55 protein-coding genes (2 of these 55 only partly in view) are annotated in these 56,588 nt (G+C 69.6%); 27 read left to right on the top strand and 28 right to left on the bottom strand.

Annotated elements, in window-relative coordinates:
* A protein-coding gene (locus ABZ382_RS08800; RefSeq protein WP_357085858.1) for a crotonase/enoyl-CoA hydratase family protein crosses the window boundary here: on the top strand, positions 1–981 show its end. Its footprint begins 2,076 nt before the window's first position; 981 of the gene's 3,057 nt are visible here — the last part of the coding sequence; its start codon lies beyond the left edge, outside the window; it ends in the stop codon at positions 979–981.
* 37 nt (positions 982–1,018) lie between these two features.
* Here the strand turns inward: ABZ382_RS08800 and ABZ382_RS08795 are convergent, their stop codons facing one another.
* Positions 1,019–2,530 (bottom strand): multicopper oxidase domain-containing protein, encoded by a 1,512-nt coding sequence (locus ABZ382_RS08795; RefSeq protein WP_357085856.1) that lies wholly within the window; start codon positions 2,528–2,530, stop codon positions 1,019–1,021.
* Between the two features lie 200 nt (positions 2,531–2,730).
* On the opposite strand from ABZ382_RS08795, the gene ABZ382_RS08790 reads away from it, so the two are divergent.
* On the top strand, positions 2,731–3,876 hold the full coding sequence (locus ABZ382_RS08790) for a histidine kinase (RefSeq protein ID WP_357085854.1): 1,146 nt from the start codon (positions 2,731–2,733) through the stop codon (positions 3,874–3,876).
* On the top strand, positions 3,873–4,505 hold the full coding sequence (locus ABZ382_RS08785; RefSeq protein ID WP_357085852.1) for a response regulator transcription factor: 633 nt from the start codon (positions 3,873–3,875) through the stop codon (positions 4,503–4,505). Before ABZ382_RS08790 ends, ABZ382_RS08785 begins: the two co-directional genes overlap by 4 nt.
* 7 nt (positions 4,506–4,512) lie before the next feature.
* Here the strand turns inward: ABZ382_RS08785 and ABZ382_RS08780 are convergent, their stop codons facing one another.
* From ABZ382_RS08780 to ABZ382_RS08760, 5 genes are all read right to left on the bottom strand, one after another.
* On the bottom strand, positions 4,513–5,166 hold the full coding sequence (locus tag ABZ382_RS08780; protein WP_357085850.1) for an enoyl-CoA hydratase-related protein: 654 nt from the start codon (positions 5,164–5,166) through the stop codon (positions 4,513–4,515).
* 22 nt (positions 5,167–5,188) lie between these two features.
* Positions 5,189–5,785, bottom strand: coding sequence for a helix-turn-helix domain-containing protein (locus ABZ382_RS08775; RefSeq protein ID WP_357085849.1), 597 nt, complete (start codon positions 5,783–5,785; stop codon positions 5,189–5,191).
* 91 nt (positions 5,786–5,876) lie between these two features.
* Positions 5,877–7,682: a fatty acid--CoA ligase FadD11 gene (fadD11, locus tag ABZ382_RS08770; RefSeq protein ID WP_357085847.1), complete on the bottom strand. Its 1,806-nt coding sequence runs from the start codon at positions 7,680–7,682 to the stop codon at positions 5,877–5,879.
* Between the two features lie 85 nt (positions 7,683–7,767).
* On the bottom strand, positions 7,768–9,144 hold the full coding sequence (locus tag ABZ382_RS08765) for an SPFH domain-containing protein (protein WP_357085845.1): 1,377 nt from the start codon (positions 9,142–9,144) through the stop codon (positions 7,768–7,770).
* A 66-nt stretch (positions 9,145–9,210) separates the two neighbouring features.
* Positions 9,211–9,789, bottom strand: a complete 579-nt coding sequence (locus ABZ382_RS08760; RefSeq protein WP_357085844.1) for a TetR/AcrR family transcriptional regulator — start codon at positions 9,787–9,789, stop codon at positions 9,211–9,213.
* A 94-nt stretch (positions 9,790–9,883) separates the two neighbouring features.
* Between ABZ382_RS08760 and ABZ382_RS08755 the strand changes: the two genes are divergently transcribed.
* Both ABZ382_RS08755 and ABZ382_RS08750 read left to right on the top strand, forming a co-directional pair.
* The gene (locus tag ABZ382_RS08755) at positions 9,884–10,702 is read left to right on the top strand and encodes an SDR family oxidoreductase (RefSeq protein ID WP_357085842.1); all 819 of its coding nucleotides are present in this window, start codon (positions 9,884–9,886) and stop codon (positions 10,700–10,702) included.
* A gap of 14 nt (positions 10,703–10,716) precedes the next feature.
* Positions 10,717–11,790: a dihydrodipicolinate reductase gene (locus ABZ382_RS08750; RefSeq protein ID WP_357085840.1), complete on the top strand. Its 1,074-nt coding sequence runs from the start codon at positions 10,717–10,719 to the stop codon at positions 11,788–11,790.
* 1,257 nt (positions 11,791–13,047) lie between these two features.
* Here the strand turns inward: ABZ382_RS08750 and ABZ382_RS08745 are convergent.
* The gene (locus ABZ382_RS08745; RefSeq protein ID WP_357085838.1) at positions 13,048–13,458 is read right to left on the bottom strand and encodes a hypothetical protein; all 411 of its coding nucleotides are present in this window, start codon (positions 13,456–13,458) and stop codon (positions 13,048–13,050) included.
* A gap of 863 nt (positions 13,459–14,321) precedes the next feature.
* Here ABZ382_RS08745 and ABZ382_RS08740 point away from each other — a divergent pair.
* Entirely contained in the window at positions 14,322–15,107 is a 786-nt protein-coding gene (locus tag ABZ382_RS08740; protein WP_357085836.1) for an FkbM family methyltransferase, read from the top strand.
* 304 nt (positions 15,108–15,411) lie between these two features.
* Entirely contained in the window at positions 15,412–17,511 is a 2,100-nt protein-coding gene (locus tag ABZ382_RS08735; RefSeq protein WP_357085834.1) for an acyltransferase family protein, read from the top strand.
* 416 nt (positions 17,512–17,927) lie between these two features.
* Here the strand turns inward: ABZ382_RS08735 and ABZ382_RS08730 are convergent, their stop codons facing one another.
* The gene (locus tag ABZ382_RS08730; protein ID WP_357085832.1) at positions 17,928–18,617 is read right to left on the bottom strand and encodes a DUF4232 domain-containing protein; all 690 of its coding nucleotides are present in this window, start codon (positions 18,615–18,617) and stop codon (positions 17,928–17,930) included.
* 457 nt (positions 18,618–19,074) lie between these two features.
* On the opposite strand from ABZ382_RS08730, the gene ABZ382_RS08725 reads away from it, so the two are divergent.
* Complete coding sequence (locus ABZ382_RS08725) at positions 19,075–19,515, top strand: Fur family transcriptional regulator (protein ID WP_357085830.1); 441 nt, start codon at positions 19,075–19,077, stop codon at positions 19,513–19,515.
* Positions 19,516–19,550: 35 nt separating this feature from the next.
* A complete protein-coding gene (gene katG, locus ABZ382_RS08720) occupies positions 19,551–21,776 on the top strand; it encodes a catalase/peroxidase HPI (RefSeq protein WP_357085828.1) in 2,226 nt (741 codons plus the stop codon).
* A gap of 81 nt (positions 21,777–21,857) precedes the next feature.
* Here the strand turns inward: katG and ABZ382_RS08715 are convergent, their stop codons facing one another.
* Positions 21,858–22,085, bottom strand: a complete 228-nt coding sequence (locus ABZ382_RS08715; RefSeq protein WP_357085826.1) for a hypothetical protein — start codon at positions 22,083–22,085, stop codon at positions 21,858–21,860.
* A gap of 145 nt (positions 22,086–22,230) precedes the next feature.
* Here ABZ382_RS08715 and ABZ382_RS08710 point away from each other — a divergent pair, with 145 nt between their 5' ends.
* On the top strand, positions 22,231–23,082 hold the full coding sequence (locus ABZ382_RS08710) for an alpha/beta hydrolase (protein ID WP_357085824.1): 852 nt from the start codon (positions 22,231–22,233) through the stop codon (positions 23,080–23,082).
* 44 nt (positions 23,083–23,126) lie between these two features.
* Here the strand turns inward: ABZ382_RS08710 and ABZ382_RS08705 are convergent, their stop codons facing one another.
* Positions 23,127–23,873 (bottom strand): hypothetical protein, encoded by a 747-nt coding sequence (locus ABZ382_RS08705; RefSeq protein ID WP_357085823.1) that lies wholly within the window; start codon positions 23,871–23,873, stop codon positions 23,127–23,129.
* 159 nt (positions 23,874–24,032) lie between these two features.
* Here ABZ382_RS08705 and ABZ382_RS08700 point away from each other — a divergent pair, with 159 nt between their 5' ends.
* Entirely contained in the window at positions 24,033–24,743 is a 711-nt protein-coding gene (locus ABZ382_RS08700; protein ID WP_357085821.1) for a metal-dependent hydrolase, read from the top strand.
* A 53-nt stretch (positions 24,744–24,796) separates the two neighbouring features.
* Positions 24,797–25,291, top strand: a complete 495-nt coding sequence (locus ABZ382_RS08695; protein WP_357085819.1) for a phosphoribosyltransferase — start codon at positions 24,797–24,799, stop codon at positions 25,289–25,291.
* A 78-nt stretch (positions 25,292–25,369) separates the two neighbouring features.
* Here ABZ382_RS08695 and ABZ382_RS08690 read toward each other — a convergent pair whose 3' ends face one another.
* The 3 genes from ABZ382_RS08690 to ABZ382_RS08680 form a co-directional block, all read right to left on the bottom strand.
* The gene (locus ABZ382_RS08690) at positions 25,370–25,861 is read right to left on the bottom strand and encodes a peptidylprolyl isomerase (protein ID WP_357085817.1); all 492 of its coding nucleotides are present in this window, start codon (positions 25,859–25,861) and stop codon (positions 25,370–25,372) included.
* Positions 25,862–26,075: 214 nt separating this feature from the next.
* Positions 26,076–26,462 carry a VOC family protein gene (locus tag ABZ382_RS08685; protein WP_357085815.1) on the bottom strand — a complete coding sequence of 129 codons (387 nt, stop codon included), beginning with the start codon at positions 26,460–26,462 and terminating at the stop codon, positions 26,076–26,078.
* A gap of 10 nt (positions 26,463–26,472) precedes the next feature.
* Positions 26,473–26,721 (bottom strand): hypothetical protein, encoded by a 249-nt coding sequence (locus ABZ382_RS08680; protein ID WP_357085813.1) that lies wholly within the window; start codon positions 26,719–26,721, stop codon positions 26,473–26,475.
* Between the two features lie 54 nt (positions 26,722–26,775).
* Here ABZ382_RS08680 and ABZ382_RS08675 point away from each other — a divergent pair, with 54 nt between their 5' ends.
* A complete protein-coding gene (locus tag ABZ382_RS08675) occupies positions 26,776–27,495 on the top strand; it encodes an NAD(P)H-binding protein (protein ID WP_357085811.1) in 720 nt (239 codons plus the stop codon).
* Positions 27,496–27,508: 13 nt separating this feature from the next.
* On the opposite strand, the gene ABZ382_RS08670 is transcribed toward ABZ382_RS08675, so the two are convergent.
* The 3 genes from ABZ382_RS08670 to ABZ382_RS08660 are packed head-to-tail and all read right to left on the bottom strand — an operon-like array spanning position 27,509 to position 29,808.
* Complete coding sequence (locus ABZ382_RS08670) at positions 27,509–28,366, bottom strand: fructosamine kinase family protein (protein ID WP_357085809.1); 858 nt, start codon at positions 28,364–28,366, stop codon at positions 27,509–27,511.
* A gap of 41 nt (positions 28,367–28,407) precedes the next feature.
* Positions 28,408–29,196, bottom strand: a complete 789-nt coding sequence (locus ABZ382_RS08665; RefSeq protein ID WP_357085807.1) for a helix-turn-helix transcriptional regulator — start codon at positions 29,194–29,196, stop codon at positions 28,408–28,410.
* Between the two features lie 54 nt (positions 29,197–29,250).
* Positions 29,251–29,808, bottom strand: a complete 558-nt coding sequence (locus tag ABZ382_RS08660; protein WP_357085806.1) for a sugar O-acetyltransferase — start codon at positions 29,806–29,808, stop codon at positions 29,251–29,253.
* Between the two features lie 30 nt (positions 29,809–29,838).
* Between ABZ382_RS08660 and ABZ382_RS08655 the strand changes: the two genes are divergently transcribed.
* The 3 genes from ABZ382_RS08655 (at position 29,839) to ABZ382_RS08645 (ending at position 32,509) form a co-directional block, all read left to right on the top strand.
* Positions 29,839–30,732 carry a TIGR03619 family F420-dependent LLM class oxidoreductase gene (locus ABZ382_RS08655; RefSeq protein WP_357085804.1) on the top strand — a complete coding sequence of 298 codons (894 nt, stop codon included), beginning with the start codon at positions 29,839–29,841 and terminating at the stop codon, positions 30,730–30,732.
* Positions 30,733–30,823: 91 nt separating this feature from the next.
* Positions 30,824–31,177: a DUF1801 domain-containing protein gene (locus ABZ382_RS08650; protein WP_357085802.1), complete on the top strand. Its 354-nt coding sequence runs from the start codon at positions 30,824–30,826 to the stop codon at positions 31,175–31,177.
* A gap of 117 nt (positions 31,178–31,294) precedes the next feature.
* On the top strand, positions 31,295–32,509 hold the full coding sequence (locus ABZ382_RS08645) for a hypothetical protein (protein ID WP_357085800.1): 1,215 nt from the start codon (positions 31,295–31,297) through the stop codon (positions 32,507–32,509).
* Here ABZ382_RS08645 and ABZ382_RS08640 read toward each other — a convergent pair whose 3' ends face one another.
* The 3 genes from ABZ382_RS08640 to ABZ382_RS08630 all read right to left on the bottom strand — a co-directional run bounded on the left by ABZ382_RS08640 (position 32,510) and on the right by ABZ382_RS08630 (position 36,317).
* The gene (locus tag ABZ382_RS08640) at positions 32,510–34,489 is read right to left on the bottom strand and encodes a DUF4173 domain-containing protein (protein ID WP_357085798.1); all 1,980 of its coding nucleotides are present in this window, start codon (positions 34,487–34,489) and stop codon (positions 32,510–32,512) included.
* Between the two features lie 104 nt (positions 34,490–34,593).
* Entirely contained in the window at positions 34,594–35,643 is a 1,050-nt protein-coding gene (locus ABZ382_RS08635) for an ATP-binding protein (protein ID WP_357085796.1), read from the bottom strand.
* Positions 35,640–36,317 carry a response regulator transcription factor gene (locus ABZ382_RS08630; RefSeq protein ID WP_357085794.1) on the bottom strand — a complete coding sequence of 226 codons (678 nt, stop codon included), beginning with the start codon at positions 36,315–36,317 and terminating at the stop codon, positions 35,640–35,642. The genes ABZ382_RS08635 and ABZ382_RS08630 overlap by 4 nt, the downstream gene beginning before the upstream one ends.
* A gap of 119 nt (positions 36,318–36,436) precedes the next feature.
* Between ABZ382_RS08630 and ABZ382_RS08625 the strand changes: the two genes are divergently transcribed.
* From ABZ382_RS08625 to ABZ382_RS08610, 4 genes are all read left to right on the top strand, one after another.
* Positions 36,437–36,964, top strand: coding sequence for a hypothetical protein (locus ABZ382_RS08625; protein WP_357085792.1), 528 nt, complete (start codon positions 36,437–36,439; stop codon positions 36,962–36,964).
* 157 nt (positions 36,965–37,121) lie between these two features.
* The gene (locus ABZ382_RS08620; protein WP_357085790.1) at positions 37,122–37,709 is read left to right on the top strand and encodes a copper chaperone PCu(A)C; all 588 of its coding nucleotides are present in this window, start codon (positions 37,122–37,124) and stop codon (positions 37,707–37,709) included.
* A complete protein-coding gene (locus ABZ382_RS08615; RefSeq protein ID WP_357085788.1) occupies positions 37,702–38,931 on the top strand; it encodes a Dyp-type peroxidase in 1,230 nt (409 codons plus the stop codon). Before ABZ382_RS08620 ends, ABZ382_RS08615 begins: the two co-directional genes overlap by 8 nt.
* A 70-nt stretch (positions 38,932–39,001) precedes the next feature.
* Positions 39,002–39,337 carry a YnfA family protein gene (locus ABZ382_RS08610; RefSeq protein ID WP_357085786.1) on the top strand — a complete coding sequence of 112 codons (336 nt, stop codon included), beginning with the start codon at positions 39,002–39,004 and terminating at the stop codon, positions 39,335–39,337.
* 152 nt (positions 39,338–39,489) lie between these two features.
* Here the strand turns inward: ABZ382_RS08610 and ABZ382_RS08605 are convergent, their stop codons facing one another.
* On the bottom strand, positions 39,490–40,125 hold the full coding sequence (locus ABZ382_RS08605; RefSeq protein ID WP_357085784.1) for a TetR/AcrR family transcriptional regulator: 636 nt from the start codon (positions 40,123–40,125) through the stop codon (positions 39,490–39,492).
* A gap of 118 nt (positions 40,126–40,243) precedes the next feature.
* Here ABZ382_RS08605 and ABZ382_RS08600 point away from each other — a divergent pair, with 118 nt between their 5' ends.
* Positions 40,244–41,686: an MFS transporter gene (locus tag ABZ382_RS08600; protein WP_357085782.1), complete on the top strand. Its 1,443-nt coding sequence runs from the start codon at positions 40,244–40,246 to the stop codon at positions 41,684–41,686.
* Positions 41,683–42,369, top strand: coding sequence for an SGNH/GDSL hydrolase family protein (locus ABZ382_RS08595; protein WP_357085780.1), 687 nt, complete (start codon positions 41,683–41,685; stop codon positions 42,367–42,369). Before ABZ382_RS08600 ends, ABZ382_RS08595 begins: the two co-directional genes overlap by 4 nt.
* Before the next feature lie 91 nt (positions 42,370–42,460).
* On the opposite strand, the gene ABZ382_RS08590 is transcribed toward ABZ382_RS08595, so the two are convergent.
* Positions 42,461–42,811 (bottom strand): hypothetical protein, encoded by a 351-nt coding sequence (locus tag ABZ382_RS08590; RefSeq protein ID WP_357085779.1) that lies wholly within the window; start codon positions 42,809–42,811, stop codon positions 42,461–42,463.
* Between the two features lie 207 nt (positions 42,812–43,018).
* Between ABZ382_RS08590 and ABZ382_RS08585 the strand changes: the two genes are divergently transcribed.
* Positions 43,019–44,005 (top strand): glycosyltransferase family 9 protein, encoded by a 987-nt coding sequence (locus ABZ382_RS08585; RefSeq protein WP_357085777.1) that lies wholly within the window; start codon positions 43,019–43,021, stop codon positions 44,003–44,005.
* Here ABZ382_RS08585 and ABZ382_RS08580 read toward each other — a convergent pair.
* Both ABZ382_RS08580 and ABZ382_RS08575 read right to left on the bottom strand, forming a co-directional pair.
* The gene (locus ABZ382_RS08580) at positions 44,002–44,913 is read right to left on the bottom strand and encodes an EamA family transporter (protein ID WP_357085775.1); all 912 of its coding nucleotides are present in this window, start codon (positions 44,911–44,913) and stop codon (positions 44,002–44,004) included. The two genes, ABZ382_RS08585 and ABZ382_RS08580, sit on opposite strands and share 4 nt — an antisense overlap.
* A 98-nt stretch (positions 44,914–45,011) precedes the next feature.
* Positions 45,012–45,338 (bottom strand): metalloregulator ArsR/SmtB family transcription factor, encoded by a 327-nt coding sequence (locus ABZ382_RS08575; protein WP_357085773.1) that lies wholly within the window; start codon positions 45,336–45,338, stop codon positions 45,012–45,014.
* A 257-nt stretch (positions 45,339–45,595) separates the two neighbouring features.
* On the opposite strand from ABZ382_RS08575, the gene ABZ382_RS08570 reads away from it, so the two are divergent.
* On the top strand, positions 45,596–46,225 hold the full coding sequence (locus ABZ382_RS08570; RefSeq protein WP_357085771.1) for a M23 family metallopeptidase: 630 nt from the start codon (positions 45,596–45,598) through the stop codon (positions 46,223–46,225).
* 194 nt (positions 46,226–46,419) lie between these two features.
* Positions 46,420–47,460, top strand: a complete 1,041-nt coding sequence (locus ABZ382_RS08565; protein WP_357085769.1) for a hypothetical protein — start codon at positions 46,420–46,422, stop codon at positions 47,458–47,460.
* Here ABZ382_RS08565 and ABZ382_RS08560 read toward each other — a convergent pair.
* Positions 47,411–47,737 (bottom strand): hypothetical protein, encoded by a 327-nt coding sequence (locus tag ABZ382_RS08560; RefSeq protein ID WP_033086730.1) that lies wholly within the window; start codon positions 47,735–47,737, stop codon positions 47,411–47,413. The two genes, ABZ382_RS08565 and ABZ382_RS08560, sit on opposite strands and share 50 nt — an antisense overlap.
* A 196-nt stretch (positions 47,738–47,933) precedes the next feature.
* Between ABZ382_RS08560 and ABZ382_RS08555 the strand changes: the two genes are divergently transcribed.
* Positions 47,934–48,269 (top strand): RNA polymerase-binding protein RbpA, encoded by a 336-nt coding sequence (locus ABZ382_RS08555; protein WP_213555785.1) that lies wholly within the window; start codon positions 47,934–47,936, stop codon positions 48,267–48,269.
* Positions 48,270–48,338: 69 nt separating this feature from the next.
* Here ABZ382_RS08555 and ABZ382_RS08550 read toward each other — a convergent pair whose 3' ends face one another.
* The gene (locus tag ABZ382_RS08550) at positions 48,339–49,427 is read right to left on the bottom strand and encodes a helix-turn-helix transcriptional regulator (protein ID WP_357085767.1); all 1,089 of its coding nucleotides are present in this window, start codon (positions 49,425–49,427) and stop codon (positions 48,339–48,341) included.
* 128 nt (positions 49,428–49,555) lie between these two features.
* On the opposite strand from ABZ382_RS08550, the gene ABZ382_RS08545 reads away from it, so the two are divergent.
* Entirely contained in the window at positions 49,556–49,975 is a 420-nt protein-coding gene (locus tag ABZ382_RS08545; protein ID WP_357085765.1) for an ester cyclase, read from the top strand.
* Here the strand turns inward: ABZ382_RS08545 and ABZ382_RS08540 are convergent.
* The 3 genes from ABZ382_RS08540 to ABZ382_RS08530 form a co-directional block, all read right to left on the bottom strand.
* Positions 49,969–50,751: an ABC transporter permease gene (locus ABZ382_RS08540; RefSeq protein ID WP_357085957.1), complete on the bottom strand. Its 783-nt coding sequence runs from the start codon at positions 50,749–50,751 to the stop codon at positions 49,969–49,971. The two genes, ABZ382_RS08545 and ABZ382_RS08540, sit on opposite strands and share 7 nt — an antisense overlap.
* Before the next feature lie 110 nt (positions 50,752–50,861).
* On the bottom strand, positions 50,862–51,854 hold the full coding sequence (locus ABZ382_RS08535; protein WP_357085763.1) for an ATP-binding cassette domain-containing protein: 993 nt from the start codon (positions 51,852–51,854) through the stop codon (positions 50,862–50,864).
* Positions 51,851–56,588: the final stretch of an amino acid adenylation domain-containing protein gene (locus tag ABZ382_RS08530; protein ID WP_357085761.1), read on the bottom strand. Its footprint extends 8,936 nt past the window's final position; the window shows 4,738 of its 13,674 coding nt (coding positions 8,937–13,674); the start codon falls outside the window, past its right edge; its stop codon occupies positions 51,851–51,853. The genes ABZ382_RS08535 and ABZ382_RS08530 overlap by 4 nt, the downstream gene beginning before the upstream one ends.

Below are 56,588 nucleotides of genomic sequence, written 5' to 3'. Positions count from 1 at the left end.
CCGGCCGGTGATCGAGTGCTGTTGCGGTCCACCGATTCCGCGCTGCTGGCCGCGTTGACCGAGGACGACTGGCTGGGGCTGCCGGTGACCGTGGCCGGTGAGACGATCTCCCCGGCCGCCGCGCGGAGTCCCGAGCAGGGTTCGGACACTGGGGAATCGGCCGTGGAGCCGGTGTCGGGTACCGCGGGTGTGGCGCGGGTGCCGTTGCCGCCTCCGCCGCCCGCGCCGGTGCTGATCGAGCGCCGCGGCCACATCATGATCATCACGATCAATCGCCCCCATGCCCGCAATGCGATCAATCTGGCGGCGGCGCTGGGTTTGGAGCGCGCGATCGACGCCTACGAGGCCGACCCGAACGCCCGGATCGCGATCCTGACCGGTGCGGGCGGCTATTTCAGTGCCGGAATGGATCTCAAGGCGGCCGCGCGCGGTGAGGTGCCGGTGACCGAGAAGCGCGGCATCCTGGGCATCGTGTCCCAGCCGCCGCGCAAACCGTTGATCGCCGCGGTGGAGGGCCCGGCGCTGGCCGGCGGCTGCGAACTGGCGCTGGTGGCGGATCTCATTGTGGCAGCGAGCGATTCGACGTTCGGCATCCCGGAGGTCAAGCGTGGCCTGGTCGCGGTCGGCGGTGGCGTGCTGCGCCTGTCGCAGCGCCTACCCCGCGCGATCGCCATGGAGTTGTCGTTGACCGGTGACCCGATCAGCGCGGCGCGGGCCGCCCAGATCGGGTTGATCAACCAGGTCGCCGAACCGGGCAAGGCTCTGGACGCCGCGCTGGAGTTGGCGGCGCGGGTGGCGGTGAACGCGCCGTTGAGTATCGATGCGAGCAAGCAGATCATCGAGCAGGCCCCGGATTGGTCGGTCGCCGAGGCGTTCGGCAAGCAGGGGCAGGTCGCCGCGGCGGCGCTGTCGTCGATGGATGCCGGCGAGGGGATGCGCGCGTTCGTGGAGAAGCGTCCCCCGGTGTGGCAGGGCCGCTGACTTCGAGCCCGGTGCGGGCGGTGCGGCGACCCGGCGGTCAGTGACCACTGTGGGAGTCGGATCCGCCCGCGCTCGGGGGCATGTCGGTCATCGGTGGCGGGGTGAAGGCGGGGGTCTGGCCGGGGTCGAGGATCAGGAATTGGCCCATCATGCCTTGGTCTTCGTGGTGGAGCAGGTGGCAGTGGTACATGTACGGGTGGGCGGGGTCGGCGCTGGCGGGGAAACGCATCGCCAGTTCGTAGGTGCGGGCGGGTTCGGTGTGGACGGTGTCCTTCCAGCCGGCCAGGTGTGGGGGTGGGGGTGTGCCGTCGATGGCGCGGATCTGGAATTGGGTGCCGTGGATGTGGAAGTTGTGGGGCCAGTTCTCGCGGTTGGTGATGGCCCAGACTTCGGCGGCGCCGGTGGGGATGGTCAGGTCGATGCGGGCCATGTCCATCTTCGCGCCGTTGATCATGAACCATTTCAGGTCGAAGGTGCGGGTGACCGGCAGGCCGGGGGCCGGTGGGGTGAGGGCGGCGAGGGCACCCGGTAGGGCGGGTGCGGCGGTGGCGGTGGTGGTGGCGCGCAGGGTGAGGATGTCGAAGGTGTCGTCGAAGCCGAAGCGTTCGGGGCGGTCGATACCGGTGCGGGTGGTGACGGGACGGGTCCGCAGGGTGGCGGTGTCGCCGGGGTCGAGGTCGACGAGGATTTCGGCGCGTTCGCCGGGGCTGAGCAGCAGGCGGGTGCGGGGGGTGGGGGCGGGGAGCAGGCCGCCGTCGGTGGCGATGAGCGTGAATTCGCGGTCCTCGTCCAGGGCGATGTCGAGCAGGCGGCTCGAGGATCCGTTGAGCAGGCGCAGGCGGGCGCGGCGGGCGGGCAGGTCGTGGTGGCCGGGGACGGCGCCGTTGACGATGAGGGTGTCGCCGAGCAATCCGTAAGTGCTGGATGGGGTTTCGTCGAGGTGGCCGTCGGGGGTGAAGCGGCGGTCCTGGATGACGAGGGGGATGTCGTCGATGCCGTAGCGCGCGGGCAGGTTCAGGTGGTCGCCGGTGTCGTCGTCGAGAAGGAACAGTCCGGCCAGTCCGCGGTAGACGTGCTTCTCGGTGGAGCCGTGCGGGTGCGGGTGGTACCAGAGGGTGGCGGCGGGCTGGTCGATGTGCCAGCGCGGGGTCCAGGTGGCGGCGGGGGCGATCATCTGGTGGGGGCCGCCGTCGACCGCGGCGGGCACGTGCATGCCGTGCCAGTGCACGCTGGTGGGCTCGGGCAGGGCGTTGGTGACGGTGACCTCCACGGTCTCCCCACGGCGTGCCCGCAGGGTGGGGCCGAGGACGGAACCGTTGTATCCCCAGGTAGGCGTGCGGGTGCCGGGCCGGATCTCGGCGCTGCCCGTCTGGGCGGTGAGGGTGAACCGGCGGACTCCGTCGGCGTCGACGCGCGATTGGGCCAGGGGCGGGATGGGCAGCGGCCGGGTGCCGGATCCGCTCGTGCCGGGTTCGCCGCGGCGGCTACAGGCGGTGAGGGCCAGGGGTAGGGCGGCGGCGGTGACGAGCAGGCGTCGTCGCGAGATCACAGGGGTCACTCCTCGGGTCGATGCGGCGCGGGAGTCGATGCGCCGGGTCCCAGCCTGCTGATCGCGGTGGTGTGGTTCCCCCTCCCGTGAGCCGCGTTCACGTCCATGGGTGCGGCCTGGCGAGTCTTGCGGGCGGGCTATCTCTGTGCTACCGCGACCCGTGTGCGCAGGGCCGGAGTTCGAGTCTCTACGGTGGGGTGGTGTCTGCTCCCCGCCCTCATCCGATCCGCTGGAAGGTGGCGCGTTTTCTGCCACTGCTGCTGATTCCGGTGTTGCTGGCGGCGAGTACGTTCCCTGGCGAGTACCGCGTCCCATTAGTTTACTGGCTGCTTGCTGTGTCGGCGGGTGTGGTGTTCGCGGTGGGTGGCCGGTGGCCGGTGGCGATGTCGCTGGTGTTGTCGGGGCTGGCGGTGGCGATGTTCGTGATCCCGGCGTGGGGGCCGTCGGAGTTGGTGCCGTATCTGGCGGCGTTGGCGGTGGTCGAGGCGGTGACGCGGCGCGGGACCCGAGCCACGGTGCTGGTCGGTTCGGTGTGGGCGGTGGCGTGGCCGGCCGGGCATTGGGGTGGGCATGCGCCGTCGTTCTGGCGGGGCGCGACCTTCGTGGAGGCCCTCGCCTATGTGGGGTTGCCGCTGCTGCTGGGCTTGTATCTGCGGGGGCAGCGGGAGTTGACGGCGAGTCTGGCGGCGCGGGCGGCGGAGGCGGAGGTGCGGGCGCGGGCGCAGGAGCGCGCGGCGCTGGCGCGGGAGTTGCACGATCTGGTCGCCCATCACATGGCCTCGATCGTGTTGCGGGTCAAGGTCGCCGGCCGGGTGCTGGGCGGCGTGGATCCGCGGGTGGCGGAGGTTTTCGATGATGTGGGCGAGACGGCGTCGGGGGCGTTGACCGATATCCGGCGGCTGCTGGCGGCGTTGCGGGATCCGATGGTCGCGGCGGTGCCGTTGCTGGATGCGACGGTGGCGCGGGCCGAGATCGAGGCGGCGGTGGCGCGGGTGCGTCAGGGCGGGTTCACGGTGGCCGACGATATCGGCGCGCGGCTGGACGGGTTGGACGCGATCACCCGGTTGACGTTGTTGCGGTTGGTGCAGGAGTCGCTGACCAATGTCATGAAGCACGCCGACCGCGCCCACCCGGTGCGGGTCGTGGTGTCGCGCACCGATTCCGCGGTGACGGTGTCGGTGCGCAGTGGCGGCGGGTCGGTGGCGGCCGCGGTGCCGGGGCACGGGATGGCCGGGATGCGCGAGCGCGCGCAGATGGCCGGCGGCAGTTTGGAAGCGGGTGCGCGCGACGGGATGTGGGCGGTGCACGCGGTGTTGCCGGTGGCGGAGGCGGTGGTGTCGCGGTGATCCGGGTGTTGCTGGTCGATGATCAGCGTCTGGTGCGGGCGGGGTTGCGGATGCTGGTGGAGGCGACCGCGGATCTGGCGGTGGTCGGGGAGGCCGCGGACGGGGTGGCGGCGGTGCGGGCGGTGGCGCAGCTGTGCCCGGATCTGGTGTTGATGGATCTGCGGATGCCCGGCATGGACGGGGTGGAGGCGACACGGCGGATCACCGCGGGCGCGGGTGGGCCGAAGGTGTTGGTGTTGACCACCTTCGATGACGACGAGCACCTGTATCCGGCGTTGGCGGCGGGTGCGAGCGGCTATCTGGTGAAGGACACCGAGCCCGATGCGCTGGTGTCGGCGATCCGGCGGGTGATGGACGGGGAATTGCTGTTCTCCCCTTCCCTGTTGCATCGCCTGGTCCGGCGCGCCCTCGACACGCCTGCCGAAACGGTCTCTGCGCCAGTGGATTTGACGCCGCGGGAGCTGGATGTGCTGGGTTTGGTGGGTGAGGGCTTCAGTAATGCCGAGATCGCGCAGCGTCTGCATCTGGGGGTGACGACGGTGAAGAAGCATCTGGTCCAGTTGATGAACAAGACCGGGTGTGACAACCGGGTGCGGCTGGCGGTGTTCGCGGTGCGCCGCACCCGGTGATGCCGGGTCAGGCGTTGCGGAGGGCGGAGACGACGTCGGCGAACATGGTGGCCTTGATCGCGCCGAGGGTGTCCTGGTCTTTCGCGCCGATCGGGCCGAGCATGCCCAGTGCGGTGTCGGTGAGGGTGTCGAGCTCGCCGATGGCGTCGACGAGGTCGTGGGCCAGGGCGTCGGGTCCACCGAAGCGGCGCCCGGTCGTCATGGACGCGATGGCCGATCGGGGGGTGAGTTTGGCTTGGATGAGCGCGGACATGCCGCGGGTGAACGGGATGCGGATGTCGGCTTCGGGGAAGCAGAAGTAGCCGCGGTCCGCGCGCATCACCCGGTAGTCGTGGGCCAGCGCGAGCATGGCGCCCGCACCGAAGGCGTGGCCGGGCAGGGCGGCGGCGGTGGGCAGCGGGAAGGTGAGCACGCGCGCCAGCAGTGACTGGACTTGCGCGACATACCATTCGGCGCGCTCGCCATGGGCCGACAGCCAGTCCAGGTCGAGGCCGTTGGAGTAGAACTTGCCCGACGCGGTGGTGAGCAGTGCGTGGGCGCCGTCGGCGATGACGGTGTCGAGGTGGTCGCCGACGGCGGTCAGGAATTCGGGTGAGAAGCGGTTCTCGTCGTCGCCGAGGTCGAGGACGGCGATCTTGTCGCGGTAGCTCAGGGTGGGCATGGGGTTCCTTCGCGAGAGTGGGTCAGGCGGGTGCGGGCCCGATGTCGAGGACCGCGCGGACCGCGGCCCGCAACTGGCGGCGGGCGGTGGGGTTGGCGAGCCGGTCGCGGTCGAGCAGGATCGCTGTCGGCAGGTCGACCAGGCAGATGGTGAGGGTGTCCACGGCGTGGGCGTCGCGGCGCTGCCACAGCCGGTGGGCGAGGGTTTTCATCAGCTCGACCAGGGTTTTCTGGGTGGCTGCGAGTTCGGTGCGGACGGTGTCGGGCAGGTCGTCGCCGAGCAGGTCGTCGCGGCGGACTGTGAAGAACAGTTGGGTCGAGAGCGGGTGGCGGGCGGCGAATTCGGCGGGGGCTTCGGCGGCGGCGATGACCGCGTCGATGCCGTCGCCGGCGGCGGCGACCATCTCGGCTTGCAGGGCGAGGAAGCGGTGGGCGGCGCGAATCCAGGTGCGGCCCAGCAGTTCCGCGCGGGAACCGAAGGTGTGGTAGAGCGCGCCGTTGGAGACGCCGGTGGCGGTGGCCACGGCGCGGATGGTGACCGCGGCGGGCCCGGAGCGCACGGCGAGCGCTTCGGCGGCGTCGAGCACCCGGTCGGGGTCGTGGGTGCGGGGGCGGGGCATGCACCGACCATAACAGAGCACTTGCTCTGTTATGAAGGGGTGAAGGCGGACCCCCGCACTCCCGCGGGGGTCCCAGTGTCACAGCGACGGGTCAGGCGGGTCCGGGTTCGTGGACGCCTTCGGCCAGTTCCGGCTCGTACATGCGGTCGATGTCGGCGGCGTACTTCTCGGCGATCGGTGTGCGCCGCAGCTTCATGGTGAGGGTGATCTCGTCGCCGCCGGGCTCCCAGAAGGTGGGCAGGATCGTGAATCGTTTGATCTGTTCCACGCGCGAGAGTTTCGCGTTCCCGGCCGCGATCCCGCGCGCGATCTCGGCGATCACCGACTTGTCCCCGGCCAGCGTCGCCGCCGAGGCGTCGGGTAGCTCGTGCGCGGCGGCATAGGGGGCCGCGGATTCGGCGTCGAGGACGATGAGGGCGGTGTTGTAGGCGCGGGTGTCGCCGATGGTGGCCAACGCCCCGATGAGCGGGGCGGCGGCTTTGATGGTGTTCTCGATATTGGCCGGGGACATGTTCTTTCCCGCGGAATTGATGATGAGTTCCTTCTTGCGGTCCACCACCCGCAGATACCCGTCGGCGTCGCAGGTGATGATGTCACCGGTCGCCAGCCACCCGTCCGCGTCGAGGGTGTCGGCGGTCTTGCGCGGTTCCTTGCGGTACTCGCGCATGACCAACGGGCCGCGCACCAGGAATTCACCGTCCTCGGCGATCTTCGATTCCAGTCCCGGCAGCAGCCGCCCCACGGTGCCCAGCCGCGCCTGCCCGGGCGGGGCGACGCTGACGATGCAGGTCAGCTCCGACATGCCCCACACTTCCGAGATCGGGATACCCAGGCCGAAGAAGAAGCCGAGGGTTTCCGCCGGGATCGGCGCGGCCCCCGACAGCGCCCATTTGAGTTGATCCAGGCCCAGTTTGGCGCGCAACGCCCCCAGCACGGCGGCATCGGCGCGCGCCCATTCCTCGGCCAGACCGTCACCGAGCGGCTGCCCGGCCAGTTGTGCCGCGGCCTTGCGGGCGGCCACCTCCAGCGCCCACACCAGCGCCGCTTTACGGGTCGGGTCGGTTTCGGCGGCGACCGAATACTCCACGGCCGCTTTGAGTTTCTCCCACACCCGCGGCACCGCTCCCCAGATGGTGGGGTGCACGTCGGCGAGCGCGGCACCGAGCTGGGTGCGGTCGGGGACGACGGTGATCTGGGTGCCGAAGTACTCGTGCAGGTACAGGCCGGTGACGCGGTCGGCCATGTGCGCGGTCGGCAGGAACGAGGTGATGCGGTCACCGAACTCGACCGGCATGACCGAGGCGTAGGCGCGGCATTCGAACGCGAGACCGGCGTGGGAGATCTCCACGCCTTTGGGGTTGCCGGTGGTGCCGGAGGTGTAGCAGAGGGTGACGATGTCGTCCTCGGTCACGGCCCGCCAGGTGGCGTCGAAGTCGAAGTCGCTGCGCCCGAGCTGTTTGAGCTGCGCGACGCTCAAGGTGCCGGGCACCGGGGTGTCCACGCACACGATGGTCTGCATCGGCACCCCGCACGCGCGGATCCGCTCCACATACTGCGCCTCGCACACCACGACCCGGTTGCCGGCATTGCCGAACACGTACTGCAACTGTTCGGCGGACAGCGTGTTGTACACCGAGAACGAGGTGGCGCCGGTGTGCTGGGCGCCGACCTCGAGGGGGTAGAACTCGACGCGGTTGGCCATCATGAACGCCACCGTGTCCCCGCGGCCCACACCCAGCGCGGCCAGGCCCGCGGCGATCTCGCGGACCTGGGCGGCGTAGTCGCGCCAGGTGAGGGTCAGCGTGCCGCCGATCGAGCGGACCGCGATCGCGTCGGGGTCGATCGCGGCGGTCGCCTGGAACACCGCGGGTGTCGTATTCGGTTCGCTCATCACCATTCTCGATCCACTCCCACCGTCGAAGCCTTCTCAGACGGTATGACGGCGCGTGGGCGTGGCGGAGCCGAATGACGACACCGACGCGTCAGGATTGTCCGGTTTTGCGGATGGCGGTGATGATGTCCGAGAGCTGCGCCACCACGCTCGCCAATCCGGTGGTGTCGCCGCCGATCTGCACCGTCCGCAACTCCGTCGGGGTGGGCAGGTTGTCCACGATCTCGGGCAACGCCTCGATCAGCTGTGCCTGCATGGTGGCGGCATTGCGGGTGTTGGCGTTGTCGATGCCGACCCGCTGGCGATCCAACTCCAGCAACGCCGCCTCGTGCGCGACTCGGGTTTCGGCCTGCGCCAACGCCAGATCGGCTTGTTGACGCTGCGCGACCCGCTCGGCCTCGCGGCGGGCGTTGTCGAGCTTGTCGGCGTGCTGTTCGCGTTCCAGGCGCAACGCGTGCAAGGCCGACTGCTGGGCCAGGTCGGCCACCTCCCGGTTCACCTCGTGCTCGCGTTCGGTGCGGCGCAACCGTTCGGCGGTCTCGCGGTCGAACGAGGCGGCGTCGTTGCGGGCACGCAGTTCGGCCAGCTCCCGCTCGTTCTCGATGCGCCGCTGCTCGGCTGCCCGCCCGGCGGCGGCCTCACGCACCGACACCGCTTCCTGGGCGTCGAGTTCGGCCAGACGCGCGACCCGGTTCTGTTCGCTGCGGTAGGGCTTCTGCAGGTTCTCCCACAACGTGTTCGAGGAGACGACGGCCTCTTTGATCTGCACGGTCACGATCGACAATCCCAGCCCCCGCGCCCCGTCGCCCGCCCCCTCGGCGACGGTGCGCAGCCGCGCGGTGAGCTCCTCGATGATGGGCTGCTTGTCGGAGAGCACGTCGCGGACCGCCATCGTGGACACCTTGTCCTTGATCGCGGCCTCGGCCTGTTCGCGCAGCTGCACATTGACCAGCCGCATCGGATCCTCCGGGTCGGAGAAGTCGAGTTTGCGGTAGGCGGTGGCGAAATCGTCGATGATCCACTGCACGTACCCCTGCACCAGCACGCCCTGCAGTTCACTGCAGATGCAGTAGGCGTTGATCAGGATGGTCTGGATCGCGCCGGGCACCACCAGGTAGGAGTCCGTGGTGGGATCGAACCGGAACGACACACCGAGCCCGATGTGCAGGGGTTCGGCCGCGCCGCGACGGGTGTGCACGACGAACGCGTTGGGCGGCACCAGCACCGTGCGCCACCGCCACCACCCGCTGACCCGCACCTCCACCGGACCCTGCGGGGTGTTCTCCCGCACCGAACCCACCCGCCCGGCCCGTTTGGCCAGTGCGCCGCGCGGCCCCGGTGCGCCCGGCGGGATCGGCATCGCCGCGGGGGCGGGCGCGGACCGCGCGAACGCGGGCCGCAGGTCCTCCTCCAGTTCGGCCTGCTGTGCCACGACCTGATCGAGATAGCTGTTGTTCTTCGCCGCCATGGCGGGCAGGCTACCGGCGAAAGACCGTTCGGCCCACCGATATTCGCGCAGCGACTGGTGTCCGGGTCAGTCGGCGGCGGGGCGGCCGAGGATGCCGTAGAGCAGCAGGTCCTCGAGGGAGGCGGCGAAGCCGTCGAGATCGTCGATATCGCGGATGCACATGGCGAACAACGCCGCCCCGGCGATCGTGTCGAGCACCGTGTTCGGGTCCAGGCCCGGGCGGGTGTCGTTGCCGGGCAGGTAGTCGCCGAGCTCGTCGCGGGTGGGGGAGTCCAGGCGGGCGGACAGCTTCTCGTACAGGCCCGAGTCCTCGCGCATCTCGGCCATGAGACCGGGCATGGCGGCGCGGGTTTCGGCGGACCCGAACAACTGGATGGTGCCGCGGATGACCTTGCGGATCTCCCCGAGCAGATCCGGCGCCACCACCGCCGAGCCGACATCGGGGAACACCGCCTGCGCGATCAGATGCGCTTTCGACGGCCAACGCCGGTAGATGGCCGGGCGGGACACTCCGGCGCGGGCGGCGATGGCGTCGATCGAGGTTGCGGCATAACCCTGTTCGACGACCAGGGCCCGGGCGGCGTCGAGGACCGCGGTGTCCACCGCCGGATCGCGGTGCGGGCCGAGCCGGTGGCGTGTGGTCACGGATTTCGTCCTTGTCGCTGCGGGCACGAGTCGTTACAGTCTGTCACAACAAAGTCGTTACGTTCTGTAACGGCTGAGGACTCGAGGAGGAGTCGTGTCAGCCGCCCCGCACATCCCCGACACCTATCGCCCGGTACCACTGCTGGCCGGAAAAGTCATCGTCATCTCCGGCGTCGGCCCCGGACTGGGCCACTCCCTGGCCATCGAAGCCGCCCACATGGGCGCCACCCTCGTCCTGGCCGGACGCACCGAGAAACGCCTGCACGAATACGCCGACCAAGCCCGCGCCCTCGGCGCCACCGCCCACGTCATCCGCGCCGACATCACCGAGGAAGACCAGCGCCGCGCACTCGCCGAACGCGCGGTCGCCGAGGCAGGCCGCGTCGACTGCCTGATCAACAACGCCTTCGCCATCCCGCCCATGTACCCGATCACCCAGATCGACGTCGAAGCGCTGCGCGACGCCAACGAAACCAATGTGTTCGCGCCCCTGCGGCTCTCGGCCCTGTTCGCCGACGCCCTCGCCGCGTCCCGCGGGTCGATCATCATGCTCAACTCGTGCGTGTCCTACAGCTCGCAGCCCGAATACTCCGGCTACAAGCTGTCCAAGGGCGCCCTCGCCCATCTGGCCTCGTCGCTGGCCACCGAACTGGGCCCGCGCGGCATCCGCGTCAACTCCGTCGCCCCCTCGTATGTGTACGAGGACATCAACAAGGCCTACTTCGACTGGCTGGCAAGCCAATCCGGGGTCACCCACGACGACATCTACCGGCAGAAGGCCGCGCCCACCGACCTGGGCCGCCTCGCCGGACCCGAGGAGGTCGCCCGCGCGGCCCTGTTCCTGGCCAGCGACCTCGCCACCGCGGTCACCGGCCAGATGCTCACCGTCGACTGCGGCGAATTCCACCGATGAATCCAGGAGTCACCATGACCACCAAACGCATCGTGCTGTGGGGGACCGGCGTCGTCGGCTCCATGGTGCTGGCCGAGATCCTGCGCCACCCCGCCTTCGAGCTCGTCGGCGTCGGCGTCAGCAACCCCGACAAGGTCGGCCGCGATGCCGGAGACCTGTGCGGGGCCGCGAAAACCGGTGTCCTGGCCACCGATTCGGTCGACGAACTCATCGCGCTGCGCCCCGACGCCGTCGTCCACTACGGGCCCACCGCCGCCTTCGCCGAGGAGAACATGCGCGTCATCGGCGCGTTCCTGCGCGCCGGCATCGACGTCTGCTCGACCGCCATGACCCCGTGGGTGTGGCCGCAGATGAAGCAGCTGCCCGCCGTGTGGCGCGACCCGATCACCGAAGCCTGCCAGGCCGGGGGAGCGTCGTGCTTCACCACCGGCATCGACCCCGGCTTCGCCAACGACCTGTTCCCGCTGACCCTGATGGGCCTGTGCGGTGAGGTGCAGTCGGTGCGCGCCTCCGAACTGCTCGACTACACCGACTACGAAGGCGACTACGAGTTCGAGATGGGTATCGGCCACCCGCCCGAGTTCAAGGCCCTGCTCGAACACCCCGACATGCTCATCATGGCGTGGGGCGCAACCGTTCCCATGATCGCGGCGGCCGCGGGCATCGAACTCGACGCCATCACCACCACCTGGGACAAATGGGTGACCCCGACCGACCGTCCCTCCGCCAAGGGCGGCGTCAAGGCCGGCACCGTCGCCGCCATCCGCTTCACCATCAACGGCGTCTACAACGGCCGCGAAGTCATCACCCTCGAACACGTCAACCGCATCGGCCTCGACGCCGCCCCCGACTGGCCCGCCGGCACCAAGGACGACGTCTACCGTGTCGACATCCTCGGCAGCCCCTCGATCGCCCAGGAAACCTCGTTCCGCTTCACCGACGGCTCCGGCCGCACCCCGGCGGTCGCGGGCTGCCTGTCCACCGGCATGCGAGCCCTCAACGCCGTCCCCGCCGTCAACGCCCTCCCGCCGGGCTGGGTCACCCCCCTGGACCTCCCCCTGATCCCCGGCTTCGGCACCATCCGCTGAACCTGACCCAAAGCCGCTGCTGCCGGGGCGAAATCTCCCATTTCGCCCCGGCAGCAGCACAATCGGTGGGTAGAAGTCAGCGCCGTCCCCCCATCAAAGCCCACCCGATAATGAATGACAGAATCGTCCAAATGACGATAAAAGGGACGACAATTTCTGCAGTCGCCAACCGCTGACCTCCACCGGGGGAACAATTACTTTGCGTATTGCCATTCGACCCTCACAGGTCGTTGGCGATCAAAAGGCTTCGTACACGCTCTTCCATGAGCCGGCGAGCACGCAAGGCCGACCATCGGTCTTTGGCGTACAGCCCCGGGAAGTCCGCGCTGAAGGCTATGAAAAGAGACCTCTGGCTGCTCCATACGACCTGAACGTTGCCGAACGTTACGCTCCCCGCCGTCATCGTGTGCTCTTTCTCGACGCGCGATTCGATGTTTCGGAAGAGTGGTGGAAGGGGACTTGCCGAAATAAAACTCGCAGATGGCGACGCAGGGCTTGTCGGGCGGCGCTCGCGTAGGACGGCGCCGTCGATGGCGTAACGACCATTTCCTCTTCCTGTTCGCTGTGTATCGCACGGTACGGAACGCCCGGACGGTGGTGCCGCTGGGCTCGGCGGCACCACCGCACAACATTGGGGGCGTGGGTGGGCACGTTCCCCAATCGGGGATCCGCATTGAGGGATTGCGGATCATTCGCCAGATTACCGCTAGAGACCTCATTTTTAAACATCAACCGAAAGAAATTCCGATTTGTCCATTTAATGACCGGCCCATAACGGGCAAAATGGATGCTATGGGGCTATATTTCCGCAGTTGAACCCGAGGGCCGGCGATGCATACGACGCACGGTCAGCGCTTCAGTATTGTTGCCATGAAATAGCCTCATTCGTGGTGGCCGCGCCCAGCGACCGGGGTCGATCGGCATTGTCGTCCTGTTGGACGCGATCGGATCATGGAGGGAAGAAAGATCATCACGACCGGGCAGTGGTATCGACAATTCCGAGAATGACGCCCTGCGTGAGATCACCAAAGGAAGCTCTGAGCAAGAGGCGACCGGCCCTTCGCTGAACTCGAGAAGGTCGTCATTCTCCGCGCGAAGGCCTCATCGCAAGTGATCCTGACTCGTGCAACAGTAACGACGAGGCCGCCCGCGGTCTCGGTGCAGTTCGTGCCCGGGGCGGCGGGTTGAGATCCCTTACGCGGCGATGGAATTGGTCCTGCGCCCCGGGGCGCAGGCAGGCGCTGACCGAACGCTGGGTCAGCGCGACGAGTTTCGGCCCGTTCGGCTTGCCAGGGTGACCAGGCGGGCGGTGACCTCACCCAGCGCGCCGACCTTGACCTTGATCAACTGACGGGCGTGCGCGGCGAACACCGGCAAGGCCCCGCCGCCGTCGTTCGTCGCCCGGCGGGCGATCAGTCGGAACGGCCGCTTCGAGGGAATCGCGACGAACGCTGTTGTGGTGCCGCGCAACACGACAGCGGCGGGACAGCTTCGAGTCAGACTCTCGAGGCACTCCAGCAGAAGCTGTTCGCGCTCGTCTCCGGACAGCGTCGTCGTCCGACCGGCAGGGGCCGACGAGAGAATGCGGACAAATCCGCTCGAGTCCACGTCTGTCCCTGTGGCGGATGCCAGGGTTGCGAGGTGCTCGGCTACTTCCGGTGCAGTCATCAATCCGTCCCAGATCTGGTCACATGTTTCTTGGAATTCTCGTGAGGCTCCTCGCGCGGCTGCCGCCGGCTTCACCGGCGCCCGCAGAGCCTCGAGACACTCGATCGGTACAGCGGGCACGACGCGGCGGGCCAGCAGCTGCCGATAGATGATAGGCACAGCGCGTGGCAACTGTCTCGCAATTTGACCTGATCTAGATCCTCTAAATCCCGCACGTAGGACATGTCCTGCTCGCACCGCGTCCGATGCGGATCTACGGAACATCAGCGCGACATCACTTCGACAGTGAAGCAAGATCGATTCGGTGGCAAAGTATTCGCTAACAAGGCCGTTGCGGCGCCGCAGGCCGACTCGCGGTGCCATTCAGGGCGACCGAAGATCAGACCAAACGGACAGACTGGCTCAGATTTAATGCGACCCTCTCCGGTAAATACAGGACGCGAGTCGTCGTGAGAGCTAGAGTGACCCGCTAGGTGTACGACGACCGTCGACGCCGGGCTGCGGGGTTCCGGCGATTCGAAATCTGGTCGTGGTTCGGCGTATCGGCGCGGTGGACCCGATACGTGCCATCGCGCACCGGCCCGAGGGGGTTCCGGCGCGGCACCGTTCAAGCGGGCTCATTGATTCGATACGACGAAGGTCCGGGGTCGGGGTGGCGACCGCCGGGTGACTCGCCGCGGTGTGGCGGCGACCGACTCTTCCATGGGCTCAACAGTTTTCATATCGCGGACACAGCCTTTTGGTCCGGTTCGTCACGTTGAGGGGTTTTCGACGCAGCAGTCGTGAACGCGTGGCGTCACCCGAATTGATCCACCCCACACTGCCGGCCGAGATCGGCCCTGCTCCGGAAAGGTGCTTGGCGAATGCTGACTTCCCTCAAACGACTCACCCTCAAGGACGGCAGATCGGTGACCTGCACGAGCCCCGCCGAGGCCGGGATGCTCTGGGACGAGATGTCGACGCAGGGGTACTACCGACGGGCGGCCGCTCAACTGCACCCGGACGACATCGTGCTCGACATCGGTGCGAACATCGGCCTCAGCGCAATAGCTTTCGCCGATACCTGTCCCGGGGTGCGCGTCATCGCCGTCGAGCCCGCTCCACTGACATTCGAGTGCCTGCGCCGCAACATGGTTGCGCACGTCCCCGACGGCATCGCGCTCGAAATCGGGGTCGGCGCAGCGAAGGGCACCGCACAGTTCACCTGGTACCCACGAGCGTCAGCGAACTACAGCCTGTACGCGGACCGTCAGTGCGACCACCAGTCGACGACGAACTTTCTGCAGAACTGTGGCCTCGATCAGAAGGCGATCGCTCTCGTCACGAACGACCTGCACGACGGGGAACACATCGACGTGGAGGTCACCACGGTGTCGGCATTACTGGCCGAGCAGGCACCGGCAGGCGAAATCGGTTTGGTCAAAATCGATGTCGAGCGAGCGGAGCTGGATGTCGTCCGCGGCATAGCCGAATCCGACTGGGCTCGGATGCGAACCGTCGTCGCCGAAGTCCACGACTGTGGCGATCGCCTGGCACAGTTCTGCGCGCTGTTGCGCTCCCATGGGTTGGCTACGGAGGTGCGTCAGGACGCCTTCCTCCGCGGAACGGCGCTCTACGAGGTATTCGCCTTTCGGCCACCAACCTGGTGACGCAGTGACGAGCGTGTCCGGGTTCCGCCGTTGGCCGCGCAGAACGCTTCATCGGGGGAGCAGGGCGCGGCTCACCCCTGCCCGGAACCCTTTGCTCCGGTGCTGTTGATGGCCATTCTCGGTCCGGTCGCCGCCCGCGGGGGAGGAGCGAGCTCGGTCCACCCGTTTACTGGCATGCGCCCGAGGCGGGAGCTGTGAGTGTGGTGTGAGTGACGGGTGCGTTCGTTTGCACTGCTACCGATCGTGGTAAACAGTCCGCTGTCCACCTTCCGTATTGCAGGACCTTTGCCGTCAGGGGTAGCCGATGAGGTTGTCGACTCGCGTCCGCGAGGAGAACCGGGATGCGCCACGTCGAACGGTGGGCTCGGAGTACCGGCTGGATCTGGACGGATTGCGTGGACTGGCTGTGGCGCTGGTCGTGATGTTCCACATCTGGATGGGCCGCGTGTCCGGCGGCGTCGATGTCTTCCTGGTGCTGTCGGGCTTCTTCTTCACCGGGATGCTGATCCGTCGAGCCGAGTCGACCGGGTCGGTCGATGTGGTCGCCATGGTGCGTCGTACGCTCGCGCGGCTGGTCCCGGCCATAGTCGCGGTGCTGGCCGCGGTGGTTGTCGCCGCGTTCTACATCAGCCCATACACGCGGTGGTCCGACATCGCCGCCCAGACGATGGCTTCGATGTTCTACTACCAGAATTGGCAGTTGGCGCTGTCGTGGTCGAACTACCTGGCCGCAGACCCGAGCGTGAGTCCACTGCAACATTTGTGGTCGATGTCGGTGCAAGGCCAGTACTACCTGCTCGCCATCACGGTCGTGGCCGGCGTGGCCTGGGTGCTGTCCCGTCGCGCGGGCACCGCCCGTTTGCTGCGCCCGGTGCTGCTGACCGTCATCATCTGTGTCGGTGTGGCATCTTTCGCGTATGCCGCGCACGGTGCGGCCACGCATCAGGGCTGGAACTACTACGACAGTTTCGCGCGGTTGTGGGAGCTGCTGGCCGGTGCGGCGTGCGTGATCGTGGCCCCGATGATCTCGCCGCCGCGGCCGATCCGGTGGCTGCTGGCGATAGCCGGTGTGGCCGGGGTGCTGGCTTGTGGAGTGGTCCTCGACGGCGCCGATCTGTTCCCGGGCCCGGCCGCCTTGCTTCCGGTCGGCGCGACGATCGCGTTGATCGCCAGCGGCGCCAACGCCGATCCCGCGTCGCGGCCCCTGCCCAACAGGCTGCTCGGCACTCCGCTAGCGGTTCGACTGGGAGAACTGGCCTACGCGCTGTACCTGTGGCATTGGCCGCTCCTGATCTTCCTTCTCGTCGAAACCGGCCGCCCGCGGGCGGGATTCACCGACGGCGTGTTGATCATCGGCGCTGCGCTCGTACTCGCCTGGATGACCCATCGGTGGATCGAGCAGCCGCTGCGTTCGGGGACACGGACCCCGATCCCGGCCCTGCCCACCCGATATCGGCGGGCCGCATGGTCGATGATCGCGGTGCTCGGCGTCTTGGTGATCGGCGTGACCTCGGCCTGGCAATTCGTCATACGCACCCAATCCACAGCGGCCGTCAGTGCATTTGCCTTGGATCCCGCGATCTACCCCGGCGCTGAGGCATTGGTCAGCGGTGCATCCGCACCACTGGCGAAAATGCGGCCCACCGTGTTGGAAGCGCCCTCGGAATTGCCGCCGCCCACCCTCGACGGCTGCATCGCGGACTGGAACACCCGCGACGTTGTGACGTGTACCTACGGAGACACCACCGCGGAGCGCACGCTGGCGGTGGTGGGTAGTTCACACGCCGAGCACTGGCTGCCCGCTCTGCAGATCCTTGCCGCCGAGAACGATTTCCGGATCGTCGTCTACTTGAAGATGGGCTGCCCGCTCACCGTCGCCGCGGACCCCATGTACAAGGGCCAGCCCAATCCGGACTGCCGAGACTGGTCCCGTGAGGTGATCGACCGTCTCGGCGCCGACCGCCCGGACTGGGTGTTCACCACCGGCACCCGGCCCGTGGACGACGGTGGTGACGAAACGCCCCAGGACTACCTGGATGTGTGGTCTGAACTGTCCGCCCGCGATCTCAACGTCATCGCCATCCGCGACACCCCGTGGTTGCGGCGCAATGGGATTCGCTACAGCGGGATCGACTGTTTGAGCAAAGGCGGCGACCGGCTCAGCTGCGGCATGAAACGCGACTACGCCCTCAATCCGGTCGACCCGGCTCTCGAGCCCGCGGCGGCCTACCCCAACGTGTACCCCATCGACCTCACCGATGCCGTCTGCGAACCTGATATCTGCCCCGTCGTCGAGGGCAATATCCTCATCTACCACGACGAGCATCACTTCACCGCCAGCTATTCCCGCTCCCTGGCCCCGGCGCTCGGCCGGGAACTCCAGCCGATCCTGGGGTGGTGGTAACCGGCCTACCAGTGGCTCCAATTCGCCCGAATACCAACAACTTCCGCCATCCAGCCAGCCCACCTCAATACGTCACTGTGACGTATTGAGGTGGGCTCCGCGAGCCCAGGGGAGCGGCCTCAAGGAGGTCACCGAGCCCAAACCTGAGGCCACATCCAGCCAATCTATGCCGAACAGGAAATTTTCCACCAAATGGCATGTAGGGCCAGAAATGTTCATCCGAGCCGATTTGCACCCTGGGCGCGCCAGCGTTTCGCGCAGGGAAGTGCACGCATACGGCGCCACCAAGCCGAGCCGGTAGCGCCACATGTACACGAACACGCAACGCACACAACATCTTTCAAGATCAACACCGTCGCCGTAAGCGCGCCGATAATCAACATTATGTCAAGTAACGACGCGCTGGGCCTTCCCCGCTAGAACGGCGTGATCGCGCGAACGACGAGCATGCGCTGGGGGCTCGGGCAGATCAGGTTGTCCCACGGCAGGGACAGCGATTCGGTGTTGTCCGGCGGGTACACGCGCAGGGTGTTGGTGCGCAGGGCGGCGCAGTCGTTGACCTGCTTGGGGTAGCTGATGAATTCGAACTGGGCTGCGCCGCCACCGGCGGCCAGGGTGACCACGGTGGGCGTCGGGGCTTGGGGGCCCTTGTCTCGTTCGGCCGGCTCGCCGACCGGGTCGCCCTGGGGGCCGTTGGTTTGGGAGACGCCCGGGAAGCCTTCGAGGGTGCAGGCGGTGGCGCTCTTGTTGATGAACTTCAGGAACCAGGTTCCGCCGATCTGGCCGCCGTGGCCCTTGTCCAGGATCAGTTGGGACGTCGTGCACTTCGCGGTGCCAGTGGGGGCCGTTGTGGTGGGGTCCCCTGCCGGGGCTCCGGTCGTCGGGGCCGGGGCGTCGGTGGTTCCGGGGGTGTTGCCGCCGGGCTGGGTGGGCTGGCCCGATTGGGTGGGTTCACCCGGCTGGCCCGGTTGGGCGGTGGGCTGGGTTGTCTGGCCGGCGGGGGCCGTGGTGGGCAGGGGCTTGGGTGTGTTGGACGGGTCGCAGGCGGTGGTGCCGAGAACGACCCCCGCGGCGAGTGCGGCGACAACCAGTGACTTGATTCCCATGGGAAACCTCCAGATGCGAAACCCGACCAAAAGACATGCATGGTGCACATCAGCAGGGTCGCAGCGGCTGTTACGGGGGCTTCGGGCAGGTAATCCGTGGAATCGTCTGTGGGTCAACGTGGTTCGTCGTAGACTGCCGCGAAAACCCCTGATCCGGATGCGGTTCGCGAAACCGTTAACAGGCAACCGATCTTTCTGTGCCCCCAAAAGATGGGGCCGAACGGGGCGCTTCTCCCCCGCCGCCGACGGCACCCCAGGACGGCGCCAGGATCACCGACTCGGCTGGCGTCGCCGACCACCGCGGACCGTACGACGCGCGGAAGTCATTCACCCTCCCCGGCCACAAAATCACCTACTGTCTGGAACAGGCCCTCTGATCGGCCGCTTCCCCGGGAATTCCCCCACACGCCGAAACCAATACTTGATTGATTCCAGAAAAAGGGGCAGACTTCGTGCTGTGCCCACGCCTACCGATTTCGAGCGCATGTTGCGCGGGGCCGCTCTGCGTGTGACCGCACCGCGGCTCGCGGTACTGACCGCTGTGCACGACCACCCCCACTCCGACACCGACACGATCCTCGGCTTCGTCCGCGAAACCCTGGGCGGGGTGTCCCACCAGGCCGTGTACGACGTACTCAAAGCCCTGACCACCGCGGGGCTGATCCGCCGAATCCAACCCATGGGATCGGTCGCGCTCTACGAAACCCGCGTCGGCGACAACCACCACCATGTCGTGTGCCGCACCTGCGGGGTCATCGCAGACGTGGACTGCGCCGTCGGTGAGGCCCCCTGCCTCACCGCCTCCGACACCAACGGCTTCGCGCTCGACGAAGCCGAGGTCATCTATTGGGGTTTGTGCCCCGAATGCTCCAAAACCGCTGCCACACAAAACAAGTAGCGGCCACACTCGTGGTCGACAACAAGATCACATCCATGGAAGGACGACACACCGTGCCTGAAACCCCGCCCATCGGTGAAGCCAATACCGAACCCGCCGCCGGTGGCTGCCCCGTCTTGCACGACCGGAATTCCGACCCGGCCGAGGGCGGTAACGCCAACCGTCAGTGGTGGCCCAACCAGCTGAACCTGAAGATCCTGCAGAAGAACCCGGCCGTCGCCAACCCCATGGACGAGGGCTTCGACTACGCCGCCGAGTTCAAGACCCTCGACCTGGCCGCCGTCAAGGCCGACATCGTCGAGGTCATGCACACCTCGCAGGACTGGTGGCCCGCCGACTTCGGTCACTACGGCCCCTTCTTCATCCGCATGTCCTGGCACGCCGCCGGCACCTACCGCATCCAGGACGGCCGCGGCGGCGCCGGAGCCGGCATGCAGCGCTTCGCGCCCCTCAACTCCTGGCCCGACAACGCCTCCCTCGACAAGGCCCGCCGCCTGCTGTGGCCGGTCAAGAAGAAGTACGGCAAGAAGCTGTCGTGGGCCGACCTCATCGTCTACGCCGGCAACGTCGCCCTCGAGGACATGGGCTTCGACACCTTCGGCTTCGGCGGCGGCCGCGTCGACCAGTGGGAGCCCGAGGAGGACGTGTACTGGGGTCCCGAGACCGAATGGCTCGGCGACGCCCGCTACACCGGCAAGCGCGACCTCGACAACCCGCTCGCCGCGGTCCAGATGGGTCTGATCTACGTCAACCCCGAAGGCCCCAACGCCAACCCGGACCCGGTCCTCGCCGCCGTCGACATCCGCGAGACCTTCGCGCGCATGGCGATGAACGACGAGGAGACCGCCGCCCTCATCGTCGGCGGCCACACCTTCGGCAAGACCCACGGCGCGGGCCCGGCCGACCACGTCGGCCCCGAGCCCGAAGCCGCCCCGCTCGAAGAGCAGGGCCTGGGCTGGCGCTCCGACTTCGGCACCGGAGTCGGCCGCTACGCCATCACCTCCGGCCTCGAGGTCACCTGGACCCCCACCCCGACCAAGTGGGACAACACCTTCCTCGAGACCCTCTACGGCAACGAGTGGGAACTCACCAAGTCCCCCGCCGGCGCCCACCAGTGGGTCGCCAAGGACGGTCAGGCGATCATCCCCGACGCCTTCGACAACACCAAGCGGTGGCTGCCCACCATGCTGACCACCGACCTGTCCATGCGGCTGGACCCGATCTACGAACAGATCACCCGCCGCTGGCTCGACCACCCCGAAGAGCTGGCCGTCGCCTTCGCCAAGGCCTGGTACAAGCTCACCCACCGCGACATGGGCCCCAAGGTCCGTTACCTCGGACCCGAGGTGCCCGCGGAGACCCTGCTGTGGCAGGACCCGATCCCGGCCGTCGACCACGAGCTCATCTCCGACGCCGACGCCAAGGCCCTCAAGGCCAAGATCCTCGACTCGGGTCTGACCGTGGCGCAGCTGGTCTCCACCGCGTGGGCCGCGGCCTCGTCCTTCCGCGGCTCGGACATGCGCGGCGGCGTCAACGGCGGCCGCATCCGCCTGCAGCCGCAGGCCGGCTGGCAGGTCAACCAGCCCGACGAGCTGGCCCAGGTGGTCCGCGTCCTCGAAGGCATCCAGGCCGACTTCGGCAAGCCGGTGTCCTTCGCCGACCTGGTCGTGCTGGCCGGTAACGCGGGTGTCGAGAAGGCCGCGCAGGCCGGCGGTTTCGACGTCGAGGTGCCGTTCCGCGCGGGCCGCGCCGACGCCACCCAGGAGCTGACCGACGTGGAGTCCTTCGCCGCGCTCGAGCCGGCCGCCGACGGCTTCCGCAACTGGGTCGGCAAGGGCACCCGCGTCCCCGCGGAGTACCTGCTGCTCGACAAGGCCAACCTGCTGACCCTGTCCGCGCCGGAGATGACCGTGCTCGTGGGTGGTCTGCGCGTCCTGGGCGCCAACCACTCCGGTTCGCAGCTGGGTGTGTTCACCGACAAGCCGGGCGTGCTCTCGACCGACTTCTTCGTGAACCTGCTCGACATGTCCACCAAGTGGGCTCCGGCCGACTCCGAGGACAGCAGCTACGTCGGCACCGACCGCGCCACCGGCAAGACCGTGTGGACCGCCTCCCGCGTCGACCTCGCCTTCGGCTCCAACTCGCAGCTGCGGGCCCTGGCCGAGGTGTACGCCGAGGACGACTCCAAGGAGAAGTTCGTCAAGGACTTCGTCGCGGCCTGGACGAAGGTCATGGAACTGGACCGCTTCGACCTCGCCTGAGATTGATCCGGCCGGTGTGACCGGTTGAGCCGATGCCCCCGAACCGTACGGTTCGGGGGCATCGTGCGTCTCGGGGACCGGTCAGTCGACGATCCGGGTACGGACGCGGCCGATGAATCGGCGCGCGACATCGGTGCCCTCGTGGTTGTAGGCGTTCATCAGATCGGTGAGTTCATCGACCAGGGCGCGCAGGGCCGCGGAATCGAAACCGTCGGCGTCGGTGGCCCACTCGAAGACTGCGCAGCCGCTGGATTCGGCCGAACGTTCCTGTGGGCATGCCCTCCCCTTTCGCCGTGGCACCTCGATCATGCCAGCGGCCTGCCCTGTCGTGGCCGGGGTTGTCGGCCACGGTATTGAGATTGGACAGTGAAGCATACGCATGTCTGCATGCGACTATAGATCTTTTGCCGACATATCGGTGACATATAAGTGAAACCTGTTCTATTGTGGTGGAGTGGATGTCACATACGAGAACACCCGACGCGAAATCGCCACGGACAAAGGCGTTCTGCGCTACCACGAAGCCGGAGACGGCCCTCCCCTACTGCTGCTGCACGGATCCGGGATCGGCGTCAACGGGTGGCGGAACTTCTGCAACAATCTGGGCTTCTACGCCGACCACTTCCATTGCTACGTCCTGGAATTCCCCGGATTCGGCGTCAGCGACCCGGTCCCCGGACACCCCGTGCTCACCGCCGTCGACGCCGTCATCCGCTTCATGGACGCCCTCGACCTCGACTCCGCGGCCATGATCGGCAACTCCATGGGCGGCGTCGTCGCCTTCAATGTCGCCATGGCACACCCGCAACGGGTCGAGAAGATCATCGCCATCGGCGGTGTCGGGCAGAGCCTGCTCGCGATGACCCCCAGCGAAGGCACCCGGCTGTTGTCCGAATTCGCCGACGCACCCTCGCGCGAAGGCCTCATGCGGTGGCTGCGCTGCATGATCTACGACCCCAAGATGATCACCGACGACCTCGTCGAGGAACGCTGGGCCGCGGCCACCGATCCGGCGGCGCAGGCCAGCCTCAAAGCCATGTACGGGTCGGAAGCGCTTGCGTTGCAACAGCAGTTCCTGGAGAACTCCCCCACACCGCCCTACTGGTCCATGCTGCACAAGATCAAGAGCCCGGTCCTCATGACCTGGGGCGGCGACGACCGCCAATGCCCCACCGACATGGCCCTCATCCCCCTACGCCAGATCCCCAACGCCGAACTGCACGTCTTCCCCAAGTGCGGGCACTGGGTGATGTACGAGGCCAAGGAAGCCTTCGAACGCGTCACCCTCGAATTCCTGCATCGCTGAGCAGGACCGCCGGGTGGGCCGGAACCAGCCCACCCGGATCGTGATCAGCGGTTGGCGAACACCGTGGCGTGGCACGAGGTGAGCAGCGCCGCCAGCTCGTCCCCCTGCTTGTCGTCGAGCACCGCGAACGCGGGCGCGATCAGATCCTCGGTGATCTGCTCGGCCTGCATCCAGCGGCCCTTCAACTCCGCGGTGATCTCGTCGAACGGCTCCGGCCAGCCGAAATTGCGCGCCTGATCCGGACCCGGCTTCAACGGCGAACCCGCGATCAGCACCGCCTGCAACGGCGTCAGACCGCTGCCCAGCACGCCGATCAGATGCAGCCCGCCACGCAGCTCCCGCAGAATGTGGATCAGCTGCAGCACCCGACCCGGAGCGTCCTCCGCGAGCGGCAGCGCCCGCCATCCCGCGAACAAGGGCACACCCACCGGATTCGCGGCCTCCACCACCGGGAGCAGCAGCTCGGCCAGCCGGGCCGAATCATCGAAGCCGGCCAGCCTGCGGCGGCCGAAGTCCTGGCAGGCCTGCAGATAGCCCGCCGCGCCCGCCTCCGCCGACATCGCCGCGGTCGACTCCCACGCCTGCCGGATGGCCTCGGGACGGAAGAACCCGAACGCCGCGGTCACCACGTCCGCGTCCACGTCACCCAGCACACCGCCGCGGCCACGCGTATAGCCCGGCAGGAAACCGGGGACACCGGTGCTCTCGGCGAAGGACCGGGACTCCCGGGAGAACATGAATCCCCCGCCGATCTGCTGAATCTGATCCTTCACCGCGGACGCTACCGACATGTCCGATCCTCTCTGAACGGAAAGCGCAATCGATCCGAGACTATTGGAGGCTCTGCACCCCATGCACCCGGGTCACCCGAAAGCGATCCGGAACACATCCCGAAAACCAAACCGGCTGCCCTGAAAAGGGATTCGAACCCGTACGTTAACCTTCAAGTGGTGCTAGGACATTCACATGCGACCAGCGGCGCGCTCGCCTGGTCGGCGGCTGCCGCGGCGCTGCCGCTCACCGTCTTGACCTATCCCGCAGTGCAATCCGGGGCCATCGGCTCCGTCGATCTGGTGATGGGCACCTTCCTCACCGCGGGCGCGGCGCTGCTCCCCGACGCCGACCACCCCTCGGGAACCATTTCCCATGTGCTCGGGCCGATCTCGCACTACGCGTGCAAGTTCATCTCGTGGATCTCCGGCGGGCACCGCCACGGCACCCACTCCTTCGCCTTCGTCGCCGCCGTCACCTACGGCACCTGGGCCGGAGAACACCTGCTCGGCCGCAACTTCACCCTCGCCCTCGTGTTCTTCCTGCTCGCCCTCGCGGTCAAGGCACTGGGCCTGGCCCCCAGCGGCGACGGCCTCAAGTCCTGGGGCACCGTCGTCATCCTCGCCGTCTGCGGCACCTTTGCCATCGACCACTGGATCAGCGACAAACCGGCCTGGCTGCCGTTCTCCGTCGGTCTCGGGGCGCTCGCCCATCTCATCGGCGACTGCCTCACCGACCGCGGCTGCCGGCTGCTGTGGCCGCTCAAACTCCGCACCCGCGTCCCGATCATCGACCGCACCGGCAACAAGGTCGAAACCATGGTGCTGGTACCGCTGTTCGCCCTCGCCACCCTCGCCCTGCTCTGGTACACGATCACCCACCAGCCCTGACCCCGGCTCGTATGATCACGAAGACCACCGCAGCGGCCAGAACGGAGTCGAGCATGAGCGATCGCGAAGAACTGAGCTGGGAACTGTTCGGAAACGCCGGCCGGGAACTGGCCCAGCTCATCGCCGACGACGGCTTCGAACCCGACCTCATCCTCTCCATCGCCCGCGGCGGGCTCTTCGTCGCCGGCTCCCTCGGTTACGCCCTCGACGTCAAGAACCTCCACGTCATGAACGTCGAGTTCTACACCGGCGTCGACCAGCGGCTCGATCTGCCGGTCATGCTGCCGCCCGTGCCCAGCGCCGTCGACCTCACCGGCGCGACGGTGCTGGTCGCCGACGACGTCGCCGACACCGGCAAGACGCTGAAACTGGTGCGCGACTTCTGCTCCGACCACGTCGCCGAGGTCCGCTGCGCGGTCATCTACCAGAAGCCGCATTCCGAGGTGGACTGCGAATACGTGTGGAAACGCACCGACAAATGGATCAACTTCCCCTGGTCGGTGCAGCCCCCGGTGGTGGAACGCAAACCCCGCGTCCTGGACGCCTGAGCCAAACCCGGTACGCGGCAAAGACAACGGCCCGGAACCACCAGGTTCCGGGCCGTTCGTTGAATTGTCGCGAGTAGGTCAGACCAGCTCGGCGGACAGGATGGTGATGGCCTCGACCGGCACATCCTGGTGGCCGGACTTGTTGCCGGTCTGCACACCCTCGATGGCGTCCACGACGGCCTCGCCGTCGACGACCTTGCCGAACACCGCGTACCCGAAGCCGTCCTGGCCCGGGTAGTTCAGGAAGCCGTTGTTGCTGGTGTTGATGAAGAACTGCGCGCTGGCCGAATGCGGGGCCGAGGTGCGCGCCATGGCGACGGTGTACTTGTCGTTCTTCAGGCCGTTGGCGGCCTCGTTCTCGACCGTCTGCGGGGCCGGCTTCTGCTGCATGTTCGCAGTCAGGCCGCCACCCTGAATCATGAAGTTCGGGATCACGCGGTGGAACACGGTGTCCGCGTAGTGGCCCGACTTCACGTAGTCGACGAAGTTGGCAACGGTCTTCGGTGCCTTGGCGTCGTCCAATTCCAGGGTGATGTCCCCGGCGGAGGTCTTCAGGAGCACTTTGGTCATGTTGCCCATCGTATGGGAGCGCCCAATCCAGCGACCGAGCGGCATCGAATACCCGCTCCCCTCTTCGAGGTTCGCCGGTGATGGGTGTGGTCAGGGAGGTGTGCGCGGTAGTGACCGCCGGAGTTGGCCCGAAAGGGAGTCACATGCGTAGATGCGCATAGTTCCATTTCCTAATGGTCGGTTCAGATGGTCCCGGCGGGTCCGGGACTCGATCTCACGCTTCGTACAGTTCGAGCGGCAGCCCGTCGGGATCGGCGAAGAACGCGTACCGCTTCCCCGTGTACTCGTCGACCCGCTCCTCCTCCACGGCCACTCCCCTCCCCCGCAGCTCAGCCAGAGCCTCCCCCACATTCGGCACCACGAACGCCAGGTGCCGCAGGCCGGCCGCCTCGGGGCGCGAGGGGCGGGGCGGCGGCTCCGGAAACGAGAACAGCTCCAGCTGCCCGCCATCCGGCAGGGCGAGATCCAGCTTGTACGAGCGCCTTTCAGCCCGATAGTTCTCCGCGAGGACTCGCAAGCCGAGTTTTTCGGTGTAAAAGGACTTCGACTTCTCGTAATCCGACGCGATGATCGCAACGTGGTGAATTCGCAGCAGCTGCACCTCGGAAACGCTAGCGCACACCATTTCTCAAGGCGGGAATGGCGAGGTCGAGGAATTCGCGGACGAGTTTGGCGGGGTCGGCGGTGACGGCCAGGCAGGTTTCGGAGCCGGGAGCGTCGGTGACGGGGCGGTGGACGAGGTCGGGGCGGACGTAGGCGCGGGCGACGCTGCGGGGGACGATGAGCAGGCCGTGGCCGGAGGCGATGAGTTCGAATTTCTCCTCGAGGGAGGGGGTTCGGCGGGTGGCGAGGTCGAGCATGCGTTCCCCGTCGAGGTCGGCGAGGGTGAGTTCGGGGCGCGCGGCGATCCCGATGTGGTGGATCGGGCGTTCGCCGGTGCGGACGCGGTCTTCTGGCTGGTTCCGCCGGATCCCGGCGGGGCGAGTCTGGATGCCGCGTTCTCCGGGTTCACTCAGGCGGCCGCGAAGGCGTTCACCGCGCACGGGGTCGGGCATGTGGTGGGTGTGTCCGCGCTCGGGCGCGGTACGGCGGTCGCGGGTCGTGCCGGGCATGTGACGGCGTCGCTGGCGATGGACGACCTGATCGCGGGTTCGGGTGTGGCGTATCGGGCGCTGGCCAATCCGTCGTTCATGGACAACCTGCTGTGGCAGGCGAACTCGATCCGCGAGGACGGGGTGTTCACCGGCACGGCGGCGGCCGATCGCAGGGCCGCGACGGTGGCGACGCGGGATATCGCGGCGGCGGCCGCGCGTCTGCTGCTGGATCGTTCCTGGTCGGGTGCCGGGGAGGTGGCGTTGCTGGGGCCGGAGGATCTGTCGCCGAACGATATGGCGCGCATCGTGTCCGAGGTGCTCGGGCGGCCGGTGCGGTACGAGCGTCGGTCTCTGGGGCAGGCTCGCGCCGTGCAGATCGCGCGTGGGGTGAGTGAGGTGATGGCGACCGGGTTCGTGGACATGATGCGCGCCAAGGACGCGGGTCTCGATGATGGTGTGCCGCGGGCGGAGGCGGCGGCGAGCCCGACGACGTTTCGTGTGTGGTGCGAGCAGGTTCTGGTTCCCGCGGTCGGTGCCTGACCGACCCGTGATCTCAGCCCGCGAGGGCTGAGGCCGCGGCGGCGAGCAGCATCCCGCGGTAGGCCCCGCCGAAGAGCACCACGTGTACCAGCAGGGGATGCAGCTGGTGCAGTGGGACGCGTTGCCGCCAGCCCGAACTGAGGGGTGCGGCGTGCTGGTATGCGCCGAGGATGCGGTCCAGGTAGGGCGCGCCGAACAGGGCCAGCATGGCCAGGTCCGTCTCGCGGTGTCCGCCGTGTGCGGCCGGGTCGATGAGCAGTGCGCGGCCGCCCGACCACAGGATGTTTCCGGACCAGAGGTCTCCGTGCAGGCGGGCGGGTGGTTCGGGGGGTCCGGCGAGGTCGGTGATGCGGTCGATGACGTGTTCGATCAGTCGTTGGCCGTCGCGGCCGAGTTCGGGGGCGGCGGCGGGGAGGTAGGGGGCGAGACGGTGTTCGGCGTACCAGGGTCCCCACTCCCCCGTGCCGGGTGTGTTGTCCAGGGGCAGGGTCGCGATGTATCCGGGCCAGGGTGCCCCGAAGGTCTCGGGGCGGGTCGTGTGCAGGGTGGCGAGGTCGTGTCCGAGGTGTTCGGCGGCTGCGGGGTCGGCGGGTTGTGGTGGCTGCCAGGGCAGGACGAGCATGTGTTCGTCGGCGGCGATGACGGTGGGGACGAGGCCGGCGTGCCCGGTGGCGAGCCAGCGCAGCCCGGTGGCTTCGGCGGTCAGGGCTGCGTCGATGTCGGGTTCGTTGTGGTCGATGGCTTTGACGAACAGTTCTCGTCCGTCGGTCATGTGGGCGTGGTGGAGGGTCCAGGCGTGGCTGTGGCCGAGTGTGTGCAGGTGCGCGACGGGGGTGCCGGTGAGGTGGGCGAGGTGCGCGGGCACGTCCATGGATCCCCATTGTGGGGTATCAGACCACCCGCGCGGACCGACTAGTCGGATGGAGTGAGTCGTTCCCGGAGCAGGGTCGCGGTGGCGGCGTCGGCGGGCAGGAACGCTTCGATGGCGAGTTCGGCGACGGTCACGTTCATGGGTGTGCCGAAAACCGTGGTGGCGCTGAGGAAGGCGAGTTCGTGTCCGTCGTGCCGCATCCGCAGCGGCACCACGGCCTGGTCGGGTTCGGGCAGGCCGGGGCCGTCCTCGCCGCCGGGGTAGGTGCGCATTTCGGCGAGCAGGTCGGTGAGTTCGGGTGATCCGGTGACGTCGATCTGGCGTTGCAGCCGTTCGAACAGGTGTCCGCGCCATTCGGCGAGGTTGATGATGCTGCCTGCGAGGCCGTCGGGGTGCAGGGTCAGTCGCAGGGCGTTCACCGGTGGGCGCAGCAGCGCCGGGTCGAGTCCGTCGAGGAACAGGGCGATCCCGGCATTGGCGTCGATCATGGTCCAGGCGGCGTCGATGGCGAGGGCGGGGTGGGGTTCGAGGCCGGTGAGGATCTGCCGGACGGCGTCGCGGATGGGGCGCATGGCGGGGGTGTCGAGTTCGGGTTCGGCGTACACGGGGGCGTATCCGGCGGCGAGCAGCATCCGGTTGCGTTCGCGCAGCGGGATGTCGAGTTCGTCGGACAGGTGCAGCAGCATGTGGCGGCTGGGGGTGGCGCGGCCGGTTTCGATGAAGCTCAGGTGCCGGGTGGAGGTGTCCGCGCGTCCGGCGAGTTCGAGCTGGCTGAGCCGGCGCGCGGTGCGCCAGTGTCGCAGCAGGTCGCCGGCTGTGGGTGTCGCCATCCTCCGATCCTACGAACGATCAACCACGCCAAGCCATTACCTCGCGGGTAATGCTCACAGTTCGCGGATGACGCGGGCCGGGTTGCCCGCGGCGAACACCTGGGCGGGCAGGTCGCGGGTGACGACGCTTCCCGCGCCGACGACGGTGTTGGCGCCGATGGTCACGCCCGGGCAGACGATGACTCCGCCGCCGAGCCACACATTGTCGCCGATGCTGATGGGTGCGGCGGTTTCCCAGCGGGCGCGGCGCAGTTCGTGGTCGTTCATCGGGTGCAGGGCGGTGAGCAGTTGGGCGCGGGGGCCGATGGAGACGTCGTCGCCGATGGTGACCGGGGCGCAGTCGAGGATGATGGCGTCGTAGTTGAGGAAGCTGTTGCGGCCCAGCCGGATCAGGTGGCCGTAGTCGCATTGGAAGCGCGGCATGATCCAGGAACCTTCACCGATCGCGCCGAGCAGTTGTTCGAGTACGGCGCGCCGTTGGGCGTCCTCCCCGGCGCGGGTGGCGTTGAAGGTGTCGAGCAGTTCTTGGCAGCGGCGGCGTTCGGCGACGAGTTCGGGGTCGTTGTCGCGGTAGAGCTCGCCGGCGAGCATGCGGTCCCTGTGTTCACCCACGTTCCCATCCTGTCTGGTATCACCGGAGGGGTGAAAATTGGCTTCTCGCTTCCACAGTTCGGTGCCCAGGCCCGGGAGGGCGCACGGATCGCGCAGTACGCGACGGCGTTGGAGGAGGCGGGCGCCGACAGTTTGTGGGTGGGTGACCGGCTCATCGCCGCGACCAACCCGTCGGTCGGGTACGGCGGGACCGACCGGATTCCGGACGAGTTCAACGCGGTGCTCGATCCGTTCCTGGTGCTGGGGATCGCGGCGGCGGTGACCGAGCGGGTGCGGTTGGGCGCGAATGTGCTGATCGCGCCGATGTATCGGCCCGCGCTGCTGGCGCGGTCGCTGACCACGATCGATGTGGTGAGTCAGGGGCGGCTGATTCCGGGGTTCGGGATCGGGTGGTCGCCGGAGGAGTACGCGGCCGCGGGTGTGCCGTTCGCGCAGCGCGGGGCGCGGCTGGAGGAGACCCTCGACGCGCTCGAGGCCATCTGGTCCACCGACCCGGCCGGGTACGAGGGCCGGTTCGTGTCGGTGCCCGAGCATCGCAGTGCGTTGAAGCCGGTGCGGCGGCCCCCGATTCACCTGGGCGCGTTCAACCCGGCCGCGTTGGCCCGTATCGGGCGGCGGGGGGACGGGTGGCTGCCGGTGGTGCCGGTGCCGGGCCCGCCCGGGTGGGGCAAGCAGCTGCTGGCTCTGCGGGGCCTGATCGACGACGCGGCGGTGGCGGCGGGTCGTGATCCGGCCGCTATCGGGACGGTGCTGCGGGTGAACGTGGCCGCGGGCACCGATCTCGAACAGGTGGCGCAGACCGTCGAAACGGTCGCGGCCGATACCGGATTCGACGACTTCTTCATCGACCTGCTCTATGTCACCGACTCCGTCGACGGCATGCGGGACGCGGCGTTGCGGCTGCTGGAGCGGCTGAACGGCTGATCGGCGTGGCATCGGTCCGGCGCGGGCGGACCGCCCGGTACCGTCGAATCGGACGAAGCTCTCTCCCCGAGCCACGGAAGGGTGGCCGTACATGACAGAGCCCGAGACCGTCGACGACTACCTGGCCGCCCAGCCCGCCCCGGCCCGCGCCGCCCTCGAGAAGGTTCGCGCCATCATCCACGCCGCCCTGCCCGACGCGTCGGAGACCATCAGCTATCAGATCCCCGCGGTCCAGGTGAACGGCAAGGCCGTCATGTATTTCGCGGGCTGGAAGACCTTCCTGTCGGTGTACCCGGTGCCCACCGGCGACGACGGGTTCCAGCAGGCGATCGCGCCCTACCTGAAGGGCAAGGGCACCTTGAAGTTCCCGCTGCGCGACCCCATCCCCTACGACCTGATCGGCGATGTCGCCGTGCGGCTGGCCGCGCAGCGCGGAGGCCGCTGACCTCGGGACGGGCGTAACCGGCCGGCAACGGGCATACTCGATCCCGTTGTGCCACAGGGCCGCCGGACGACCGTCCGGGAACACGGCCCGGGTTCGTGTCGAAGGGAGTCCCGTCCGGTGCGGTTGCGGGCGAATCCGGTCGTTCTGGCCGGAGTCATCGGGGTCGGAATGCCGGTGCTCGCCGCGGGGGTGATCGCGGGGCTCACCATCGACGACGGTGACAGCGGGCCGGACTCGGCGACCGCGACCACGACCACGCCGGACGTGGCGGCCACTGCCCGTCCCACTCCCGCCGCGCCGACCGCGGCGTCGGCGGCCACGCTCGCCGCGGACCCGGATCCGGTGGGCTTCCAACCCGATTCGATCAACTTCGTCTCCGCGGACGAGGGCTGGGTGCTGGGCCGCGGCTACCCGTGCGCGGCCCTGTTGTGCCAGTCGTTGCGGCACACCACCGATGGCGGGCGTACCTGGCGGGAGGTGCCGCTCCCGGCCCCGTTGCGCGACGCCGGTCACCACGGTGGGTGGGTGAAGTTCGCCGACGCCCGCAATGGCTGGATCGGGGTCCGCGACAAGCTGTTCGCCACCCACGACGGCGGAACCACGTGGCGCGAGACCGATATCGACATCAAGGCGGCCGAGCCGGGATGGTCGCTCACCGTGACCGAGGACAGCGTCTGGGTGGCGGCCGCGCGAGCCGATGAGCAGACCGCGGTGTTCACCAGCCCGATCACCCGCGACGCGTGGACCGGACCCGTCGAGGTCTCGGTCCCCGGCGCCCGCGGCCCCTTCCCGGTCCCGAAGGTGTCGGTCACCGGAAGCCGTGCCTGGATGGTGGTCACCGGCAGCGGCACCAACGGCGCCCGCCTGGTCGACGGAACGTGGACGGCGTGGCAGCTGCCGTGCGGGAGCAGCGGGCCCGCCGACTGGCACGCGGTATCGGAGAAGCGGCTCGTGGCACTCTGCGGGCTTCCGGCGCGGTCCGCTGACGGCGGCGCCGTGCGGCTGGTGACCTCGGTCGACGGGGGCGTCACGTTCACCGAGATCGGGCAGCTGTCCCCGTCGCGGTCCGCCAAGGCCGTGTTGCTGCCCGCCGATGCCACCCATCTGGTCGCCGCCGTCGACGAACGCCTGCTGACATCCACCGACGGCGGCGAGACCTGGACCACCGCCTACACCGCACCCGATCGCGGGTGGCAGCCGTTGTCGGGTGAGTTCGTCACCGAGACAACCGGTTTCGTGGTGCTGGGCCGCCCGGGAAGCGGACCGGTGCCCACCATGATGCTCGCCACCCGGGACGCGGGTCAGAGCTGGACACCGGTCAGCTTCGGCTGATCAGCGGGTGGCGGTCGCGCGCGAGTAGTTCCAGCCCTGCCAGGAATCGTCCTTCAGACGTTCGCGGACGGTATTCGTGATGGTCGAGCGCTGGGGCTCGGGCAGCCGATCGATGGCGGGCAGCGCGTCCGGGGACAGGTCCGACAGGTAGTAGGTGTCGAGGGACTTGCCCGACTGCCAGCGCGCGATATTGCGGTCGGCGACGAAACCTTCCGGGTTCAGGACCGACAGGGCGAGCAGGGTCGTCAGGGCGGCGCCGATGGCCGCGCGCGGCACCCAGTACCGGCGCAGGCGCACCAGGCTGGCCAGCAGCATCAGGTACACCAGGGCGATCCAGCCTTCGAACACCTCCACCAGCAGCCGCAGCAGGGTGAACCCGTACGCCTGCTGATAGGTCCACATGCGGTGCAGCGCCGACGCCACGATCACCAGCACCAGGCCGATCACCACGGCGATCGCGATCCGCAGCCAGCGGCGCTCGGTGACGCCGTCCTGCGCGGCGAAACGCAGCACGACACCGATCACGGCGAGGGTCAGCAGGCTCACGATCGACAACTGCCAGAAGCCGCTGCGCGCGTACTCGGCGTAGGTGAGGCCGGCGGTGCGCTGCACGTAGCCGTCGCCGCCGAACAGCACCGCCACCTGGGTGGCCACGAACGCCGCGAACACGATCGTCAACGCGCCCACCGGGATTCCCCACTCCAGCAGCGAGAACCGGCGCGGCCCCCGGCCCGGGTCGGAGGACGGGTCGTCGTCGTCGGCCGGTGGCGGCGGACCGGCCAGCAGATACAACGCCCCGGCCGCCCCGGACCCGGCGACCACGAACACCGCGCCCCACCGGATCACCGCCGGAACATCGACCGACGGGACCAACCCGTCCACCAGACCCGCGAACACCGCGTCGGCCCCCGCCAGCAGCGGCACCATGATCAGCAGCAGCGCCGCCGCCGCACCGATCGACCACCACACCCGCTGGGTGCCCGTCCCCGCCCGCTCCCGGGTGCGGGTCATCGCCCGATACAGCCACGGCCACGACTGCAGTCCCGCGAACGGCACCGCGAGCACGTCGAACCACGCCCCGTACGACGACCGCGGCACCACCGCCAGCGATCCCGCTATCGCCGCGCCGCCCAGGCACAGCACGAAAAGCCAGGGCGCGGCCCGGAAAGCACCCACCGCCAGCAGGGCCAACGCCACACCCGTCCACCAGACACGAACCCAGGGCACCTCCGCGAGGCGGTCGGACAGGGCATCGAGGCCCGATGCCGGAGCCTGCCCCGCCGGCGAATGCGCTTCGGCCGCTGTCTCATCGGTGCCGGACTCGGCGGCCGCGCGGGCCACGGTCACATCGTCGCCATCGGTGACAGCGGCGTGATCCGGGTGCGCGGCACGGGTGGCGTCATCGCCGGCGTCACTCCGGTCCGAGTCGTCCTCGTCGTCGGCCCATACCGCGTTCCGCGCCGCGCGATCGACCGCGTACACCGCGCCGGTGATCGCCAGTCCGGCGAGCAACCATCCGATGCCGGGACGGTCCAGGGGAACCAGTACCGCGGCCGCACACCCCGCAGCGGCCGTGGCGGCAAGTAGCCCGTTCGGCACCGGAACTCGTTCCGATCTCGACGGAATCCGTCGTGGCGCGGCCCGATAGATCCCGGCGATACCGACGTTCGGGAGCGCGGTGGGATCGGGCGGCCACGCGGCGGGCCACGGCGCGGGCCAACCGGGAACCGTCGGTGCGGCACCCGCCGTCCCCGGCGCGAATGCCGGTGCCGCGGCCGCCGGGACGAGCGGCGGCGTCGGACCGCCAGGTACGACGCCGGCACCCGCCGGTTCCCGCACCGTCGCGGAACTCACGGTGGCCATGGCCGGTTCGGCAGTGGTGGGAGCGGCGGGGTGTTCGGCCGGTGTCGCCGGTTCGGGAGCAGGGGTGCTCGCCGAATCCGGCGCCGGATCGGGGGGTGGTGTGGATGTGTCGGACATGGGTTCCTCCATCGGGTGTGCGGAACCGGCCCGGCGAGCGCGGTGCGCCGCCGGGACACGGTCGGGAACGGGTCGGAAGAGACCGGGTGGGAACAGACCGTCGGTCAGGGTGGGGGCAGGGTGATGCGGATGCGTGAGCCCGGGTCGGCGACGGCGATGGTGCCGCCGTGCAGGTCGACGATCCAGCGGGCGATGGCCAGGCCCAGGCCGGTGCCGCCGCCGCTGGCGCGGCCGCCACGGGTGAAGCGTTCGAAGACGCGGGCGCGTTCGGCGGCGGGGATGCCGGGGCCGTCGTCGGAGACCTCGATGACGGTGCGGCCGTGGAAGGGATGGGCGTGGACGCGGACCTCACCGTGTGCGGGGCCGTGACGGGTCGCGTTGTCGAGCAGGTTGAGCAGCACCTGGTGCAGGCGGGCGGGGTCGGCGTGCACGGTCAGGCCCGGGGCGACGGTGACGGTGAAGCGGACGGGACGGTCCACGGCGGCGGCCATCACCTCCGCTTCGGCGACCACCTCGCTCAGCAGCGGCTCGAGGTCCACCGGTTCGCGGTCCAGGCGCACCGCGCCCGCCTCGATGCTCGACAGGGCGAGCAGTTCCGACACCAGCAGGCTCAACCGCTGGGTTTGGGCGAGGGCGGTGCGCAGGGTCGCCGGATCCGGTTGGGCGACACCGTCGACCAGGTTCTCGAGCACTGCGCCCAGGGCGGTGATCGGGGTGCGCAGTTCGTGGGACACATTGGCGATGAACTCGCGCCGCTGCTGATCGGCGGCGGCCAGGTCGGCGGCCATCTGATTGAACGCCACCGCCAGCTGCCCGACCTCGTCGCGGGAGGTGGCGCGCACGCGGCGCGAATAGTCGCCCTGCGCCATGTGTTTGGCGGCGGCGGTCATCTCCCGCAACGGCATCGTCATCCCGTGGGCCAGGACCTGGGAGATCAGCACCGCGAACACCATGGCGACCACCGTGGCACGCGGCGGCAGCACGCCGATGCGGATCGCGAAGTAGCCGAACCCGGCCGTGCCGGAGCCGACCATGAGGATCGCCAGTTTCGCCTTGATCGACGGCACCCGGTCCAGGGGCCGCGGCAGGCGTGCCGCCACCCGGTTCGCCAGCGCCCGCACCCCGGTCACCGGAGCCTCGGTCGCGCCGATCATCGGGTCTCCAGGGCGTAGCCGACGCCGTGCACGGTGCGAATGAGGTCCGCACCCAGCTTGCGGCGCAACGCCTTGATGTGGCTGTCGACCGCACGCGTGCCCGAGGCGTCGGCCCACCCCCACACCTCGCTGAGTAGTCGTTCGCGCGCGAGCACCGTGCGCGGGCGCCGCGCCAGGTGCACGAGCAGTTCGAATTCCAGTGGCGTGAGCTGGGTTTCGCTGTCCGCGCGCCATACCCGCCGCTGATCGGTGTCGATGCGCAGGTCACCGACGACGATGGTGGCCACGGTCGCGGCGGTGCGTTCCACCCGGCGCAGCAGGGCGTGGACGCGGGCGGCGAGCACCCGCATGGAGAACGGCTTGGTCAGATAGTCGTCGGCGCCGACACCGAGCCCCACGAGCATGTCGGTCTCGTCGGTGCGGGCGGTCAGCATGAGCACCGGCACCGGGCGGCGCGCCTGGATGCGGCGGCACACCTCGAGTCCGTCGAAACCGGGCAGCATCACATCCAGCACCACCAGGTCCGGATCGCCCGCCGCCTCGGCCGCCACCCCGGCGGGACCGTCGTGGGCGATGTCGACGACGTAGCCCTCGGCGCGCAGGCGGGCGGCGATCGATTCGGCGATGGTCGGCTCGTCCTCGACCACCAGGATCCGGCGCGCACTGGTTTCCATGCAGCCGACATTAGGCAACCGGCGTGGAGATCGAACGCGGCGCGTGTGGAGATGTTGTGGAGACCCAGGTCATACCACCTGGAAACATCGACGACGACACGACGTCGTAGCATGACGCGGTGCGCTCACCGACGGATCACACCGCGCGCCTGCGCGGCGCTGCCGTCGGCGCGTCCTCGGGGGCGGTCGCCATTCTCGCGCACGGACTCGGCGGTGGCGCGACCCTGTCCCAAGGCTCGGCGCTGCCGCTGCTGGTGGGCGCGTGCACGGTGATCGGGGTCGTGGTGGCGACACTGCGGCCACGCCACGGGCTCGCGGGGACCATGGGTCTGCTGGCGGCCGGGCAGGGCCTCGGGCACGCGGCGATGTCGATGTCGCCCGGGCACCACCATCATTCGACGTCGGCGGGCATGCTGATCGCCCACCTGGTGGCGATCCCGGTGGGCGCGCTGGTGATTCGCGCCGCCGAGACCGGCCTGCGCCGGGCCGTCACCGGTGTGCGGCGGTTCCTGCTCGCCCTCGGCGCGGTCCGCACCCCGCCGACGCGGCCCGCGCACCCGCGGGCGGCCGATGATCGAGCCGAAGCGCGGCGTCTGCTGGTCAGTCCGGGGATCGGACGTCGCGGCCCACCGGTGTCCGCCGCCTAGTCCCCCCACCTCGCACCGATCCAGGTCCGCGACACCCGTTTCCCGCGCCGTCGATGAGCTCCGCACGCTCGCTCGACGAATCAGCGCTGCGCCGAACGAGGTTCGCCGGGGACCGATCCGGGGTGGTCCTTCCTTCACCCTGACCTACGGAGTACCCATGTCCCAGATGCCCTTCTGCCACGGATTCCGGTTGCGCACCGGCGGGTTCGCGCGCCGCGTCGGCGCGGCCGCCGCGATCTCGACGCTGGCCCTGCTGCCCGTCGCCTGCTCGAACTCCCCGTCCGCCTCCGATGCCGCGGGCACCGCCGCCGAGCAGATCACCCTCACCGATCAGTGGATCAAGGCCGTCCCGACCGTGAACCCCGCCGAGCACCCCATGTCGGGCGCGTTCGGCGTCTTCCACAACAAGTCCGACAAGCCGGTCAACCTGGTCGCGGCCACCAGCCCCGCCTCGGAGACCGTCGAGATCCACGAGACCGCGCCCAACGGGGCGGGCGAGAAGATGATGCGCCCCAAGGCCGGTGGACTGGTCATCCCCGCCCACGGCGACGCCACCCTCGCACCCGGCGGCGACCACCTGATGTTCATGGGCCTCGAGGCTCCGCTGCGCACCGGCTCGGAAACGCCCATCACGCTGACCTTCTCCGACGGCTCGACCACGACCATCACCGCGCAGGTCCGCGACTTCGCGGGCGGCAAGGAGAGCTACCAGCCCTCCGGAGACAAGGCCGCCCACGGTGGCTGACCCGGCACAATCGCCCGCCAGGGTGTCGCGGCGGCGACTACTCGGCGGCGGGGCCGTCGCGGCGGGCGCGGCCGGCGTCGCCGGGATCGGCTGGGGCGCGGCCACACTCACCCACCGTGAGCACGACCGCGACCCCGGACTGGACACCGTCGCCTTCCACGGCGCCCACCAGGCGGGCATCGCCACCGAACCGCCCCGGCACGCCACCTTCGCCGCCTTCGACCTCGTAGCGGGCGCGGGCCGCGAGGACATCATCGGGCTGCTGAAGATCTGGACCGATGACGCCGCGCGTCTGACCCAGGGCAAGCCCGCGCTCGCCGACACCGAACCGGAACTGGCCGCCCGGCCCGCCCAGCTCACCGTGACAGTCGGGTTCGGGCCGGGACTGTTCACCGCCGCCGGGCTCGACGCGCACCGCCCGTCCTGGCTGAAACCCTTGCCGCCGTTCACCATCGACCGGCTCGACCCCGCCTTCTGCGGCGGCGATGTGCTGGTCCAGGTGTGCGGGGAGGAGGCCACCACGGTCGCGCACGCGGTGCGGGTGCTGTCCAAGCACGTGAAATCGCTGGTGTCGATCCGGTGGGTGCAGCGCGGGTTCCGGGACGCGCCGCGCGGGCAGACCATGCGGAATCTGATGGGGTCGGTCGACGGGACCGTCAACATCGCCCCGGCGACACCGGATTTCGATCGCCTGGTGTGGGACGACGGGGCGCGGCAGCCGTGGCTGGCGGGTGGCACGTCGATGGTGTTGCGGCGCATCGCCATGAACCTCGACAGCTGGGACGAGCTCGACGCCGACGGGCGCGCCCTCACCGTCGGGCGCACCGTCGACACCGGCGCGCCGCTATCGGGGACCCGCGAATTCGATGAAGCCGATTTCGCGGTGACCGACCGGTACGGCATCCCGAGGATCCCGCCGTCGTCACACATCGCGCGCGCCCACCACACGCACGACGGGGAGCGGTTCCTGCGCCGCGGCTACAACTACGACGACGCGCCCACCCCCGGGCACGTGTCGAACTCGGGGCTGCTGTTCGCGTCGTTCCAGCGTGATGTCGACGCCCAGTACCTGCCGGTGCAGCAGCGGCTGGCCGAGTTCGACGCCCTCAACCAGTGGACCATCCCGGTCGGTTCGGCGGTGTTCGCCATCCCGCCCGGGGTGCCCGGGCCGGGCGGCTACCTCGGGCAGCGACTGTTCGAGAACGCCCCGGCGCGACCGTGATCGGCCCCGGCCGGACCGCACGCGAGGCGGTCCGGCCGGGGATCGCGGCCGGACTCTAGGGTGTGCTCCCATGACCGTGTTGCGATCGATCGTGTTGTTCGGGCTGGCCGCCGTCGCCGAAATCGGTGGCGCCTGGCTGATCTGGCAGGGAGTCCGGGAGCATCGCGGCTGGGCGTGGATGGGCGCGGGCGTGGTCGCGCTGGGCTGCTACGGGTTCGTCGCCACCCTGCAACCCGACGCCCACTTCGGGCGGATCCTCGCCGCCTATGGTGGCGTGTTCGTGGCGGGATCACTGCTGTGGGGCATGGTGTTCGACGGGTTCCGGCCCGACCGCTGGGATGTGATCGGGGCACTGGTGTGCGGGCTGGGGGTCGCGCTCATCATGTACGCGCCACGCTCGGCGTGAAAAACACCGATGCATTGCTCCACGTGAAACCGGCTGCGCCCGAACTGCATTCACGCATACCGCGCATTCAGGTCGAGGTTGACGATCGGTGCATCGAGTGCAAACCGGCGATGCGCGAACCGATTACGAATTCCCGCAGGTCACGGCCGTGATCACCGCTGCGGCGCGGAACCGAGCAGGCCGTCGATGATCGCGCGCGCCGTCGGCAGCGCCGCCTCATCGCCCAGACGGGTGGCGGTGTTCGCCGCCGAGACCACCGCGTCGAACTGGAACGCGACCGCCCGCGGGTCCAGTCCGGTCATCGCGCCCTGCTCCTGGGCGCGGCCGATCTCCGCGGCCAGCACCGTGAACCAGTCCTCGCGATCGGCGGCCAGCGCGTCGCGCACCGGGCCGGGGCGGCTGTCGAACTCGGGCTGGCACGCGCCCCGGAAGCAGCCGCCGGGCAGCACCGGCTCACCGATGTAGTCGAACCAGCGGTCCATCAGCGCGCGCAGCCGCGGCAGGCCCGGGTCCGCGGTGAGGGCCGGGCGCACGACCGTGTCGACGAACACCTCGCGCGCGGCGGCCACCGCGGCCAGTTGCAGGTTCTCCTTGCTGCCGAACAGGGTCGCCACCCCGGACTTGCTGACCCCGAGGTCCTCGGCCAGCCGCCCCAGACTCAACCCCGTCAGCCCTTCGACCGAGGCGACATCGGCGGCGTGGCGGGCGATGCTCGCGCGGGCCCGCGCGCCCTTGAGCCGACGCTGATCGGAAATCTCCTGGTCGGAAGCGTGTACCGGTTCGTCCATGAATCCATCCTCGCATCACCTGTTGCGTAAACGCACGATCGGTCGTACTTTTCAACAATACGAACGATCGTGCGTACTGTTTTGATTCCGCTCCCGACCCTCATGCAGAGAGCCCGTCATGACCGACACCACCCACCGTCCAAGCGCCGACACCTCCCCACCCGGACCCGCCACCACCCCGACCGCCCCCGCCGGCTCCGGCCGCGCGGCCACACTCGCCCTGCTCGTCGCCTCCGGCGCGGCCTTCATGTCCTTCCTCGACCTGTCCGTGGTCAACATCGCCTTCCCCGAGATCACCCGCGACTACCCCCACACCGCCGCCGGCACCCTCACCTGGGTGGTCAGCGGCTACGCCGTCGCCTTCGCCGCCCTGCTCACCCCCGCCGGGCAACTCGCCGACACCCTCGGCCGCGGCCGCGTATTCCTCACCGCCCTGGCCGGATTCGCCCTCACCTCCCTGCTGTGCGCCCTCGCGCCCGGCGCCGAATGGCTCATCGCCGGACGATTCCTGCAGGGCGGCACCGCGGCCTTCCTCATTCCCGCCGGACTCGCGCTCGTCCTGAGCAGCAGCCCACCCGAACGCGTCGGCATGGCCATGGCCGCCTGGACCGCCGCGGGCGGATTCGCCGCGACCGTCGGCCCGGCCGTGGGCGGGGCACTCGTGGACTGGTTCGGGTGGCGGTCGGTCTTCGTCATCAACGTGCCCATCGCGGCCGCACTCATCGCCGCCGGATGGCGACTGGCCCGCGGCGAACACCGGCAGCCGCACGGACTGCCCGATCTGCTCGGGGCCGTGGCCACCGGACTCGGCATCGGCGCCGTCGTCGCCGCGGTCACCCAAGGCCCGCAATGGGGTTGGACCGACGCCCGCACCCTGGGCAGCGCGCTGATCGGGGTCCTCCTGCTGAGTCTGGCGTTGTGGCGGTCGCGGCGGCATCCGCGCCCGGCCATCGCCATCGGACTGTGGCGCAGCCGCGCCTACGCCCTCGTCAACGCCGTCTCGTTCGTCTTCGGCGCCACCATGTTCGCGTGGCTGCTGGCCGGACCGCTGTGGCTCGACGCCATCTGGCAGTACTCCGTGCTGGAGTCCGCGGCGGCCATGAGCATCGGCGCGGTCGCCTCCATGGTCACCGCGGTCGTCGCCGGACGCGCACCCGTACCGTGGCAGCGGTGGCTCGGCGTGCTGGGCGCGCTGATGTTCGCCGCATCCACCTTCTACATGAGCACCGGGGTCTTCGACACCGAGCCCGCGCTCTGGTCCGGGTGGGTGCCCGCCGGAATCCTGGGCGGCGGCGGCATCGGCATCCTCATCACCGTGCTGGGCACCGCCGCCGCGCGGGCGCTGCCGCCGCAGCGGTTCGCGGCCGGGGTCGGCATGAACATCACCGCCCGCCAGTCCGGCGGCGCGCTCGGGGTCGCCCTGCTGGCCGCGGTGTTCGCCGCCCATCCCGGGCAGCCGCTGACCGCCTTCCACACCCTGTTCGCGTGCTGTGCCGTCATCGCCGTCATCACGGCCGTGCTCGCGGCGCTGCCCGTCCGCACCGAGGAGACACCCGCATGACCGACCGCACCGAGAACACCGATCCCTACACGCTCTCCGACGCGGCGGCCGCCGCCATGTTGCGCGCGGTGCCGTTCCGCCGCCTCGCGGTCATCGGCGACTCCACCGCCGCGGGCACCGGCGACCCGTGGCCCGGCTATGAAACCGTGTCGTGGGCGGACCGATTGGGCCGCTGGCTGCACACCGCGCACCGCGACGCCGCCTACCTCAACACCGGCGTGGTCGGTGCGGTCATCGCCGACGTACGCGCCGGGCAACTGTCCGCGCTCGAGGAGTTCGCACCGGATCTGGTGGTCGTCTCCTGCGGCGGCAACGACCTGTTCCTGCGCGACGCCAGTCCGCTGACCGTGGAAGCCGACCTCGACGACCTGTGCGCGAGCGTCGCAGCCACCGGCGCGCGACTGGCGTTGTTCACCCTCGCCGACGCTCACACCGGGCGACTGGCCCCGCTGCGGCCGCGGTTCGCCGAGTTCGCGCAGTCGATCCGTCGCATCGCCCACCGCCGCGACGCCGTTCTCACCGAGTTCTGGGACCACCCCGCGCGGCTGCGCGCGGACTGGCTCTCGACGGACCGCATCCACCTCACCATGGCCGGGCACGCCGTGGTCGCGGCCGAACTCGCCAAGAGCCTGGCCCGTCACCACGCCCGCGAGGTGCCGCCCGAACTCATCGGACGGCCCTGACCCCGAAACGACCGATGCCGCATCGAGTGCACCTACGCACCCGATGCGGCATCGCCGTCATATGTTGTCCGACAAGCCCTCTCGCGGAGGATCACTTCCAGAGGGCGGCGACCAGCACGTTCAGGATCGCCAGGCCACCCGCGGCGTGGGTCATCCACGCCACCTCCTTGCCGCGCTTGGCGTCGGCGCGACCCATCTCGGCGAACGCGGCCACCGCCACGGCCACCACCAGCTTGGTGATGATCTTCGCCATGTTCGGGTCCTTGTGCAGCGAGTCGATCGACTCGGCCATGCCCACCAGGATCACGCCGGTGAGGACCTGCACGCGCGCGCCCCACACCATCAGTTCCGACACTCGCGGCTGCGCGGCGGCGTACCCGCCGACCACGGCCGCCATACCCAGCAGATGAGCCGTCACCATGAGGTTGTAGACGAAGGTCATGGGTGTCACGGTAGTCGATCGCAACCCCTCAACGACAGCCGGTAGTACCCGCGATTTTTCGCGAATCGGACACGGAGGCACCGACTGTCCGTGCGGACCGGTCCGAGGGTTTCACCCCCGGACGGGCCGGGTAGTCCTCACCCGATGGTCCCCGCACGTGGTGGACCGAGGCGTCGTGGGCAGCGTGGCCGGCTAGGAGAGGGTGCAGTGGCGGTTGTACTAGTGCTGCGAGCACGTGGACTCGGTGATCTACTCACCGCGGTTCCCGCGTTGCGCGCGTTGCGCCGGGCCCGGCCCGGCGACCACATCGCACTCGCCGCACCCCACCGCCTCAAACCGATCGTCGACCTCATCGCCTGCGTCGACGAGATGATCCCGGTCAACGACTTCGGGCTGCGCTGGGACGGCCCCGCGCCCGCGCTCGCGGTCAACCTCAACGGCCCCGGCGCCGACGGCATCGTGGAACTCTCGCGCACCCGCCCCGAACGCATTCTGTCCTACCGCAATCCGGCCTTCCCCGACCTCGCCGGGCCTGCCTGGGAACCCGACATGCACGACGTGGACCGCTGGTGCCACCTGCTCGAATACGACGGCATCGCCGCCGACCGCCGCAACCTGGGCCTGGTGCCGCCGGTCGCCACCACCAGCCACCGCGACGCCGTCGTCGTCCACATCGGCGCGGGCGCACCCGCCCGCCGCTGGCCACCCGACCGGTTCGCCGCGGTGGTCCGGCACCTGCTGGTGCAGGACCGCGAAGTCGTGCTGACCGGTGACGAATCCGAACGCGAGACCGCGCTCGGCGTCGCCTCCCGCGCGGGACTCTCACCGGCACGAGTCCTCGCGGGCCAGCAGAACCTCATCGAACTGGCCGCCACCGTCGCCGAAGCCACGCTCGTGGTCTGCGGCGACACCGGCGTCGCGCACCTGGCCGCCGCCTTCGGCACCCGCACCGTGCAACTGTTCGGCCCCAACCCGCCCAGCCGCTGCGGCCCGCCCCCGCACCTGCTCGGTCGCCACGCCGTGCTGTGGGCCGGACAGTCCGGCGACCCGGACGCCGACGCCATCGACCCCGGACTGCTGAAGATCGGTGTCCCCGAGGTGATCAACGCCGCCGACAAGCAACTGCGCAAACGCCCCTGGCCCGGCACCGGCCTCGACCGCCGCACCCAGCAGGCCTACCGGCGCGTCGGCTAGACCCCCGCATCGGTGGGGGGCACCCGCGGATCCCGTTGCCCGGCACTGACACTCAACGCCGCCATCACCGACCCGATCCCGGCCAGCTCCGCCACACCGGGCCGCTGGGCCAGCGCGACCGCCCCGATCACCGCCGCCGTCGCCGGCAGCAAGGCCAGCAACAGCGCGAACCGGGCACGACCCACCCGGCGCAGCACCACCTGATCCAGGGCATAGGGCACCGCGCTCGACAACACCCCGACCCCCACACCCAGCAGCCAGGTCCGCGGATCGGCGAAAACGGCCGGGGCGAGCACACATTGACGGGTCACCAGGATCGGAGCCAGCACGATCGCCGACACCGTCGTCCCGATCGCCAGCGCGTCCATCCCCGAACCCGTATCGGCCACCCGCTTACCCAGCAGGATGTAGCCCGCCCACAGCGCACCCGCCAGCACCGCGAACCCGACACCGCCCGGCCCGGCATCCGACGACACCCCCGCCAGCAGGAAGACCCCGGCCGCCACGAGCAGGACGGCCGGCAGATCCCGGGCCCGGCGGGAACCCAGCGCCGCCACCGCGATCGGGCCCAGGAACTCGATGGCCACCGCGGTCCCGAGCGGAATCCGCGCGATCGCCTCATAGAAGGCGATGTTCATCCCGAGGGTGACCACCCCGAACCCGGACGCCACCAGCACCGCGCGCCGCGTCCAGCGGGAGCGCCACGGCCGCCGCCAGATCAGCAGCGCCACCCCGGCCGCCGCGGCCCGCAGCCAGGCGACCGTCGCCGGCTCGACCGTGTCGAACAACCCCACGCCGATCGCCGCGCCCGCGTACAGCGACACGCCGCTGACGATGAAGACGAAGGGGACCGACCAGCCGGGCAGACCCACGCGGCGTTGCCGCTGCACTCCGACCGACGTACCCACCTCGACACCGTATCGCCCGCTCGAGCAGGCGGGTCGCGGCACGGCGGGGCGTTCCCGGCCCGCGGGACGCCACCGCGCCCGGGCACGGGCCCGGTCGGCTACTCGCCTTCCGGTGCGGCCTTGGCCTCCGACAGCGCGGCCGAGTAGGCGGCGATGGCGCTGGGCCAGAACTGCTCGAGGTAGTCGCGGGCGTCGGCCAGGCCGCGCGGGTCCAGGGAGTACAGGCGGCGGTTGCCCTGGGGGCGCATCATCACCAGGCGGGCCTCACGCAGCACCTTCAGATGCTGGGAGACCGCCGAGCTGGTCACGCCCAGGGCCTCGGCGATCTCACCGACCGCCTTCGGGCCTTGCGGCAGGGACTCGAAGACCGCGCGCCGGGTGTCGTCGGCGAGCGCCCTGAGCACCTTCACTCCATTAGTGGGCACTTACATAGAGTGGCCCGAAGTCGATCACCGGTCAATACACGCGTTATCGACACAAGCCAACGTCATCACAAAATTACCTGCGTGTCGTTATCAACTCGTAACAGTCGAACTGGGCTTTTGTACCAATGTGACGGTCGCAACAGGGTTTCTGAACGCGAGCTGAGATCTCGTAGCTTCGAGACATGCCCGTAACCGATTCGTTATCCCGCTTCCGGGGAACCGGCCGATACCGAGCAGCCGCGACCCGCGCCGTTGCCGTGACCGCCCTCGTCGGCGCGTCCATGGCCGCCCTCGTCGCCACCGACCCCGACGTCGCGCACGACTCCGTCGCCAACGCCGCCGTCGTGGAAGGCGAGTTCACCGCGTTCACCCCGCCCGAGGCGCAGCAGCCCCAGATCGTGCCGCAGGAAGTCATCGACTACCTCAACGGCCTCAACATCCCGCTGCCGCCGCTGCCCGGCATTCCGCCCGCGCCGGCCCGTCCCGCCACCGTGCGGCCCGTCGACGGCCCGCTGACCTCCGGCTTCGGCATTCGCTGGGGCGCCATGCACGCCGGCATCGACTTCGGCGACGGCTTCGGCACCCCGATCCGCGCCGTCACCGACGGTACCGTGATCGAGGCCGGCCCCGCCTCCGGCTTCGGCCTGTGGGTGCGCGTGCAGCAGGACGACGGCACCATCGGCGTCTACGGCCACATGCAGGACATCCTGGTCGGCGTCGGCCAGCAGCTGCGCGCCGGCGACGTGCTCGCCACCGTCGGCAGCCGCGGCTACTCCACCGGCCCGCACCTGCACTACGAGGTGCACACCGCCCCCGGCGCGCCCATCGACCCGATCGGCTGGCTGGCCGGTCGCGGCGTCGATTTCGGTGTCGCCCCCGCGGACTAGACCCACCCGAACCCCCTCGGCCACTCCGAGCACCGATGAGGGGTGCACGGATCGGTTTGTGCGACAACGTCGTCCGCACGATGGAGAACGGCCCCGGCACTACCGCCGGGGCCGTTTCTCATACCCGGGTACGGGGTGTCCACAACACCGCCGGGGGACGTGCGCCAGCGCATCGCGAACCTACCGTCAGCCCCATGACCACGCTCGATCGTCCGACGCTCGCGCCGCTCACCGACCCCGCCCCCGCCCGCCGACTGCACCGGCCGCTGCTCGCCACCACCGCCGCCATGGCCGCGCTGGCCCTGTTCTGCCTGTGCGCCATGGTCTTCGACGACCGCGCGCTGCTCGGCGAGACGGTGTGGCTCAAACCCCTCAAGTTCGCCATCGCCATGGTCCTGTACTGCGGCACCCTGGCCTGGCTGGTGTCCTTCCCGCACCGCGGGCAGCGCCTGACCTGGTGGATGGGGACGGTCTTCGCCGCCACCGCCATCGCCGACGTCGGGTTCGTCGTCGTCCAGGCCGCGCGCGGCACCTTCAGCCACTTCAACACCGAGACCGACGCGTTCAACACCATCGGCCAGAAGGTGTTCATGACCGGAGTACCGGGACTGTTCCTGGCGAATCTGGTGATCGCGGTGACCCTTTCGTGGCAGCGCGTCACCGACCGCCCCACCTCCATGGCCATCCGCACCGGCCTGGGCATCGCGGTCTTCGGCATGGCGCTGGGCTACACGATGGGCTACAGCGGCAAACAGCACACCACCGACGCCTACGGGCACCCGGTCACCCTCGCCGCGGGCCACACCGTCCAACACGGGCAGCCGACCGTCCGCGACGGGGTCGCGGGCATGCCGCTCACGCACTGGAGCACCACCGGTGGTGACGTGCGGATCGCGCACTTCGCGGGCCTGCACGGCATCCAGCTGCTCATCATCGCCGCCATCGTGCTGGCCCGCCTCGCCCCCACCGTGGGGTGGCTGCGCGCCGAACGCACCCGCGCCCGGCTGATCGGGGTGCTCGCGCTCGGCTACACCGGCCTGGTGGCGACGCTGCTGTGGCAGGCGCTGCGCGGGCAGCCCGTGACCTCGCCCGATGCCGAAACCCTCACCGCGCTCGGTCTTGTCGCCGCCGTCACGGCCGCGGGGATCACGCTCGTGTACGCGCTGAGCGGCCGCACCGGCGAGGTCAGCGCAGCCGTTCGGCCTCGCGGGTCAACGCCACCAATGTCGCGGTGAGATCGGCCAGTTCGATCATCTCCGCGCCCTCGGAGACCGCGGTGGCCACATCCTCGGCGGCACAGCGGGCGGCGAACCAGCGGTCGGACAGATCCGACACCTCCTGGGCGCTCAGGACCACCGAATCCTCGGGAATGCCGGTGCCCTTCACACTGTTCCGATGCTCGTACGCCCGCTGGCGACACGATTGCCGGCAGTACCGGCGGCGGCGTCCGATCTCCGATTCGGCGATCTCCCGCCCGCACCACTGGCAGCAGGACAGCACGCGTCGAGACATGGTCCGAGACAATAGCGGTTTCCGGCCCCGACCGGGTGCAGTGGCACGCCGCAGCAAACCGGGCGACCCGCACGGGTAGGATGGCAGGGTTCTCCCCACGGGAACCGAAACGTGCGCGGCGGCGTTGACACTACGTACCGCAGCTGCAGAAACACTGAAGTAGAACATTGCCGACAGGCGAGAAGGGACCGCACTCATGGCAGATCGCGTACTCCGGGGGTCTCGGCTCGGAGCGGTGAGCTACGAGACCGACCGCGACCACGACCTGGCGCCGCGTCGGATGGCGCGGTACCGCACCGACAACGGCGAGGAATTCGACGTCCCGTTCGCCGACGACGCCGAAATCCCCCCGACCTGGCTGTGCCGCAACGGCCAGGAGGGCACGCTCATGGAGGGCACCACCCAGGAGCCCAAGAAGGTCAAGCCGCCCCGCACCCACTGGGACATGCTGCTCGAGCGTCGCAGCAAGGAAGAGCTCGAGGAGCTGCTGCAGGAGCGCATGGACTTGATCAAGTCCCGCCGCCGCGGCTAAGCCGCACAGCGACACGACGACACGGGTCCCCCGCACCATCGGTGCGGGGGACCCGTTCTGTGTCGAGGGTCAGTGGGGTGAGCCGTAATGGGCGGCAAGCAGATTGGCGACCAGGTCGCGACGGCTGCGGACCCCGGACTTCTCGAAGATCGACTTCAGGTGCTGCTGCACCGTCAGCGGTGAGACCACCAGGGTGTCGGCGATCTGGCGGGTCGAGTTGCCCGCCAGGACCAACGCGGCGATCTGGTGTTCGCGCGGGGTCAGCGGGTAGGCGGCCAGTTTCAGGGGCGCGATCTCCGGGGCGCGAGCCGGTTCGAGAATGACCGCGATCGGGCCCTCGGGGTCCGCGCCCGGGTCGGTATGCAGCCGGGAAGCATGAGCCACCAGCCAGCGACCCGCACGGGTGCGCAATCGAACGCGGGGCACCGCAGGCGAATTCGGATCCAGTTCCAGACTGCGCAGGCGCATGGCGACGGCCACGATCGCCTGCGGCAGTGTCTCGCGCGCGGGCTGGTCGGCGAGCTCGGCCAGGAGGACGCTCGCCTCCGGGGTGCGGGCCAGCACGGTCCCGGCGTCGTCGAGCAGCAGCAGGCCGGGCGTGGGCTGCCCATCCGGGCCGGTCTCCACCTCCGACAACAGCACCGCCGCGCGCAGGCCCTCGGCCAGATGCGCAGTCATGGCGTGCACGAACCCCACCTCATCCGCGCGGAAGCCCGCCGGTGAGGGCTCCCGGTGCAGGCACAGCACACCCCAGCAGCTCTCCCCGGTCCGCAATGCCGCGCGCAATTCGTCGCCCATGCCGAGTGGGGCCAGGATGTCCCGGTAGCGGGCGCTGGCCTCCGGGGCGCCCCGGGTGGCGTCGAACAGGGTGCTAACCGGGTCGGGAGCGGCGGCGAGCGCCCGGAAGTGGTTCACGTCGTCGTCGAGGAACTCGTTGGCCAAGAACATGGGCGTGGCCGCGGCGGGGATCTCGTCGATCACCGAGCCGGTGAACAGGACGGTGGCCGGGTCGGTGGTGGCCGCCCAGTAGGCGGCGATCGGGACGGCGGCACGCAGCGCGCTCAGCGATTCGGTGAGAACCGTTCCCGCGTCCAGACCGGAGTGGCACAGGCGGACGATCTCACGCCGTGCCCGATCCGTCGATCGGTGCTGCCCCACCATCTCAGGCTACGGCCGCACCGGCGCCCACGGGATACCAGTTTTCTGGAATGTTCCCGGCGGCCGCGAGCGCGCACAGTCGATACGAGGGCTCACCGCGAGCCCCGACCACCGATCGAGGAGTGATCATGTCCGAGTCGAACAAGGCGCTGATCGAGCGCTTCGTGAACGAATTCTGGAACGCGGGCCGACTGGCGGCGGCCGGCGAGCTGATGGCCCCCGACGTCGTCATCCACGCCCCGGAGGTCGGCGGGATCGAGGGCCTCGCGGCGTTCAACACCGCCATCCGCACCGCCTTCCCCGACTGGCATTCGACGATGGAAGAGATGGTGGAGGAAGGCGATCGGGTGGCCGAACGCTGGACCGGCCACGGCACCCAACTCGGCGAGTTCCAGGGAATTCCGGCGACCGGCCGCACGGTGTCGGTGCCCGGCGTCGTGTTCTACCGGGTCCGCGACGGCCGGATCACCGAATTCCGTGGCTCTTTCGACATGTTCGCCCTGCTGGGTCAGCTGGGCGCGCTGCCGCAGGCCCAGCCCGCTCAGTGACTGGCGACCTTGCGGTACTGGACCAGGGCCAGCGGCACCGCGATCGCCAGGATGCCCACCGAACACAGGATCGAGTACTCGACACAGTGGTCGGCGGCCCAGCCGGTGGCCGGGGTGAACGAGGGCGGTGACCCGTTGCCGAACAGTTTGCGCCCGGCCGCCGACACCGCGGTGATCGGATTCCAGGCGGCCACCGTGCGCAGCGGACCGGGCAGCGTCTCCCCGGAGATGAATGCCGAGGAGATGAACGTCAGCGGGAAAAGCCAGATGAGCCCGGCACTCTGGGCCACCTCGACACTCGGCGACATGAGCCCGGTGATCGCGCCCACCCACGACATGGCGAAGGCGAACAGCAGGATGACCGCGAACGCCAGCACCGCGTCCATGATCGCCCCGTTGATCCGCCAGCCGACCACGTACCCGCACGCCACCATGACCGCGAGCGCCAGGATATTGACCACCAGGTCGGACAGGGTGCGGCCCATCAGCACCGCCAGCCGCGACATGGGCAGCGTCCGCATCCGGTCGATGATGCCCTTGTGCAGGTCGTTCGCCAGGCCGACGGTGGTGAAAGCCGCGTTGAAAGCGACTGTCTGCGTGAAGATTCCGGCGAGCAGGAACTCCCGGTACTGGCTGCCGCCCAGCGACGCGCCGAAGATGTAGGCGAACAGGAACACGAACATCAGCGGCTGGATGGTGGCGGTCACCAGCAGGGTGGGCACGCGCAGAATGGTGATCAGGTTGCGATAGGCGACGATCGCGCTGTCCCGCACCACCCGCGGTAACAGGATCGCGGGCCCCTCACCGGCCGGGCGGACGTTCTGCTCCTCGGCGGTGGCCGCCGTCTCCTCGCCCGGAGGCGCTTCCGGGTCGGCGGGCAGGGTCGTCACGACAGGATCTCCTCTTGAACTGACTCGGTGGCGGGCACATCGATCTTGCGGTCGGCGGATTTGCCGGTGAGAGACAGGAATACGTCGTCGAGGCTGGGGCGGTGCACGGTCGCGTCGAGCACGTGCACGCCGACGTCGTCGAGGCGGCGCAGCGCTTCGACCATGGTGCGGGTGCCGTCGCTCACGACCACGGTCAGCCCGTCGGTGGATTCGTCGTACTCCGGTTCGCCGATGCCGACCCCGGCCAGTACGCGCCGGGCGGGGGCGGGATCCTGTCCGGCGGCCAGGGTGACGGTGAGTTTGTCGCCGCCGATGGAGGTCTTGAGTTCGTCGGCCGACCCGCGGGCGATGACCCGCCCGCGGTCGATGACGGTGATGCGGTCGGCCAGCAAGTCGGCCTCTTCCAGGTACTGGGTGGTGAGCAGCACGGTGGTGCCGTCGTCGACCAGTTCGCCGATGACCCGCCACATGTCCAGTCGCCCACGGGGATCCAGCCCGGTGGTGGGCTCGTCGAGCACCACCACCGGAGGTCTGCACACCAGTGCCCCGGCGAGGTCGAGCCGCCGCGCCATACCGCCGGAATAGGTGCCGGCCCGGCGCCCGGCCGCGTGGTCGAGCCCCAGCGCCGATAAGAGCTCGGTGGCGCGGTCGGTGGCCTTCTTGTGGTTCATGCCGTACAGCCGGGCCACCATGCGCAGGTTCTCGAAGCCGGACAGATTGGCGTCGATGGCCGCGTATTGGCCCGACAGACCGATCCGGGTGCGGGCCCGCGCCGGATGCTTGAGCACGTCGACGCCCGCCACCTGCACCGTGCCGGAGCTCGGGCGGAGCAGGGTGGTGACGATGCGCACGGTGGTGGTCTTGCCCGCGCCGTTGGGCCCGAGCAGGCCCATCACGGTGCCGCTCGGGATCGCCAGATCGATCCCGTCCAGCACCCGGACCTTGCCGTAATACTTCACCAGCCCTTGGACTTCCACGGCCAGACTCATCGCGTACCTTCCCGCCGGGCTTCGATCTCCGCCAGCTGATCCCGCAGCACCGGCCCGATGACGGCGAGGGATTCCGGCGTGGTCATGCCGGCGTGCGTGCAGCGCACCAGCTGGTCGTGCACCACGCCGGTGACGTGGGGTCGCCAGGCCGCGGCGCAGCGCGCCGGGTCCGCCCGGTTGATCTCGTCGTCGGCGGCGGTGAAGAACACCAGGTCGCCGTCGAAGACCCGCGGCCGGAAGCCGTGCGCCTGGGCCGTGCCGTTCTCGTATCCGGTGTAGAGCCGTTCCAGGTGTTCGATCGTGAGCGCCGCGAACGGCCCGGAGCGGCCGCGCAGCAGTTCGGCGGCCTCCTGCAGGGTCAGGCGCGGATCGATGTCGGCGTCGCCGCCGAGCAGGTCGGATCCGAATTCGGCGATGATCGAGGCCACCGACGGCATGGCCTGCTCGAGCCACCGGTCGGAGAGCTGGTAGCTGTCCATCATGCCGAGCAGCGCCACCTCGTCGCCGCCCTCCTGCAGCTGCACCGCCACCTCGTGGGCGATGAGACCACCCAGCGACCAGCCCAGCACATGGTAGGGACCTTCCGGCTGCACCGATTTCATGTGCGCCACATAGTATTTCGCGGCTTCGGCGATGGTCCGGTGGCTTTCCTCGCCCGCCACGTGCGGCGCCTGCAGGCCGTACACCGGCCGTTCGGGCGGCAGGTGCGACAGCAGTCCGGCGAAGCACCAGGACAGGCCGATCGCCGGATGCACGCAGAACAGCGGCGGCACCGTCGAATCCGTGCTCGGCCGCAGCGGCAGCACCGCGCCGAGCGCCGCGGTCAGCGCCGCCCCGACATCGCCGTCGGCCGAGGACAGGCGGGCGGCGATGGCGGCCGGCGTGGATTCGCCGAACATGGCCTGCACGGGCAGGTCGATCCCGCCGGCCCGCAACTGCGCGACCACCTTGGTGGCCAGCAGGGAGTTGCCGCCCAGTTCGAAGAACCCGTCGTCCACGCCGACCTGGCGGTCCGCGCCGAGGCCGAGCACGTCCGCGAACGCCGCGCACAGGGCGGCCTCGATCGGGCCGGTCGGCGCCCGGTAGCCCTCGCGGGCCGCGAACACCGGTTCCGGCAACGCCTTCCGGTCGAGTTTGCCGACCGGCGACAGCGGCACCCGGTCCAGCAGCATGATCGACTGCGGCACCATGTAGTTGGGCACCAGGGCGGCCATGTGCGCGGTGAGCTCGGCCGGGGTGGGCGCGGTTCCGGTGCGCGGCTTCACGTACGCCACCAGCGCGGTGGACCCGGCCGGGGTGCGGTGGCCTATGGTGGTCGCGAACTCCACCGCCGGATGCTTGGCCAGCGCCGCGTCGATCTCGCCGAGCTCGATGCGGAAGCCGCGGATCTTGACCTGATGGTCGGTGCGGCCCACGTAGTCCAGATCCCGTGCGCTGCCGTCGCGTTCGAGCCAGCGGACCAGGTCGCCGGTGCGGTACATGCGGGCGCCCGGCTTGCCGAACGGGTTGGCCACGAACCGCTGCGCGGTCAGGCCCGGGCGGCGCAGGTAGCCGCGGGCCAGGGCCGCGCCGGCCAGGTGCAGTTCACCGGTGACCCCGGCGGGGGCCGGGTGCAGGCGCGTGTCCAGGACGGTCGCGCCGACACCGCGGATGGGCCCGCCGATGGTGATCTGCCCGCCGGGCGTCAGGGGCTGCGAGATCACCGTCACGATGGTGGTTTCCGTCGGCCCGTACACGTTGTAGAGCTTGCGGCCGGACGCCCACCGGGTGACCAGGTCCGGCGGCAGCGCCTCGCCGCCGACCAGCACGTGGCGCATCGCGGTCACGGCCGACGGGTCGACGGTGCCCAGCGCCGAGGTGGTGATGAAGGCGTGGGTGATGCCCTCGTCGACGAACACCTTCCCCAGCTCCTCGCCGCCGACCACGCCGGGCGGGGTGATGACGAGGGTCGCGGCGCCGCCGAGCGCGAACAGCAGGTCGAGCATGGCGGCGTCGAAACTCGGTGTGGCGAAGTGCAGCACGCGGCAGCCGGGCCCGACGTCGAACCGCTGCGCGGTCTCGGCGGCGAAGTTGGACAGGCCGCCGTGGGTGACGACCACGCCCTTCGGGATACCCGTGGACCCGGAGGTGTAGATGACGTACGCCGGGTTGTCCATGCGCAGCGGCGAGACGCGCTCGCTGTCGCGGATGGGCGCGTCGGAGGTGGCCAGCACGCGACGCCGGAACGACGGCGCGTCCAGCACGGTCCAATTGGCGCCGTCGGGCATGCGCTCGCGGTGCGTGGACAGGGTGATGCCCACGGCGGCACCGGAATCCAGCAGCATGTGGCTGATCCGCTGCTCCGGGTACCCGGGGTCGACGGGCACGAAGGCGGCGCCGGCCTTGGCGATGGCGAGGGTCACCGCCACCGATTCGGCCGACCGCGGAATGCCCATGGCGACCAGGGTTTCCGGTCCGACGCCGTACCCGATCAGGACCCGGGCGAGCCGGTTGGTCCAGCGGTCGAGGGCGTCGTAGGAGATCTGGGTGCCGGCCGAGCGGACCGCGATGGCGGCCCGGTTCAGGTTGGCGGCGGCCTCGAACACCTGCGGGAAGGTGATCGGCAGACCGGGTTCCGCGCCGCGCACGGGCGCGAGGGCCGTCCACTCGGCGGTGTCGAGCAGGTCGAGATCGCCGATCGCGGTGCTCGGGTGCCCGGCGGCCGCGCCGAGCAGCCGCACGAACCGCTGGCCCAGTCCCTGGGCGGTGTCCTCGTCGAACAGGTCGGCGGCGTAGTTGACCGAGACGGTGATGCCGTCGGGTTCGCGTGCCGCGGTCCAGGACTCGGTGACGGTGAACTGCAGGTCGAACTTGGCGATGCCGGGGTCGGCGTCGTCGGCCTCGATCCGCAGGCCCGGCAGTTCGAGCACCCGCACGGGCTGGTTCTGCACCGACAGCATCACCTGGAACATCGGGTGATGGGCCTGCGAGCGGACCGGGTTGAGCACCTCGACCAGCCGCTCGAACGGCACGTCGGCGTGCGCGAACGCCTCCAGGTCGGTGTCGCGGACCGTGCGCAGCAGATCAGCGAAGCTGGCGCCGCCGTCGATGCCGGTGCGCAGCACCAGGGTTCCGACGAACATGCCGACCAGCCGGTCCAGCGCGGGGTGGCCGCGCCCGGCGATGGGCGTGCCCACGGCGATGTCGTCGGCGGCGGTCAGCCGGTGCAACAGTGCCGCGAGTGCCGCGTGCAGCACCATGAACATGGTGACGCCGTGTTCGGCTGCCAGCGCCTGCAATTCGCGGTGGGTGAACGGGTCCAGCGCGCATTCCACCGTGCCGCCGCGATAGGTCGGGGCGGGCGGGCGCGGCCGGTCCGACGGCACCGAGAGCAGCTCGGGCAGCCCGTCCAGGGCGCGCCGCCAGTAGGCGAGCTGGCCGCTGATCACCGATTCCGGATCGTCCTCGCGGCCCAGCACATCCTGCTGCCACAGCGTGTAATCGGCGTACTGGATGGGCAGTTCGGGCCATTCGGGGGCCTGCTTGGCGACGTGCGCCCGGTAGGCGGCGGCCACGTCGGCGGCGATCGGTTGCAGCGACCAGCCGTCCATGGCGATGTGGTGCACGACCAGCACCAGCACGTGCTCGGTCCGGTCGCCGGGCAGGCGCAGCAGGGCCGCGCGCAGCGGCACGCTGGTGGCCAGGTCGAAGCCGCCGGCGGTGACGCGACGGATCTCGCCCGGCACCTCGGCCTCGGTCACGGACCGGATCGGCAGCCCGACGGCGGCCTCGCCCGGTTCCAGGATCTGCTGGCAGGGTTCGCCGTCGATCTCGGGGAACACGGTGCGCAGCGTCTCGTGACGCTCCTGCACCTCGTGCAGGGCCGCACGCAGTGCCGGGACGTTCAGTTCGCCGTGCAGGCGCAGGGCGACCGGAACGTTGTAGGCGCCCAGCGCTTCCCCGTTCTCCCCGGAGCCGTTGAACTTCTCCAGGAACCACAGCCGCCGCTGCGCCGCCGAGAGCGGGATCCGCTCGGGACGGGTGCGCCGGCGCGGTTCCGGGCGCAGGTCGTCGGAGGCGGAACCGACGTCCAGCGCGGCCGCGAGCCCGGCCACGGTCGGGGTGGCGAACACCGCCCGCACCTCGAGCCGCACCCCGGTGGCGGTGGCCAGCCGGGCCACCAATTGGGTTGCCAGCAGCGAGTTTCCGCCGACCTCGAAGAAGCTGTCGTCCGCGCCGACCCCCGGCGCGCCGACCAGTTCCCCGATCACCTCGGCGACCAGGCGCTCGGTGTCGGTCTCCGGTGCGCGCGAGACCGAGGCGAGCAGCGCCGCGGGCGGCGGCAGCGCGTCACGGTCCAGCTTGCCGGTAGGGGTGAGCGGAATATGGTCGAGCACGGTGAGCGAACTCGGAACCATGTGCGCGGGCAGGTGTCCGGCGCAGTGGCCGCGCAGCTGCTCGAGGTCGGGCGTGCCGCCGTCGGCGGGCAGCACGAACGACACGATGCGCCGCACGCCGGCGATCTCGCGGACCTCGGTGTGCGCGAAGCGGATCGCGGGATGCGCGGTGAGCACGCCGTCGATCTCGCCGAGCTCGATGCGGAAGCCGCGCACCTTCACCTGGTGGTCGGTGCGACCCAGGTAGACGATGTCGCCGTCGGCGCTCCAGCGCACCACGTCACCGGTGCGGTAGACCCGTGACCCGGGCGGGCCGAACGGGTCGGCCACGAAGCGGGCCGCAGTCAGCTCGAACCGT

This window comes from Nocardia sp. NPDC005825 (assembly GCF_040630175.1).
Classification (GTDB): domain Bacteria; phylum Actinomycetota; class Actinomycetes; order Mycobacteriales; family Mycobacteriaceae; genus Nocardia.
Note: the sequence above shows the minus strand (reverse complement) of the source record. Positions and strands in the feature narration are given on the sequence as shown.

Coding starts and splice junctions, on each gene's coding strand:
- ABZ382_RS08560 (WP_033086730.1), bottom strand. CDS start 47,737: ATGTCTCGACGCGTGCTGTCCTGCTGCCAGTGGTGCGGGCGGGAGATC.
- ABZ382_RS08690 (WP_357085817.1), bottom strand. CDS start 25,861: ATGACCAAAGTGCTCCTGAAGACCTCCGCCGGGGACATCACCCTGGAA.
- ABZ382_RS08750 (WP_357085840.1), top strand. CDS start 10,717: ATGACCACCAAACGCATCGTGCTGTGGGGGACCGGCGTCGTCGGCTCC.
- ABZ382_RS08620 (WP_357085790.1), top strand. CDS start 37,122: ATGTCCCAGATGCCCTTCTGCCACGGATTCCGGTTGCGCACCGGCGGG.
- ABZ382_RS08555 (WP_213555785.1), top strand. CDS start 47,934: ATGGCAGATCGCGTACTCCGGGGGTCTCGGCTCGGAGCGGTGAGCTAC.
- ABZ382_RS08535 (WP_357085763.1), bottom strand. CDS start 51,854: ATGAGTCTGGCCGTGGAAGTCCAAGGGCTGGTGAAGTATTACGGCAAG.
- ABZ382_RS08695 (WP_357085819.1), top strand. CDS start 24,797: ATGAGCGATCGCGAAGAACTGAGCTGGGAACTGTTCGGAAACGCCGGC.
- ABZ382_RS08595 (WP_357085780.1), top strand. CDS start 41,683: ATGACCGACCGCACCGAGAACACCGATCCCTACACGCTCTCCGACGCG.
- ABZ382_RS08565 (WP_357085769.1), top strand. CDS start 46,420: ATGACCACGCTCGATCGTCCGACGCTCGCGCCGCTCACCGACCCCGCC.
- ABZ382_RS08665 (WP_357085807.1), bottom strand. CDS start 29,196: ATGGCGACACCCACAGCCGGCGACCTGCTGCGACACTGGCGCACCGCG.
- ABZ382_RS08545 (WP_357085765.1), top strand. CDS start 49,556: ATGTCCGAGTCGAACAAGGCGCTGATCGAGCGCTTCGTGAACGAATTC.
- ABZ382_RS08745 (WP_357085838.1), bottom strand. CDS start 13,458: ATGACTGCACCGGAAGTAGCCGAGCACCTCGCAACCCTGGCATCCGCC.
- fadD11 (WP_357085847.1), bottom strand. CDS start 7,682: ATGGTGATGAGCGAACCGAATACGACACCCGCGGTGTTCCAGGCGACC.
- ABZ382_RS08605 (WP_357085784.1), bottom strand. CDS start 40,125: ATGGACGAACCGGTACACGCTTCCGACCAGGAGATTTCCGATCAGCGT.
- ABZ382_RS08780 (WP_357085850.1), bottom strand. CDS start 5,166: ATGCCCACCCTGAGCTACCGCGACAAGATCGCCGTCCTCGACCTCGGC.
- ABZ382_RS08600 (WP_357085782.1), top strand. CDS start 40,244: ATGACCGACACCACCCACCGTCCAAGCGCCGACACCTCCCCACCCGGA.
- katG (WP_357085828.1), top strand. CDS start 19,551: ATGGAAGGACGACACACCGTGCCTGAAACCCCGCCCATCGGTGAAGCC.
- ABZ382_RS08705 (WP_357085823.1), bottom strand. CDS start 23,873: ATGTCGGTAGCGTCCGCGGTGAAGGATCAGATTCAGCAGATCGGCGGG.
- ABZ382_RS08610 (WP_357085786.1), top strand. CDS start 39,002: ATGACCGTGTTGCGATCGATCGTGTTGTTCGGGCTGGCCGCCGTCGCC.
- ABZ382_RS08765 (WP_357085845.1), bottom strand. CDS start 9,144: ATGGCGGCGAAGAACAACAGCTATCTCGATCAGGTCGTGGCACAGCAG.
- ABZ382_RS08670 (WP_357085809.1), bottom strand. CDS start 28,366: ATGGACGTGCCCGCGCACCTCGCCCACCTCACCGGCACCCCCGTCGCG.
- ABZ382_RS08650 (WP_357085802.1), top strand. CDS start 30,824: ATGACAGAGCCCGAGACCGTCGACGACTACCTGGCCGCCCAGCCCGCC.
- ABZ382_RS08775 (WP_357085849.1), bottom strand. CDS start 5,785: ATGCCCCGCCCCCGCACCCACGACCCCGACCGGGTGCTCGACGCCGCC.
- ABZ382_RS08680 (WP_357085813.1), bottom strand. CDS start 26,721: ATGCTCGACCTCGCCACCCGCCGAACCCCCTCCCTCGAGGAGAAATTC.
- ABZ382_RS08730 (WP_357085832.1), bottom strand. CDS start 18,617: ATGGGAATCAAGTCACTGGTTGTCGCCGCACTCGCCGCGGGGGTCGTT.
- ABZ382_RS08635 (WP_357085796.1), bottom strand. CDS start 35,643: ATGATCGGCGCGACCGAGGCTCCGGTGACCGGGGTGCGGGCGCTGGCG.
- ABZ382_RS08715 (WP_357085826.1), bottom strand. CDS start 22,085: ATGATCGAGGTGCCACGGCGAAAGGGGAGGGCATGCCCACAGGAACGT.
- ABZ382_RS08735 (WP_357085834.1), top strand. CDS start 15,412: ATGAGGTTGTCGACTCGCGTCCGCGAGGAGAACCGGGATGCGCCACGT.
- ABZ382_RS08590 (WP_357085779.1), bottom strand. CDS start 42,811: ATGACCTTCGTCTACAACCTCATGGTGACGGCTCATCTGCTGGGTATG.
- ABZ382_RS08640 (WP_357085798.1), bottom strand. CDS start 34,489: ATGTCCGACACATCCACACCACCCCCCGATCCGGCGCCGGATTCGGCG.
- ABZ382_RS08740 (WP_357085836.1), top strand. CDS start 14,322: ATGCTGACTTCCCTCAAACGACTCACCCTCAAGGACGGCAGATCGGTG.
- ABZ382_RS08630 (WP_357085794.1), bottom strand. CDS start 36,317: ATGGAAACCAGTGCGCGCCGGATCCTGGTGGTCGAGGACGAGCCGACC.